Origin of the sequence: Chryseobacterium soli, from assembly GCF_000737705.1 — a bacterium.
Taxonomy (GTDB): Bacteria; Bacteroidota; Bacteroidia; order Flavobacteriales; family Weeksellaceae; genus Chryseobacterium; species Chryseobacterium soli.
The window spans coordinates 230,687-288,357 of sequence record NZ_JPRH01000008.1; the positions used below are offsets into that span (position 1 = coordinate 230,687).

A 57,671-nucleotide genomic window follows, 5' to 3' on the forward strand; every position below is an offset into this window, starting at 1 on the left:
TCTACTTTCAATTATACCTGTTTCTGTATTTTCATATACTAAAATTCCTCTGCCCTCATAGATGCATCCTCCATTTTTTTCTGCCAAATTGTAAAATTTTATTATTTCTTTGTTTCCGTCTCCGTTTAAGTCTTCTGAAAAAGCATGTTGAATATCTATCACTGTTTCACCTGATTTAGTAAGCTGATGTATGTGTTTTTTGTATAATCTCTCTGCTTTTTTCTTAAAATCAGAAGTGTTATTATTTGAAAAATGCAATAGTTTTTTCGTAGCAGATTTTTGCTCGGTTACCTCTTCTTTCGAATCATTTTCGGTATTATCCTCACCAGTAGAATTTATTGGCTCATTTATTTTGTGAAGAACAACCATTTCTGAAAATTTCAAATCTCCATTTTCTAAAGCGGTCAAAACTCGGGTTGTTCCGTTATCTTCTGTGTATTCAATTCTGTCTGGGTATTGTTTACATGCTAATTTAGAAACTCCTGTTAATGAATTGTCAATGGTAATTTCGTTTCCGTCAATTTGATAATTGATTCTCATAAACATCATTTCTGTTTGATATGTACCATCATGATAATGCTCTCCCAATGAACAGGAGTGTAAGAATGCTGATAAAGTAAGTAAGATAAATAATTGGGTAATGGTTGTTTTCATAATGTTTTTTTAGGGTTCAATTTTATAGTTCTTTTTTCAATATTTTTTACTGAAACCCGTAATCATATATAAAAACAAAAAAACAGGCTTGAGACGTTTGTCTCTACCTGTAATCGAGGGAGTCGAAGCCCTATCCACAAAGTAAAGCAACGCTCAAGCCCTTAGACTCAAGCATTTTGCTAAACTTTTCCTGTGGATTACAAAATTTTCGACTTTTCGATTACAGAAATCAGTTTGCTAAATGCAATATTTTATTATTTAATTTTTAAATATTTCTATTCTTATATTTTTTATTTTGTCTATATTACTGCTGTAAAGCTATTAATTTTAATAGTGTCAAGCAACATTTTTATGTTGTGTTTATTTTGATGTGAATTTTACTGCCGTTCTCCATCCTAAAATCTTTAATTGGAATTCTGTGTCAGTTTTTACATTTGAATTTGTACAACATCATTGAAAACATTTTCTACAAAGGAATCTCTTTAATTTTCTGTTTGAATTCTTTTTCAATTTTCAGAATTACAACCAACTTCTGTTGTATTGCTCGAAATTATTCGTGGATTTCGCTGTATTAAATAATCAAACATGTTTGCAAACCTATACTTAACAGGAGGTTATATCATATTTCTTTTTAAGTTTTTTGTTTTAGTTCTTCCAAAAGACAGATAAGCCCACGTTTCTTTGAGTGTCTTCCTCTTTAATAAAAAGACACTGAAAGCAAACTTTTATATATTGCAGGCTTAATTAAATTAAGTTATAGCCTAACTCATATTGAATTAGGCTCAACTTCTATTAAAATGTTATTATTATTTTTTAACAACTAACATATTATTTCTGTAATCAACAAAAATATTACACATCTCGTCCTCTAAATTAAAATTCATAAAGTTTGTGTAAGTATTAGATTTCAAAAGCTCATGATCTTTCTTTAATACTATTTCTTCATTTATGATCTGCCGAGCATAATCATAACTGTATATTGTATAACTAATTTGCTTGTCTTTTCTAATAAATTCTTTCTTACTTTCAGTTTCGTATTTTAACAAAAAATCAGGAAGTTCAACAGTGCTGCTAAAGAAATTTTTAGACTTGATCGATTCGAATAATGCAAACCTCATTTTTTTACTTTAGCATTAGAAATGTCAATACCCAACATCTCTTTTATAGCATCTCTCAACTGTTCCCATGGATTTTTATCAATATTATATTCTACTGAGTCAAAAACATGTTTTGGCAACTTCATATTAATTATTGCTTTTTCGTTTGAATATTGAAAGGTAAGATCATCCATTATACAGGTATTTGGATCTAATTTGAATGTTTTCTTGATGAGATCTTTTTCCACTAGGTTTTGCCAGAAAATACTTTCTTTCTTAACATCTTTAATAACCAAACTCATATGAAATATAATGAGTGAATCTCCAATAATTTTGAATTTTGGTTTTTCATTCTCATTTAACTGTTCTATTGTAATAATGTTGCTTGTATTTGTTAAATTTTCCATTGATATAAAATTTTTAATTAATAATTCTTTTTTTTGCCTTTTTCTGCGACATAAAACTTTGATGTATCATACTTAAATCTTCTCTATAAGACTAGCATCAATGTTTTTACTATTTTTTAGCTTTGTCTTTATTTGAGATTCTTACAGTTATTTGGAACTCATTAAATATCTCCTGAAGACTTTTATCTGTTGACTTCATGCTTAGATCCGTTGGGATTTCATTATTAATGTAAGACTGCAACATTCCAGCAATATGTTTGTCATTCTCACCAGCAATGAGATAAGTTGCAATTAATTCAAAATCCTCGCATATACATGCTATTAGCTCGTGATGCAGATCTTCACAAATCTTATCACTAATTTCCTTTGAAGCACTTATTATCTGATCATATTGATCTTTACTAATCTCTGAACGATCATCGCTTAATTTCTCCCAAAGGTTCTCAAATTCACTGTAATAACGTTGAGCTAATAATTCTTCTGCCCAATCTTCATCTATCTCATCTAATCCCATATTTTGAGCATTATATAAAAAAGTCTCTTTGATTTGTTTTAATGTAAATTGTTGTTTATTCATTTTGACTAAAATTTAGAATTTAAAAAGTATCCTGAAACACGGCTTTGGATTGCAGATTCATCCGACTGCTTACTATTAAGTATCCAGTCATCTAGGTCCTCTCGCTTATAGAAGACTTTTCTGCTCGGTTGGTAAGAAGCAATTTTCTTGTTTCGACGAAGTTTTCGGAGTGTGGGTACACTTATACTGAGGTACAATGCAGCTTCTTTTGTAGTCAGCACGTTTTTGGATTGAAGAAGACTAAGCAGTTCCTGTTTTTCAAGAGTGCTTAGATTTATTAAAATTTTTTGCATTTTGTAATGTTTTTTTTTATTTTGAACACTACAAAGGACTAAAAATTTAATGCGAGTATAATGCGGAATCTTACCGCATTAAACCCGTATCAAATTAAAAATATTGAATGATGTATTGGTAGAGTTTTACTCTCTATTAATTAAAATAGTTATATAAATTTTTTACATTTTCGAGTTTTATAGAAAACTTTTTTTCTATCAGATTACTTCCAGCTCTGGAAAAACTATCCGTACGGATAAAACCATGATCTGGTGCAGTGAAGCAATTATCTAACTTTTTCTCAATATCAGCGTTTGCGTTGTTATTAAAAATTTCTTCTCCACAGCAGAAATAGATCATTACAAATAATCCCTGCCAATTAGGATTATTACGTGTGCGTGAAATCCAATTGATTTTGTCCTCCTTTTTTATTTCTTCCTTAATAATGACTTCACTAAAAACATTTTTGAATTTATCACAGCCTGTATCTTCAATATATTCATTGGTAACAAGGAAATCATATAAATCCTTTAAATCTATATTTTCTTTAGCTTTAAAAGATTTATCTGTAAAGGGAATAAGTTTCATATTAAGTGGAGGAACTCGATTATTAATTTTACAATCCTCAAGGAATAATATGTATTCTAAAAAATCATATACGAAGGCAACCTGTATTGCAAAATATTGTAGACTTATTACTACATCTTTGCCGTCAATCTTTAAATCGGATAAAATATTTGGCTCTCTTTTTCTATATGTCAAATAGGAATAAACATCTGTATCTACACACTTACTTTTAATTCTCTGTTTGGTATCAGAAATTTCACGTTCGATATTTTTTGTATCTCCTTTTAATCGTTGGAATCTTTGTTTTAGCTCTTCAAGAGAGACTGTTTCAAAATTATAATCAACGTCATATGTAGTATCGGAAATATAAATTTTGTAGCATTGTTCTATAAGCCATTTTAAGTATTGCTTTTTCTCCTCGTTTCCAAGAGGATGAAGAGACAGAACAATAATTTCTCGTTTCGGATGATTTTCAATGGTTAGTTTGAATGTATATTGCAGTTTCATAGGAGATAAGCCGTTGTCTTTCCAAAACCTTAGCTTATCTCCGTAATTTTCAAGTTCTTCAAACTGCTCATAAAACTGCTGTAGTTGCTCGTCTGTAAAATTATTATAGTCTTTGACTAATTTTTCCCAAATTTTACCGGTATCAAACTTCTGTTTTGCTTTTATATATTCCTGTTCTTGAAAAAAATCCATTAATCTGTATTTTCTACAAATATAATTCAGATATACAATTCAGGCATTTTACTTACTGCATTTATTTTCTTTTTATCGATAACCTTTGCATAAATCTCAGTGGTTTTCAAGTGGCGATGTCCTAACAGTTTGCTGACAGTATAAATATCTGTATCCATTGTCAGTTGCAATGTCGCAAAGCTATGTCTTGCGCTATGGAATGTAATATGCTTGTCAATTCCTGCATCTTCAACCCATTTATGGAGTTTTTTGTTTTGGTAGGCGCTGTACTTTAGGTTTGCAAAGACATTTTCCTTTACATCTTTTGTTCGGAGAGTTTCAGGAGTAATTTCTAATATTTTTACAGCTTGCTCTGCTATGGGAAGATGTTCCGCTCCTTTTGTTTTCTTTTGAGTATATTTTAGCATCCAACCGTTTTCTGCATCATAAGAGAGATTTTTCCACGTTAAGTTTTTGATGTCTGAGAATCTGAGTCCTGTTAAAGCACTGAATAAAAAGGCATCTTTCATTATTGGATAATAGCACTCTGTTTTAGCGAGTTTCTGCAATTCATCCAAAATAAGATATTGTCTATTCGTTTCTTTTTCTTTAATTCCTTTTACCCCAACTACTGGATTTTCTTTAATCATTTTGGATTGATACGCTTCTTTCAGAGCAGTCTTTACTTTATTAAAGTAGGATAATGCGGTATTTTGTGCGAGTTTATCACTGCTATGTTTGGAAACTTTCTGATTCAACAAATAATCTTTAAAGGATTCCAAGAATAAATCATCTATGTTTTCTATTGATATATCTTTATTCTTACAGAATTTTTGGAGGTGTTTGTAGGCACTGTTCCAGTTTCCGTGCGTTCCGCTTACTTCAAAACGCTTATCTACTAAGGTTTTAAAATATTTCAGAAATCCTATTTTCCCTTTGGTACTGCTTACAAATCCATGTCTACGGCTCTGCATATCCAAAACTCTTTTTGCTTTTATCGCTTCTCCAAGGCTTGATGTTTCTTTGTTATGAAGTTTTTCAGTTTCGTTTTTGGGTTTATCGTAGAGGTAGAGTTGTAAAAATTCATAGTTTCTTATTTTTCTGTCGGTATCATGATACATTAAAAATAAACTATTCATTTTGGGTTTTCCTTTTTCAGCATTCTTTTTTGATAACTGACCATTGCGTTTCATTAGGTAGATTTTCATAATTTTTCTCTTTTTTGTTACTAATTATGATACAACATTCAGCCTAATGATTGGTGTAGACAACATAAACTGCCTGTTTTACACCTATTTTTAGAATCTATTTTGTAAAAGTTACTTTTGGTTAGCGAAACTCACTGTTTTTTACGCCCAGTTTCTTCCTGATACTTCTGGATTTATTTTTAACTAAAATTTTAGAAATATTTTATTTTCTTATTCAAAGGAAAACCTAATATCTTTTTGAGTTTTAATCTGATTGTAGTTAATCTTTAATTAGATTCATTAATTTTTCAATCACAAATCTCTCTATCATTTAATTTAACCTGTGTAGTCAATTCAAATTTTAATTTTAAATTCATTTTGGATATTTGACGCCAAAATAATTCTTAAAAATGGTCTTTGTTAAAGAAATCAGTTGCTGAATTATCTTCTGAATCATTTTGGAAATCATCTTCAAAATCATCGACTGTTGGTCTACTTTTTCTGAGGTCTTTAGTTCTTACAATTTTCTGTTTAGTATGGTAACCGCTTTTAATGGTATACTCTTCTAAAAAGTCGTACTTCTCTAATTCTTTAGTCCAGTTGGTAATACTGTCTACCGATACATTAAATTTATTTGCTGTAGTTTCTCTCTTTTGGAAATATCCTTTTTCATTTTTACTCATGGAATTATATTCACCCCAAAGAAGCTTCGAGCCTTCCTGTAAATCAGGGTGGTTATATAGTTCAAAAGGGACAATTATCATTCTATTGTCTCTCCCTGTTACAAAAGGAATCTCAATATTTTTCAACTTATCTGTTAAAATAAACTTCCTTTTATCCTCTGAATCTTTTGCTAAATAACCGCTTTCAATAAGGTGTTTTCTGCATTTTCCCACGGTATTTTTATGAAGACATAAAAGTTCTCCCACTGCAACGTGGCTCAGTATATTATATCCTTTTTTACCACTAAAGGAATAATCCAAAGCGAGAATTAGCTTTTCAGTAATAGATAGCTCAGGGTTTGATATAATTGCAGGAGAAACTTTTATATTCAATTTTGTCAGTTTTTCGAATTTTTCCATTTTAAAAAATCTTTTTTATTTCTTTTTTATTATTTGTTTTTCATAAATTTAACTACTGAAAATCAAACAGCTATAAAACATCTACAGCTCCACAATCTTAAAAACACTCATTTTCAGTTTCAAAAACACTTATTTGCGTTTTCAATATTACTTAATTTCATTTTCAATAACACTTTTTATCATTTACAATATTACTTATTTTCGGCTTATAATTAATAATACTAATTAAATAAATTAATTAAAAAAGTTAAATAAAAAAAATAAGAAGTGTTATTCCAACACATTTTCATCTTAAAAAATTAAGATTCTAAGTCCTTTGAAAATTTATTAAATTTAGCTAAAACCTGTATTAATAAAGATTTAAGAGTATTCCTTTGAATACTACCACAGTAATAATGAGTTTTTTACTACTATAATTTTGGATAGTAGTACTACTGACTACTACAATGTCCTCTATTTTATAAAACATCCTCTGTAAAATGTCTACTACCGACTACTGTAAAATATCCTCTACTACTAAAAAAGACTACTGATACCCTTTGAAATTAATTAAAATGAATTACCATAAGTCCCTACTACTTTTATTACCAAAGCTAATAACAGCAGTAGAGACTTATACTAATTTACATTAATAGTAAGATTTCCTTTGAATCAAAAAACAGAATGTTCTAAACCGCAAAATTATGTTTTGGTAGTATTTATCATTTGAGAATAAAAAAACGATGTAACTTCGTTAAATCAATGTTAGATTAAATTATTCAAATGAAATTCAAATCGTTTTTACAGAAAATTGTTTAAAACACCATTTAATAGAGAAAACTGTTCCTTTGAATAATAAGATAGAACCCTAAAGACGTTTGCCGACTTCGAATAAAGAAAGTACAGCATTTTAAATTTTGAAGACGATAAAATACTCAATCTCCAATTTAAAATTGCTGTTACTTAAAATAAATGATGCTCTACAAAGGATTAAATGAATTCTTCCAATTGAGATTTTGGAATGATATGTTTTTTACCGAGACGCAGCGTTTTAATTTTATCCTCTTTAATGAGTTTCCTTACGGTGGAATCACACATATTTAAAAGGACACAAACCTCTGATATACTGAGGTAAGATTTTGCTTTTAACTGTTCTATATCAAAGGTAGCAGTAGTCTTTTTAAGTTTATTAACTTTTGAATCAGTACTAAATTCTTCTTTTGATTGACGAAGCTTTTCTTCCTTTACTTTTTTCTTATAATCCCTTTGATTACAGGTGTGAGAACAATATTTTGCAGTAAATGTTTTGGCTACGAATGTTTGATTGCAATAGCTACAAATGCGATTAATCCTGATGTTACTGCTCATTTGATACTTTCCGATTTTTTTATGTTAGATAATTTCACTCAGTATTTGGCAGTATTTGCCATTATTTAGCAGTATTTACCACTGATAATTTCTCCGAGTGTCATAAAATTCAAAAAAGTAGTACGATTTTGCAACGCAGTATCACGATTAGTAACAAAAATAATGTCAATTAATGGTATAAAATGTCATTAAATGTCACTCAATATTTTTATAAAACATTGATTAAACGTAGTATTCATAAGGGTTTACAGAGATTGTCTATTTGCCGATACAAAACTTAGAAAAAATATTCCCCAGTACCTCATCATTCGTCACTTCACCGGATATCTCACCAAGATGCTCTAAGGCATTTCTCAGCTCATAGGCTAACAGCTCTGTAGAGATCTGGAAGGTGATGGCTTCTTTCACTTTATCGACTGCTTCCAGCGATTTACGAAGAGCTTCAAAATGACGTTGATTGGTCACAACGACATTATTTTCTTGGGATTTCAACTGTTCTACGTAAGAAGACAGTTCATTTTTAAGGTCCTGGATGTTTTGATTTTCTACTGCTGAAATAGTAATAAAATCAAAATCCGCGGAGATCTCTTTTCTGAAAGCCGCTTCAACAGCTTGATATTTCACAGGGGAAACCTCATCAATTTTGGTCGCACAGATAATCAGTTTCAGATCTTCCCGCTGCAATGATCGGATCATTTCAATATCTTCTGAAAAATCTTCGGTAGCAGCATCTGCAAGATAGACCAGAATATTGGCCTGATCCACTTTTTCTCTTGCTTTTTTAACTCCGATCGCCTCAATTTCATCTACCGTATCACGAAGTCCCGCAGTATCGATCAGACGGAATGCGTGGCCTTTGATATGTAAAACTTCCTCAATAGTATCTCTTGTCGTTCCTGCAATATTGCTTACAATGGCTCTTTCTTCTTTCAGTAAAGCATTGAGTAAAGTAGATTTTCCGGCATTCGGTTTCCCGATGATTGCAACGGCCGTTCCATTTTTAATAGCATTTCCGTATTGGAAACTTTCTATTAATGAATTTAATTTTAAATCAATTTTATCTAAAAGCAAATTCAACGCTGAGCGGTCGGCAAACTCTACATCTTCTTCTGCAAAATCCAGTTCCAGCTCGATCAGTGAAACAAAATTCAGCAAATCGGTTCTCAATATCGATATTTCGTTGGTAATTCCTCCTTTCAACTGGTTGATCGCCACTTTTCTGGAGGCTTCGTTTTCTGAAGCAATGACATCTGCAATCGCTTCAGCCTGAGACAGATCTATTCTTCCATTGATAAATGCACGAAGGGTAAACTCCCCCGCTTTCGCCATTCTTGCTCCGTTTTTTATTAAAGTTTCCAGAATACGTTTACCAATGTGTGGAGAGCCGTGAAAAGCAATTTCCACAGAGTTTTCTGTAGTAAAACTTTTCGGCGCCAGAAAAATAGAAAGCATTACCTCATCAATCGCCTCATCTTCATCCATAAAATATCCGTAATGAATCGTGTGCGATTTCTGTTTCTCAAGATTTTTCCCGGGAAAGGATTTCTGAACGACTGATAAGGATTCGTTCCCTGAAACTCTGATAATCCCTAAAGCTCCTACTCCATTGGCCGTAGCCAGTGCACAAATGGTATCGTTATTCATGGTGCAAATTTACGTTTTTTATCGATAATGTCGTTGTTCTGCAGCTATACAGATTGTCTATTATTTTGATATAAAAAACAAAAACACGAGTTATTCGACCCGTGCCAATTTTTACTTCTGCTTCTGTCCCAATCCTTTTATTTTCGTTAGCCATCGCGTACGCTGTTCTTCATCTGAAGTTTTAATAATTCCGACATACGTCACTTTTACCGGTTCCACACCGCAAAATACGAGCGTAGATTTTTTAAGCTGGTTAATACTCGGTCTGCCATAGAACAGACGATAATACCAACCCGGCTGATCCAGTGTGGTAATGATATGTCCGGTTTTCCCTTTTAAAAGTTTATCCCACCACACTGAATTTTCTCTGTATTTAAAAGCTATTCCGGGAAGAAAAAGCCGGTCTATAAACCCTTTGGTACGAGCAGGAAGACCTCCCCACCATACCGGATGAATCCATACCAGATGATCTGCCCACTCGATGGTTTCCCAGGCCTTAAGTAAATCCGGTTCTAGTTCCATTCTTTTCTGATATCCAAATTGCAGGTTCGGATCAAACTGCAAATCTGCAATGGTGATTTCCCGTACTTCCGCACCCGACTGCAAGGCACCTTCTTTATACGCTTTTACAAGTCCAAAATTGAATGAATCTCTATTCGGATGTCCATTAATGATAACAATTTTTTTCATTACTTAATTTTCACGTTGATGGTTTCATATTCATTGAGTGCTGCCAAAAGTGAATCGGGTTGGTGCAGCTGATGACTAAAATAAATGGCATTTTCAAGATGTCTTTTCATTAATTCTTCGGTATGTAAAACAGCTGATAATGCGGTGAGTTCTGCCTGTCCTTTTGTACTCTGCAGACTGATTTTCCTGCTACCCTCTTTCGTTTGTATCACAATCTCAAAAACCGACTGATCTCCATTACCACTGGATCCGAAAATCATTCTTCTTTCTTTTAATGATAAGATATTAAAGATTTTCCAACGCTGAAATGCTCCCAACAGCCACGTTATAAACTTTGAATTATAAGTCATTTTTACACTGACGGTGGGTATTTTCTCAATCTTATTTAAAATATACAAATCGGGAACATCAAAATTATAAGCAGTTCTTTTTCCTATTCCGAAGGAGTAGTTGAAATATTCAGCATCTAAAAAATGACGAACCGGAAATGCACTGTTATTCTTATACGTTGAAAAAGGTTTTGCTACATTTTCTGCCATAAAATGGGCTGAACTTTCTCCTGCCAGATCTTTTACCGAATAATACACGAAAAGTTTAATCTCCTCAATATCTTTCATATGTGGAGTTAATGAAGCCGCCAAACCGCCTACAATACCACCCATCCAGCCCGAACTGAAAACAATCCTGCTGTTGATGGACTGTTTTTTCGCCCATTCATAGGCTTTCATTAAATCGGGAGTTGGTTTGGTAATATCAAGATAATCAATTTTGTTTTCAATAGCAAAACGGAGTACGTGATCTTCTTTATCATTGACTGACAATAAAATAAGATTGATCTTTTTATCTGTAATGGTTTGAAATGTATGGGGCTGATTGACATCGATTACAAGATCTTTTTCCGTTTTTCCAGCTTTTCGGCTTCCGATAAAAATGGTATAATCGGGGTTTCTTGAGGTAAGAATCCGGGAAATTGTTTTTCCCACCATGCCATTGCCACCGATAATTAAAATGTTTGACTGCATCTATTATTTTTTTACAAAACTATAGTGCTGTCCGTGGAATTAACAGGACAAATGTCTAAAAAGAAATTTCTTTGCGGATACGGCTTAAATGCCTTTGGGTAATCCCTAAATAGGATGCCAAATGCTGCAAAGGAATATCCTGAATATAATTAGGCTGATTTTTGAGCAGGGAAGTATAGCGCTGTGCTGCGCTGTCTCTCTGCAGCTGGAAAAAACGTTTTTCAAGTTCCATATATTCCTGCTCTGCAATTACCTTTAAAAAATGGATCCAATTGGGATTATTGGCGGTTAGTTCTTCAATTTTCTCCTTCTTTATCACCAATACCTCAGCATCTGCAATCGCCTGCATAGTTTCTGTACTCGTCCGTCCTGAAATAAATGAGGAATAGGAAGCAATAAGATCATTAGGAAATCTGAAACAGTAGGTCATATCTTTTCCATCGCCTGAAATGTAATAAGACCTAAAGATTCCCGACTGAATGAAACCGATCTCTTTACATTTATCGCCTTCCTTCACAAAATACTCATTTTTGTTTATTTTTTTCATCTCAAAGAGTGTCATACATTGATGAATTTCTTCTTCTGAGAATATATTAAAACTTCGGAAGTATTGGGCTACCATTTTTGTGGATGATTATAATTAGCGTAAAAGATTTTCACAAAAATACAAATACAGGATCTATAATTTGCCTGAAGCTTATGCATTTTTCATAAAAAAATCACCCCATTGCTGAGATGATTCTAAAACTGCTTTTGAATTTACTAAGTTATATGAAGAAATGAAATGATGTCTTTTTTGTTGATACAAATGTAGATTCAAAAAATTTCTCATCCCTCAGGGGAAACCCTAAACTTATATCCGTAAAAATACGGTTGTGTAATTGAATTTATTGAATAGCTACATGCTTGATTGAACTTTGGTTCATTGAATTTCAATAAAAAAGCCCCGTAAAACTTACGGGGCTTAAATTTATCTAACAAATAGGCTGTTAAAGCGGGCTTACCAACTGTAAGAACCATTCTTTAACTTCTCCTTCTAAATGCGGAGCTAATTTCTCTTCACATGTTTTGTGATACTGATTCAACCACGCGATTTCTTGTTCAGAAAGAATGTCTTTCACGATCGTATCTTTAAAGAACGGGCAGAAAGTCAATGTTTCGAAATCATAGAATGTTCCGTGAATTGTTTTTTCTGCTTCTCTTACGGCGATCAGGTTTTCATGACGGATTCCATAATCACCTTCCAGGTAATATCCGGGTTCATTGGAACATACCATTCCCGGAAGAAGATCCTGAGGATTCATATCTTTTCTGATATTCTGCGGGCCTTCATGAACGTTCATAAAGCTTCCCACTCCATGTCCTGTTCCATGGTTGAAGTCTTTTCCTTCCATCCACAACGGAAGTCTTGCAATAGCGTCTAAATGAACTCCTTTGGTTCCTTTTGGAAATTTCACCATCGAAAGACGGATCAGTCCCTGTAACACTAAAGTAGAATTTCTTTTAAAATCATCAGAAACGGCTCCCAACGCAAACGTTCTCGTAATATCCGTCGTTCCTTCCAGATACTGACCTCCTGAATCTACCAGAATGCTTGCATCATTGGTTACTTCCTTGCTTCCTTCTTTTTTGGCAGAATAATGCATGATAGCACCGTTATCTTTATATCCAACGATACTTCCAAAACTTTCCCCTACAAAATTTTCTCCTTCTTCACGGAATCCTCTCAGTTTTTCGCCGATAGAAAATTCATTCATCGGTTCTTTTCCTGCTGCATGATTCAGCCAGTACAGGAATTTCACCATAGCAACACCGTCGCGCACCATTACTTTCCTGAATCCTTCCAGCTCAGTATCATTTTTCTGGGCTTTCATTAAATTCCCCGGAACGGCAGCTTTTACAAACTGATTATCAGTCTTTAAAATTTCGAATATCGACTGATTGCTGTTCGGAGAGATCAGAATTTTTTCATTTTTAATTCCTTTCAGATGATTGAAAAATTCCTCATACGGCATCATTTTCACGAAAGAATCGTCCATCTGTTTTCTCGCTTCTACTTTCAATTTATCTAAATCAGTGAATAGAATTGCATCATTTTTAGTAATGACAATATACCCTAAAAATACCGGGTTGCTTTGTACATCACTTCCTCTTAAATTCAGGGTCCAGGCAACATCATCCAGGCTTGAAATAATATGTACTGCCACTTCCTGTTCTTCCATTTTCTGACGGATTGCAGAAAGTTTATCAACAACAGATTTTCCCGCTCTTTCTACAGGATGGGCATATATTGGGTTTTTCGATGGTGTTCCTCTGTCTTTCCAGATTTCTTTCAGTAAAGGAAGACCTAATAGTGTAATATTTTTAGCATCAAATTTAGAAGAAAGAAGCTCCCAGTTTGCATTGGAAGTGGCAATATCATTGACAGCCACTTTCCCATGAGAAGGAATTTCTGAGATGATCCAGTCGATATAATTGGGTGTTCCTTCCATTCCGTCTTTAAAAAGATCGATTCCGGAACCTTCCAGCTCTATCGCAGCCTGGGTATAGTATCTTCCATCGGTCCAAAGGCCTGCTTTATCTTTCGTAACTACTACAAAACCTGCTGATCCTAAAAACCCTGAAAGCCAAGACCTCTCCTGCCATTCTTCGGGTAAATATTCACTCATGTGAGGATCTGAAGAGTATACAATAAAAGCATCAACATTATTTTTCTGCATTTCTTCACGAAGCGCAGCTAATTTTTCCTTTGAAGTCATGTTTCAATTTATTTTAATACCGAAAGTTACAAAAAATTTGATTTTAAATCTCAGTGACGCTGTAAATGGTAAAATTTTAAGTTATTTTATAAATACAGTTGTTTTTAACCATAAAAAATAGCGATTCATGTTAAAAATACAATGTTTTGGAAAGATTATTGCTAAGCTTACTCATATGGAAAAACAGAATTATAAAAACCACTGGAAATTTTACGCGCCGCATCATTTCATTTTGCTTCCAATATTGATAATTTTGGAAGGGTATGGACTGTATAAAATAGTAAATGATCCGGATCATCAACTTATCTGGATTCTTTTTTCTGTGGTCTTATTTTTGATATTCTATTTAGCAATCATGCTTAGGCAGCATTATGCACTGGGTAATCAGAACCGTATCGTGCGACTGGAATTCAAACAGCGCTATTTCGAAATCTTTAATGAAAGGTCTGATGACATTGCTGAAAAATTAAGTTTTTCCCAGATCGCTGCCTTAAGATTTGCCTATGATGATGAATTCAAAGATCTTTTATATAAGGCACTCCATGAAAATATTTCCGGAGACGAGATCAAAAAATCCATCACAAAATGGCGACCAGACCATCACAGAATCTAAACTAATCAAAAAATAAATTATTATGCAAAAATTAACCTTATACAGTATTTCAATACTAAGTTTATTGTTACTATCAAGTTGTGAAGCAGTAGAGACGGTTTTCAAAGCAGGAATGTGGTGGGGAATTATCGTAGTTTGCGCCATTGTAGTCATACTTTTATTAATATTTTCGAAGGGTAAAAACTCTTAACCATTTTTTATGGAGAAGAATGCAGACTTACAGATTATTTCCCGTCTGAAACCTTCAAAAATCGTCAAAATTATGAAGGATCCGGAAGCTTCTGCAAAGGCGGTACATCTTGTATATACCACCGATGCAGAAACAGCCGGTATCACCAGAAAGAAAACAGGAAAGAAATATTCTTATTTCAAGGAAGGTGAAAAGATCAGGGATAAGGAAGAAATCACGCGTATCAACAAACTGGTTATTCCGCCTGCATGGGAGAATGTATGGATCTGTGCTTTGGATAACGGCCATCTCCAGGCCACCGGGCTCGATGCCAAAATGCGTAAGCAATACCGCTATCACCCACTGTGGAGCGCTTTAAGAAATCACACAAAGTTTTACCGGATGCTTCAGTTTGGGTATGCTCTTCCGGAAATACGTCTTCATCTGGAAAAGGATCTTGCGATAAGAAATTTAGAAAAAAGAAAAATTCTGGCTCTTATTGTGAGTCTGATGCAGCGTACCAACATCCGTATTGGAAACAATGCTTACGAAAAGCTTTACGGCTCATTCGGGCTTACCACTTTAAAGGATAAACATGTTCAGATTAACGGACAGAAAATTACTTTTTCTTTTAAGGGTAAAAAGGGAATCATGCATCATATTGACCTGAAGAGTAAAAGGCTGGCAAAGCTGGTTCAGAAATGCAGAGAAATCCCTGGAAAGGAACTTTTCCAATATATTGATGAGGAGGGAACACGGCATTCTATAGATTCAGGAATGGTGAATGAGTATATCAAAGAGATCAGCGGCGAAGATTTTACGGCTAAAGATTTCCGTACGTGGTCCGGAACAGTGAATGCTTTTATCGCTTTTAAGGAAATCGGATATGCAGAAAATAATACTGAATATAAAAAGAAAGTAAAAGAAGCACTGGAAATAGTGGCTTCCCATCTCGGAAATACCAGCACGGTGTGCAGGAAATATTATGTTCATCCGCTGGTGATCAACCTGTATGAAAACAACACCATCAAAAAATATTTTGATGAACTGGAACAAATAGAGGAAAATGACGGTAAGGCGGATTTAACCCACGAGGAAAAACTGGTACTTAAGATTCTTGAAAATGAAAAAATGTAATCCTGATTTTTAATAGTATTACAGTACATCATGCATTACCTCACCGTATTGTTTATTATTTAAAAACCGCTGTCTATACTCTTTAGGCGTAATTCCTGCTACTCTTTTAAAAAGCTGCGTAAAGTGGGAAGCAGTATGGAAATTAAGTTCATACGCAATCTCCGCAATATCTCTACTGGAATGAAGCAGTGCTTTGCTGTAGTTGATATCAATTTCATTGATCCATTGTTTAGGAGACTTCTGCGTTACATTTTTTACACATTTATTGAGGTAGTTTTCTGTGACGGATAATTTGTCTGCATAAAAGGCTACCCTTTTTTCTTCAATATGATATTTAAATAAAAGATCACGGAACTGCAGCGAAAGTTCCATAGAACGGGTTGCTGCTTTATGTGTTCCGTCTAAATCGGTATGGAGCATTTTCACTAAAATAAGATGGAGCATGGTAATAAGAACTTCATTTACGTCCAGGTTATTCAATAAAAATTCCTGTTCCATAATCAGGAGAAGCTGGGTAATGGTTCCATAAGTAAGTGCATCCAGCGTAAGAAAAGGATTCATAAAAAAAATACTGGTCTTATGTTTTGGCAGTTCCTGTTCGGATAAGATGCTGTTTTCATAGGCCAGAAAAAAACCTTCAATATCATCAGATAATTCTAGGGTTGCGGTAATGGTTCCCTGTTTTATAAAAATAACTCCTCCCTTCTCGGCATCATATTCCTCATTCTCCAGATACTGCTTGATGTGTCCGTTGGTCACAAAGATGATAAAGTTAAAAGTGGTACGGTATGGAATAACCGGCATCAGGATCCCTTTAAGATAATTTTCGAGCCTATAAAGCTGGACATCCGCATTATTGGCCAATATTTTCTCCGTAATATTAGGGAGAAATAATTTTTTATACTGAAAATTGGAAAGTACTTCCATATCCTTGGTTGTAAATTATTTAAGGGTTATACAAATTTAAAGTAAACGGGCCAAAGCCCGTTATTGTTGATCTTATTTTTGTCTTTAATTTTAGAATTTATAATACACGCCCATTTTGATTCCGAAAGGGTTTCCCGGGGTGTAAGTAAGGTCTGTAACAGACTGCTGTTCGTTTCTCAATTGGGTTTCTGTGGCGAATTGGGCTTCATTCCATTGTACATTGAAAAGGTTATTCACCTGCAGGTTGGCACCCCATTTCGGACGGTTATAGGAAAGCATCAGATCATTCACAAAATAGGCTTTTGTGCGGATGCTGTTATCTTCAACAGCTGGTCTGGCCCCTAAATAACGGTACTGCAGCCCTAAAGAGAAACCATTCAGAAAATCCCAGTTTACTGATCCAGTGCTGGTAACAACCGGTGCAAGAGGCACATAATCTTCTCCTTTCTGTTCTTCAACAAATCTTGCGTGGGAATAATTAATATCTGCATTCAGGTAAAAGTTTTCAATCGGCTGAAAACGGACTCCCAAGTCAGCTCCATAGCGTCTGGATTTTCCGGAAGGTTCTACAACGGCATCATCTCCTACATACACAAACTCCTGCTGTAAAGACATATACCATAACGCAGGGGTAATGATCAGCGATTTCAAAGGATGCAGCCTTACACCCAGATCTCCGCCTATAGAATATGGCAATGTTTTGTCTCCGTTATTCTGAACAACCACTCTGATGTCATTGGAGTGGAATCCCATTCCGGTTTTCAGAAACCACATCACTTTGTCGCTGGTTGTATATGAAAAATTAAGCTTCGGACTTAATCTTGTTGCTTCTGTTGACTGTCCGGAAGGCAGTTGTTCAGGATCCAGCAGATTATGCATGTTGAAAATAAAATGATCGACTCTCAAAGCAGGATTTATCGTCCATTTTCCAGTTTTCCAGATGAGTCCGGAATAAGCATGCAGATTGGTTTCTGTTCCGTTGACATCAGACAGTTTATCTAACAGCAAATCTCTGTGATAGACGTGATTCAGCTGCAACGTATTAATATCATCATTTCTGAAACCCACCCCGGAAATCCAGTCCAGTGTTCCGTTTCCAACAGAGAAATTCTTTGTATATTTCATTTCAGTTCCATAGATATTTCTTCCGTCTGTCTGCTGAATCTCGTCGCCATGGTCTTTATCTTTTAGGTAAAAAGTAAAATCCGAATATAAATTAAAGTTATACTTTGAATACCATCCCATAACATCGATGTGCTCTGAAGATGAAATGATATGTTTATAATTCATCTGAAGGTTGGTGCGCGAGGTACTTCCGCCTTCTGTAGGATCTATACTTCCCCATCTTCCAATAATTCCTTCATCTACGGCACGTTCCGGAATCTGTCCGGAAGCATTCCATGAGGAATTGAACGTGGAAAACTGGATATTAAAGTAATCCCGGTCTGTAATCCACTGGTTGTATTTCCCGAAAATATTCACCCGGTTAAAGTTCTGCTTTACATCAAAAGGTCCGTCTGAATAATTGTATTCTGCCGCTACATAAGCTCCTTTTCTTCCTGCTGCATCGTTAAGAATATTGAACATCCCCAATACTCTTTTGGAATTGAAAGATCCCCCTTCTAGCTTTACCATACTGTTTTTCAGCTTGTCATAGGTCTGGAAATCCACATAGCCTGCCGTATCAAAATCTCCGCGGTCCATATAATAAGCACCTTTTCCAAAGTCGATATTATTAACGGTTTCCGGGATAACAAAATGAAGATCTGAATATCCCTGTCCATGGGCATGAGATACGATATTCACAGGCATTCCGTCTACATTTACACTTACATCTGTTCCATGATCGGCATCAAAACCCCTCAGAAAAAGCTGTTCTGCTTTTCCGCCACCTGCATGTTGTGCTATAAATAATCCGGGAACTTTACGAAGCAGGTCCTGCGCTGAATTCACCGGAAACTTGTTAAGATCGACTTTGGTAATTGCCGATAAAAATGAGCTGTGGCTGATGGCTACTTCAGAGATCTGAAAAGGTTTATGCTGTAAAAAAACAACTTTATTCTTATCCTCATCACTGGTGATTACCCATTGTATATTTTCATATCCCTGATGGCTGATAACGAGGGTATCCGGGAATGATTTTACAGCAAGTGTTAAAGATCCGTCGGTTCCTGAATGCGCATGGTTGCTTCCATGATCAAACAAAACCAAAGCATCTGCAATAGGAAATTTATCGTCTGCATCTTTAATGACCAGCTGTTTTTCTGATGGTGTTTCCTGAGCTGAAATATGCCCATTGATAGAAACAGCAAGAACAGCGACCATTATTTTAGTTATTTTCATTGATTTTCTATATAATGTTTAGGATTACTTTTTTGTTTTTGAAAGAAAAAGTTTTTGAATAAGCAGGGTAATCCACGTTCCTGCTACAAAAGGAAATGTAAGGACTCCCCCTACTTCACTGAGTACATTATGATCGATCAATATATCATCAATAATCACCGTAATTACGACTGCTAACAACACCCATATTCCGTCGGTTTTTTTGAAACCTGAAAAGACAATAGCTGAAAGTACCGCATTGAATCCGAATAGCCCCAGATGGATTTCATCAATGGCTTCCCCGTTCACATGGGAAATATATGCCCCCAATACTGATCCGGCAAGTCCATAAAGAGCCGCAGCGGGAGAACTGATGAAAACCGCGATGAAGAAAATAATCCCTGAAAGCACTCCACCCTGGAAAATCACTTCCCCGAAGCCATTGGTGCAGGTTAAAAAATCATCATAATCTGACGGTTCTACAGCTGCTGACATCATTTCCGAAGGCGGAATCTGCGTAAAATGGTGCAGTACAAACACACAAACCCAGGTGATGATGATAAAAGGGAAAGTAAATACCGGAATTTTATTTTTAATAAAGAAATGCTGAATCACTGTAGCCAATGCTCCGCCTACGATGATAAGAAGCCATATGACGATGGTGGTCTGAAACACAAAAGAAAGAGCAACGCCTACCAGTGCTGCACTGAAGCCATATAATCCGGCATTAATTTCAGATTGATCATATTTAAGCATCATTGCAGTATAGGTTCCGGCAGCTGTAGATAACAGAACGGCAATACCGCCCTGCCAGCTTCCCATAAAAATACCGATCAGAAACAGAAGGCCTGTCCATCTGTTTTCCTGAAGCATAATTTGTCCGATTCCCTTTAAAACATTGTCAATAAAAGGGATTTTGTTAAAAAATTTATCCATATTAGTTTTTGTATAATGTATCACTTATAATGTAAAATGTATATTGTATTGATGATAGAGAACCGAAAGCCAAGAATCAAAAACTGACAACTGGCAACTGGCAACAAACAACTGATACCTTTTCCTACCATCCTAAAAAGACCATTCCTATTCCGCAGACCGTTACCACTGCGCCGCTTACGACTCCCATGTAACGTTCCAGTTTTTCGGTGTTGAATAAGCTGGAATATCCGTAACGTCCCAGAAGCACCATTCCGAGCATCGTTAAAACCGTCGTGATCGTGAAAGAGGTAACCAGCACCACAATTTCCGTCATGGAATGTTTAACTCCTGAATAAAACAGCAGCGGAATTAAAGGTTCGCTTGGCCCCATTACAAAGATCATAAAAAGGACCAGTGGAGTCACTTTTATTCTTTTCTGAGACATCACCATTTCTGTATGGTTGTGCTCATACACATATACCTCATCACCCATCACGTCAAAATGCTTATGAGGCTTATTCCGGATGGCCTGAACTAGGCCATAGATAAGGTAAATTCCACCAACGATCAGCAGTGCCCATCCTGAAAAATTACCTCTCAAATCCTGAAACCATGAAATTTTATTCAGCTGCCATCCTAAGAAAACACCTATAAATCCTAATATCAGGGAACTCATTACGTGTCCGAATCCGCAGATTACCGTTAGCACGGCCGTTCTCATTCCGCTCCAGTTTTTCGATTTTGAAAGAACGATAAACGGCAGATAGTGATCCGGTCCGGAAGCCGTATGTATAAAACTTATAGAAACAGCACTTAGCAAAAGTGCCCAAATAGTAGTATCCATTTCTTAAATTATTTTTATTCTAATGCCCAGAGAATCTCCTGAACATACAGGAAAAAGTTATACATAATTTCTCCGCCGTGTCCCAATGCCCGGATGACAAAACCATCGTTTTCCATTGCCGATACCCCGATTTCCATTTCTTCATGATGGGCTTCTGCAGCCTTATACATCATTTCTACCAGGTTTGTTTTGTCAACATTCTCCTTCGTACTGTAAAAAATAAGTGTTCCCTGATGGGTATATTCCTCCAGATTTCCTATACTGCTGATAGGAATTACTTCCGGCTGTATCAATACATTATCTTTAACAATTAATTGATCCCCATGATAGATTTCCATGATGTTTTGAAACCTTTTTAGTTTAAAAACCTCTCCGTAATGCTTTCTTCCGCAGGTAATAATTTCACTGATGATAATCTGGCTGTTGTTTCCAATATGAATCTTCGCTTTGCTTTTAAAGTTTGAATCTTCATGCGGAACCACGGGATGCGGAACATAGGCAAATGAAGTATCATCCTGCATGGAGATCGTCATCTCCTGTAGTGCCTTATCCTTCATATTAAACAGCCTTTGATACGACTGCGACTGCAGCTGCAGCGAGGATCCTTTTTCCAGAGCAATATCCAGATGGTAATGGTCGCCATCCAGAATTCCCGGGGAAGAACTCATGATCATCTGGTAGAGTTTGCCGTCATTTTTACGCTGCCCTACAGAAACTACCCGGAAAGGCAGCGTTACGTACAGGTCTTTTACATACGATTTTCCTTCTTTGTATCCGGCCGTAATTTTTAAGTGGCTGTCCATTTATCGTACGAGATTCGGTTCTTCACATTCTTCCAGAAGTGCATATTTTTTGATCCATCCGATCACTTTGTCCAGTCCTTCGTCCGTTTTCAGGTTGGTAAATACAAAAGGACTTCCTCCTCTCATTCTTCTGGCATCTCTTTCCATCACTTCAAGACTGGCTCCCACATGAGGCGCAAGATCTATTTTATTAATGATCAATAAATCTGATCTGGTGATTCCCGGACCTCCTTTTCTCGGTATTTTTTCTCCTTCTGCAACATCAATGATAAAAATGCTTACATCTGCAAGATCAGGACTGAAGGTTGCTGATAAATTATCACCACCGCTTTCAATAAGGATCATTTCAATTTCAGGAAAACGTGCAGCCAGTTCGTCTACAGCTTCGAGGTTCATACTTGCATCTTCACGAATAGCGGTATGAGGGCATCCTCCTGTTTCTACCCCAATAATTCTGTCGTGGGGAAGCAGGCTGTTCTTCGCCATAAATTCTGCATCTTCCTTGGTGTAAATATCATTCGTGATTACTCCAAGATTATATTCTCCAAACATTTTTCTGCTTAATCGTTCCAGTAATGCTGTTTTTCCTGAACCTACAGGTCCGGCTACTCCTATTTTGATATACTTTCTATTTTCCATTTTTTTTAATTTTATATTGTTCTTTTTGGTTATCCCTACTATAACTATTCTTTTCTCTTTTTATCCCTTTTCATTAAGACATATACAGTCTCGAATACAAATTCTCATGCTGCATGCACCTGATATCGAAAGAAGTATTGCAAAGTCCTACCAGATCCCTTTCGAGTTCAATGGTTTCCAATACCGTTTTTTCCATTACGGAATACATTGAGAATAAAATATCCTGTCCGTCCAGCTGTCCGAGCGGAACCAGTTTTACGGCATTGGTGATCATTCCTGCCACAGAAGTATAATAAAATCCCAAAAGGGCTTCATGCAGTGGCATCTTCATCAATCCTGCATACATTCCAAATACGATACAGTAGTGGGAACTGGCTTCGCGGTTAGAAACTGCTTTTTCATAGGCTTCCATAAGCGGAAAATTTTCTTTTCTTTTGAAAATCTTAATCAGACGCAATCCCAGTTTCTGGCTTGCCTGGCGGATTTCTCTGGGACATTTCAAGGCATTGCATTCTCTGTCCAGTTCCAGGAGTAATGCTAAATCTTCATTTTGCACTGCCTCATAGGCCAGTTTTACAAAAGCCCCGTCATTGTATTTAAGGTTATGCTGAAGCATATTCTCTACAAATTCTTTAGCGGTTACTCTGTCGTGCACAATTTTTTTCTGTACATAGGTTTCTAATCCGTTAGAATGACTGTATCCTCCTATGGGCAACGTAGGATCCGAAAGATGTAAGAGTCCTGCCAGGAAATTCAAATTCATATTATTCATCTTTTGAGGAAGCCATTTTTAATATTTTAGTAAAAATCGTAGATCCCAGACTTCCGTGTCCATGAGGTTCTACATTGGATTTAAGAAGATTGAGCAGTTTCACATGGTGTCTTTCCGGAGCAAATCCGCTTGCCTCCAGCCATCTGTACATCGGCATTTCAAACGGCAGTAAAACTTTATCTTCCTGAATGAAAAGGGGAATATGTTTGTTTCCTATTTCATAACATACGGTTCCCATTTCCAGCATGGAAGAAGGTGACATCACAATGGCTTCGGTTTCCAGAACATTCACCACGATGAGCTTTTCTTCATTTTCGAAAAGAACATCTCCTTCTCTTAACCGCTGTCCTTCTCTAAGGAATTTAATGGCTATCTCTTCTCCCGATCGGGTCTTTTTCCTTTGAATCCTCTTAGTGCACTCAAACCATTCCAGGTCCAGATAATCAATTGATCTTCCGTTAGCGGGATGCTCTGAAAATGTACCTATCGTTTCATTTATAATCATTGGTCAGATTTTTTCTTGAAATTAAAATTCTTGGAAATTCCTACTCCAAATGCAGAACCGCTGATTCCTGCCACATAGGTTTTCGTCCATCCTTCGCCTTTCACTTTGGTCTGCAGCATAGAAAGTTCAGCAAACTTAAATTTCAATGCCCATCCGCCACCCATAAATATGGCGAATAAAGGATATGCTCTCAATCGGTATCCGTTAAAATCCTGCATGGAAGCTGAAACATCAGATAGCTTCTGTCCCCATACATAATGAGCGTCTACCTGACCTATCAGCGCGAAGTATTTTCCCAATGAAAAAGAGGGACTGTACCAGATTCCGGCTTCATTCTGTTTGTAGACTGTACGGTCATTCACCACATCTCTGGCATAGGCATAATTTACTCCGACCACATCATTATTATTGATAAAATATCCCACCCCTACCGGTACGCCTGCATTGGCACTGGTCCCTACCGAACTGCTGCTGCTCGATGGGGTGTTGGTTTTGGAATAGTCAAAGGAGCCGTAGATCATCCACTGTCCTTTAGGTCCGTCGTCGGTATCTTTAAGCCTCATTCCTCCCAGAAACTGGCCATTCATTGAAGCTGAAAACATCAGTAAGGCAGCTGCTGCAAAAGAAAAAACTGTTGTATTAAAGTATTTCATTTGATATCTTTTTAGGTAAGAAAGGCCCGGCTGTATTCCGAGCCTTTTTAAAAACTCTATTCTTTAGAAAAGGTAATAGAGCTGTGTTAGAGGAAGTTTTTCTGCCGGCTCACAGGTGATATAGTCACCGTCTACCGTTACTTTATAGTTTTCTGCATTGACCTCAATCAACGGTGTTTTATCGTTGTGAATAAGGTCTTTTTTAGAAATATTTCTACAGTTTTTGACAGGAAGGATCATTTTATCCAGTTTGTAAGAAGCAATGGCCCCGTTGTCTATAGAGATCTGTGATACAAAAGTGGCACAGGTACCAAATTTTGCTTTTCCATGAGCCCCAAACATACTTCTGTAGATCACAGGCTGTGGTGTAGGAATAGAAGCATTCGGGTCCCCCATTTTAGCGGCAACTACAAAGCCTCCTTTCAAAATCATTTCCGGTTTTACTCCAAATAATGCAGGTTTCCAGATGACTAAATCAGCAATTTTCCCTTCTTCAATAGAACCTACATATTCTGAGATACCATGTGCGATAGCAGGGTTGATCGTATATTTTGCCACATATCTTTTAGCACGGTAATTATCATTTTCAGTCCCTTCATCTTCTTTCAACGGACCTCTCTGCTCCTTCATTTTACTTGCCGTCTGCCAGGTTCTGGTTACCACTTCACCGGGTCTTCCCATTGCCTGAGAATCTGAACTCATGATACTGAATACTCCCATATCGTGAAGAATATCTTCCGCAGCGATCGTTTCCGGACGGATACGGGAATCAGCAAATGCCACATCTTCCGGGATATTTTTACTTAAATGATGGCATACCATTAACATATCAAGGTGTTCATCAATCGTATTGATCGTGTAAGGACGTGTAGGATTGGTAGATGCAGGGAGTACATTAGGATACATCGCAGCTTTAATAATGTCCGGTGCATGTCCTCCACCAGCGCCCTCTGTATGGAACGTATGGATTACTCTTCCGTTGATCGCTCTCATTGTATCTTCCAGGAAACCTCCTTCATTCAGCGTATCGGTATGAATCGCCACCTGAACATCATATTTATCCGCTACTTTTAGGGAAGCATCTATCGTTGCGGTGGTTGCTCCCCAGTCTTCATGAATCTTTACTCCTAAAGCTCCTGCTTCTACCTGCTCTTCGATAGGTTCTTCTGAGGAGCAGTTTCCTTTTCCGAAGAATCCTAAATTCATTGGATATTCTTCTGCCGCTTCAAGCATTTTCTGGATATTAAAACTTCCCGGTGTACAGGTGGTTGCATTCGTTCCGTCATTAGGACCGGTTCCACCGCCAATCATGGTGGTAATTCCGCTGTAGAGAGACGTATCAATCTGCTGCGGACAGATGTAGTGAATGTGGGTATCAATTCCTCCTGCAGTTACAATATATCCTTTTCCACCGTGTACTTCTGTAGATGCACCAATGATCATATTTTGAGATACACCGTCCATCGTATCAGGATTTCCCGCTTTTCCGATGCCTACGATTTTTCCGTCTTTAATTCCGATATCTGCCTTTACGATTCCCCAGTGATCAATAATCGTCGCTCCGGTGATACAAAGGTCCAGTACGCCTTCAGCTCTTTTTGCACTTACGTTCTGTCCCATTCCATCACGGACCGTTTTACCGCCTCCAAATACGGCTTCATCCCCATAATGGGTGAAATCTTTTTCTATTTCAATAATTAATTCGGTGTCTCCCAGACGGATTCTGTCTCCCGCTGTAGGTCCTAATATATTGGCGTATTGTTTTCTGTCTACGTGTAAACTCATCTTAGTGATTTTTAAAATTTAACTGTTCAGCTTTAGCAAGACTTTCTTTTTTCTGGCTATCGGAATCTACCTGTCCGTCTACCAGATTATTGAATCCCATTGCTTTTTTATTTCCTCCGATTTCCACAAGCACGACCTCTTTTTCTTCACCCGGTTCAAAACGCACTGCGGTACTGGCGACAATATTCAGCCTTTTCCCAAACGCCTTTTCACGGTCAAAGCTCATCGCTTTATTCACTTCGAAAAAATGAAAGTGGGAACCCACCTGAATAGGACGGTCGCCTGTGTTTACTACTTTTATGGTGACTGTTTCTCTGCCTTCATTGCAGATAATAGTTCCTTCTTTTACAAAAATTTCTCCTGGTATCATAATAGGATTGAATTTTAACGGATTGGGTTATGAACGGTTACAAGCTTGGTTCCGTCCGGAAAAGTTGCCTCGATCTGAACATCATGGATCATATCTGCAACGCCGGGCATTACATCGTCTATGGTAAGAATCTGTGCTCCTTCCTGCATCAGCTCTGCTACTTTTTTACCATCTCTGGCGCCTTCCAGCAGAAAGTGGCTGATTAATGCTATGGATTCAGGATAGTTGAGTTTAAGACCTCTGGCCTTTCTTTTAAGAGCAAGCTCGCCTGCCATGTGCAGCATAAGCTTCTCGGTTTCTCTTGGAGTTAAATGCATATTATTTTGTTTAAAGTTGAACATACGTTCTCCTGTCTGCCTTTATTCAAAGGCAAATGGAGGTATTGATAATTGCGTAAAAATGAAAATGGTCGTCCGGATCTGTATTGAATACAAATCACACGAATCCCATCAGTAAGGGAAGAAAAAAATTAACAGGCTATCTGTAAAGAATGATATAAGATATATCGGGGTGCTGCCGTATAGTTGTGATTTCGGATAGCACGGGGCTGTACATAAGAAGAATATACAGTGAAACAGAAACTGATGTATTCCTGAATAATTTGGGAATAATCAAATTTCACTTTTTCAAGATCATCAGAATCGGAATCAGAGTCATCCTGAATGGCTGACAGCGTATCCATTTCAATCGGATTCTGCTGATCCAGTTTTTGTACATGAATATTTTTCGAAACAGATTCAGAGAAAACCTGAACCGTATGTTTTTTCTGAGCAAACAAACCTGCACATACTGTTGCAAAAAACAGCATGAAGGAGAACAGGGTAATTTTATTTTTAGTGCTCATAATAATGAAGTAAAAGTAGACTAATCCCTAGCCCTCGCCTATCAAAAAGATCACTTAAAATGTTCAAAATCGTGACAAAACGAAATAACCCAAAATGGCTGACTGCCCATCAATCCTTTAAAGAAAGCCATCAGGGGGCTTTGCAAAGTATGACAGACAAACCACTCCATTTCTTTATTTAAAAGGTTCTTATGGAAATTTTTCACACTTAATTTTCAAAACAAGAATAAAAAACAGAAAACAATAGCTTTTTAATCATAAAAAAGAGCTTGTATTTAAACATAAAGGAGTCATAAAGTGTATGGAATTAAAAAGAAGCGTATTTTTTCTTTCCTTTAATTATCGTAAATTTGTATACTACATACTTTAAATAAAATAATAAAAATATGTCCAAAGCAATTTCGCAAGTACCATTTGCAGTAAATGAGCCGGTAAATTCTTATGTTCCGGGTTCTCCAGAAGTAAAAAGCCTTATCGCAACCTACAAAAAAATGTGGGCAGAGAAGATAGAAATTCCAATGGTGATCAATGGAAAAGAAGTAAAAACCGGTGATACGGTACAGCTTCAGTCTCCTCAGGACCATCAGCATGACTTCGGATTCTATCATAGAGGAACGATGCAGCATGTAGATGAGGCGATCAATGCAGCATTGGCTGCTAAAAAAGAATGGAATGAACTGGGCTGGGAGCACCGTGCTGCTATTTTCTTAAAAGCGGCAGATCTATTGGCTGGACCTTACAGAGATGTAATCAACGCAGCAACGATGATCGGCCAGTCTAAAAATGTACATCAGGCTGAAATTGACGCCGCTTGCGAATTCATAGATTTCCTACGTTTCAATGTAGAATTTATGACGGAAATGTATTCTGAGCAACCGGTATCTGATGCTGGTATCTGGAACCGTGTAGAGTACAGACCATTGGAAGGATTCTGTTTTGCAGTGACTCCATTCAACTTTACTGCCATTTCCGGAAACCTTCCGACTTGTATGGCAATGCTTGGAAACGTTGTGGTTTGGAAACCTTCCGACAAGCAGGTATATTCTGCAAAGGTGATCATGGATGTATTAACAGAAGCAGGTCTTCCTGCCGGAGTTATCAATATGATCTTTACAGATGGAAAAGAAACGGCTGAAAAAGTATTAGCTCACCGTGATTTTGCAGGACTTCACTTTACAGGTTCTACAAAAGTTTTCCAGGGAATGTGGAAAATGATAGGAGATAATATTCATAATTACAGAACATATCCAAGAATCGTTGGAGAAACCGGAGGAAAAGACTTCGTTATCGCTCATCCATCTGCAAATGTAGAAGCAGTAGCAACTGCTTTGGTAAGAGGTTCTTTTGAATATCAGGGACAGAAATGTTCTGCTGCTTCCAGAGCATATATTCCAAGATCGATCTGGGAAGATGTAAAAAAAGTAATGGAAACTCAGATCAATTCTATTAAAATCGGTTCTCCTGAAGATCCTTCTAACTTCGTGAATGCTGTTATCGACAAAAATTCATTTGAAAAATGCAAAGGATATATAGACAGAGCTCAAAATTCCAGTGAAGCTAAAGTGGTAATCGGTGGAAAATGCGACGATTCAAAAGGATGGTTCGTAAGTCCTACGGTTATTGAAACAACTAATCCTCAATACGAAAGTATGGTGGAAGAGATTTTCGGCCCTATCTTAAGTTTATATGTTTACGAAGATAAAGACTGGAAAGAAACATTGGCATTAGTAGATTCTTCTTCTCCATATTCATTAACAGGTTCTGTATTTGCACAAGACCGTTATGCGGTAAATGAAGCATTCAAGGCATTAGAAAATGCTTCCGGAAACTTCTACATCAATGATAAACCAACAGGAGCTGTGGTAGGACAGCAGCCTTTCGGTGGTGGTAGAGCATCAGGAACGAATGATAAAGCAGGTTCTAAAATGAACTTACTAAGATGGACATCTGTAAGAAGTATTAAAGAAACTTTTGTTTCTCCAAAAGATTACAAATACCCTTATTTAGGATAATCAATAATAATTATCATAGTATAAGCCCCGGATGTTATTCGGGGCTTTTTTTTGATTACAGCCACAATTAACAAAATTTAAGCTATTTTATTGATTTTTTGGCAGTTAACAAACCTTATTAGGAATAATTATTGAACTTTATATAGAACACCAAAAATAAAATTTGTTATGAAAAAGTTATTGTTATTAACCGCAGGTCTGGGATTACTGGCAGTAAGCTGCGGAACAAAGGAAAGTTCGATGCCATCCGGTAGCACAGATTCAACTGCAGCAACCAGTAAAACAATGTCCCCTGTAACCACAGATACGGCAGCCACAGCTACCATGAAGCCTGATACGATAAAGGTAGATTCTGCAGCTACTCCCGCAACCCGATAAAATATAATCTATTAATATGAAATTCACGGATGAAAGTTCTGTGGATTTTTTTTGCAGAATAAACATTAAACTACTATAAAAACATCAATATTTCTTATATTTGATTACATTAAAAAATTACTATGAAAAAACTATGGATCGGAGCCGTTTTAGGCGTACTTGTTTTAGGAAGCTGTGCTCAGAATAAAGAAAAAAGAGAAGAATTTAAAGACGAGCACGATAAAGATTCTTTAAGAAATAAAATGGGAGATTCTGCAGTAGCCAATTCAGAATATGCTCCTACAGACACTATCAAAGCAAATAGTAGAAAAGACAGTACAAAAACAAAATAACAAATCCGCAGAAAATTCTGCGGATTTGCACTTAAAAAAACTTGACTGAAAAAACCGGGCAATCATCCCCGATTGTATGGTATAGATCTATTAACCTAGGCTTATTCACCCAAATAGATAAATGTATTAACGACTAAATACGCAGACCTGTTGTCTAGTTTCATCCCCTGACCTCCTGTAGGAATAGTAGCTACTCCCGACAATGAATGGGTATGTGCTCCTGTAGTAGACGTCTTGTTAAGCATTCCGACTCCTCCCCATGAGCTAGCAACAGCAGTTCCCTGGTAATGACCGGATCCATTGTTTCCTACACTGGTACCGCCTACCAAATAACCGCCTTCATCAGCAGTATGAGCATGTGATCCCGCACTTTCTGCAGTACCACTCACAATCCCTATAAGATTAATATCCGGAAGATTGGAACGGGTAATCGATATATGATTACTTCCTCCTTCACTTCCTAAAAGCTCAGCTCCGACTCTTGTCTTTAAAATTCTATCTGTTGCGTCAGGCAGAATTGAAGTAAACCCTAATCCTGATGCAGAATTTTGTGCAGCAGCCGGAAGAGAAGAAATTGATCTTCCGTTAAGCAAATACCAGCCGTTATGATCGGTATCCTGCACAGAGTTTTTAATATCTCCTGCTGTTTGTACATTAAATTTTCTGGGATCTCCCGGCATCATTTTCTGCCAGACATTTCCATCAAAGTAATACAGGCCGGAAGAGGTCAGATTAGCTGTTTTGTTGCTCGCTACATTGACAGGTGCGGTTGCGTAGACGATTGTCCCTGCATGGCTGTTTACATATTGAGCATCTCCTGCCTTGATCTCATCTCCTGAAAGCCTTGGGGGTAATATTCCCTCAGCTGTGGATCCGTCGGTTCTCTTTGCGACGATATCCAGACTCGTAATTGGATTAGCTGTATTAATTCCCACCTGCCCGGAGACATAGCTTGATAATACAGATGCCAACACGACCGTTAAAGTTGTCTTCATCCGTTTAATTTGTTACTAGTTAAGGTTTCATGGTTGGCATAAAATAATGGCAGATATTTTATCCCGGCTAGTAGTTTCTTAGTTTTAGTGTTTAGGTCGGCTGTACAGAAGTTATCTTATGAAAGAAATATTTTTCCAGAAAAATTATAGCATACTGCAGTATGATTGTCGTTCTGTAAAGCTGGCGCAAATATATGACAACGACTATATTACCTGAAACAATAGGCTGTCTGTTTTCAGGAAAATGAAAAGAAATAAAGATTTAGGGCAAAAGCTCTATATTGATTTTCACGAAAATGAACAGATCGATCTTATTGATTATCAGAGCTGATATGCTTAATGTAGGCAGATGGAGAAAAATCAGTTACTGCTTTAAAGACGGATGCAAATTTACTATGGGAAGAAAAGCCGCATTCATCAGCAAGAATGCTGATCTTATACTGTCTGTATTTCTCATCATTAATCAGCTTGTCTACAATATAAGTAATCCTTAGACGATTGATGTAGGTTTTGAAATCTGCATTCTTATGCTGATTGATAACATAGGAAAGATATTTGGTATTGGTATTTAATTCTCCGGCAAGGAATGGCAATGACATATTTTTGCTGTTGTATAGAATTCCTTTTTCAAACTCCTCAAGAAGTTCCAATAATTTGGTTTCTGTTTCAGAGGTCATGATAGGTTCGTTTCTTTTCCTGGTGCTTTCATCATTTGTATCATCCATCTCTTCAACGGAAATATTTGAAAATTCATGATCATCAGGTTTGTTAAAAAATTTTTGAGGAGAATCTTTAACATAAACCCTGGTTCGAATGATATTTTTAAATTTTGAATGCTGTTTTTTTTGTTTTAATCTGAAAGATATGATCAGGCCAATCAACGCGGCACATAATATAATGATGACTGCATTTTTTGCAATATTTAGAGGTCCGCTGGTTTCATTCGATTTGAATGGGTTTTCCACTGTTCCGGCGAATTCACGGGTTCTTGCGCTGAGCCCATCGTAGGCTTTCATATATTTTCCGGCATACAGGGAAGCTTTGTAATTGTCTCCTGTTCCTTCATAATAATCATTGATATTAGAATACACCGCTTTTTTAAGCCTCAGACTTCGTGAAGTATCGGCAATACTTTCGGCTTTGTTTAAATAAAGGTCGGCATCTTTCCAGTTTTTCTGTTTTAAACGAATTCCACCCAATCCATTATACACCAATCCCAAGGTACAGGAACTTTTTTCCTTGAGCAGTTCTTCAGCTTTGCGGTAATAATTTTCAGAAACGGTATAGTCAACAAGTTTAAAATAAATGTCTCCCAGCAGCTGGTAAGAAGCCGCCCGGGTTTTGTCTTCCCCTTTTATATTTATTTTTTCAAAAGACTGTAAAGAACGTTCGATATACAGCACGGCCTGGGAATAATTCCCGGTTTCTATTTCGTAATAGGCCATTTCCTGATTTAAAATTCCCACTAACTCGTGCTTTTTTGGAATGTCAGCTATTCGCGGGGCAGTGTCCAGGCCTATCAGAATATATTTTTTTGATCGTTTATAAAGACTGACCTGACGGTATTGCCTGGCTAAAAAGATATCTACATGAGCAGCCCATTCAGGATTATCGATCTGGTTGACTAAAGAATTTGCGTTTTCTCCAAAACACAGCGACTTTTTCAAATCACCTGCTTTGTGGTAAAGCTGTGCGGTAAGCAGTAAACTTTTTACTTCATCCAAAGGATTTTGAGCAGACTTATACAAAGAATCTGCAGTTTTTAATGCCTTGGAAAGGTCTTTATGAGAATCGAAGGCAGAGGTTCTTTCACAGATTTGATCGAAGCGGCTTATCTTCTGAGCAGAAATAGAGACAGCGGTGATCAACAAAAACACAAGTTTCAGTAAACTTTTAGACATAAAAAAATAAATTATTATTTTAATTTTATAATAATTCATCATTTTTCACTGGTGTCTTTTAGTTTTTGCAAAATTACGAATATTTTAGTTTTTATGGTAATGTTTTATTAATAATTAATTATTTCAGTGTACAATTACAATACTTATAGAATTCAATTACAGAGATTCGCATAACAATGGATTATTTTTCACATTCCTTTAGATTTTTCGTAACTATTTTATCTAAGGGACGACTGATGTATTAACATAATTATTACATTTGTAACGAGAAAAAGTATTTATGAAAAAATTAGCAATAATCTCTTCTTTATTTATAGGAATCCTGGCCTTTGCGCAGGGAATTAAATTTGAAGACAGCAATTTTGCCGCTATTCTGGCAAAAGCAAAAAAAGAAAATAAACTGGTATTCATTGATGCTTATGCATCCTGGTGCGGACCGTGTAAACTGATGGTGAAAAATATTTTCCCTCTGAAAACGGTAGGTGATTACTACAACGGCCACTTCATCAATGCAAAAATAGACATGGAGAAAGGAGAAGGAATAGGATTAGCCAAAAAATACAATGTTAAGGCCTTCCCTACTTACCTTTTCATCAACGGTGATGGTGAAGAAGTGCACAGAACGCTTGGATATGTGGAAGAAAATGATTTCATCCAGTTTGCAAAAGATGCAGGAGATCCGAACAAAAGACTTACCTCTTTAAAGCAAAAATTTGAAAACGGTGAAAAAGATCCTGAATTTTTAAAGAACCTTGCAGGACTTACCTTGTACAATGATGCAGAATTTTCCGGAAAAGTATTGGATCGTTATTTCCAGTCCAAAGAAAGTTTAGATCAGGAAGACGTACAAATGCTGCTTGCGGGAACTCAGAGTTCAGAAGGCCCATTATACAAAATCTTCAAAGCAAGAAAGCCTGATATTGTTAAAGTGATCGGTGATAAGTATGACAAATTTGATAAGAACATCAATCTGAATACGATTCTTAAAAAATCATACAATGCAGATACAAAAACATGGAATGACAATTATTTCATGACTGAATCTCAAAAATTTCTAACTAAAGAAGAAGCGGAAAAAACACTGAAAAGAGTAAAAGCCAGCAGAGCCTTAAAGGATAAGGATATTGCGACTTACGAGAAGCTTACTTTGGAACTTTATAAAGATTACGGTGCTGCAAGTTCTGAAGAACTGAATTCATTAGCATGGAACTTCTTCGAAAATGTAAACACAAAATCTTCTCTGGAAAAAGCAGTGGCCTGGGCTCAGGAATCTGTAAAGAAAGATCAGAACTATGCCAATACAGATACATTGGCTAATCTTTACAATAAAGTAGGCGATAAGAAGAACGCTAAAATGTGGGCGGAAAAATCTATTGAACTGGCTAAAAGCACAGGTCAGGATTCCGGAGATACGGAGAAATTATTGAAAAGTCTTTAATTATTGACCATAACAGCACAAAAAGCCGCAGAGATTCAAGAATCTCTGCGGCTTTTTTATTTATCGTTCTGGAAGACTAATTTGCGATACTTCCTATATATATATTAATACTGGAACAGTACACTTCCCCAGGTAAATCCACTTCCAAAGGCAGAAAGAAGAACGAGATCGCCTCTTTTTATTTTACCCAGTTCAATGGCTTCGCTTAAAGCAATAGGAATAGATGCTGCGGTTGTATTTCCGTATTTTTGGATGTTATTGTGGATCTTTTCGTCCGGAAGTCCGAATTTCTGCTGCACAAACTGGGCAATTCTTAAATTCGCCTGATGCGGAATGAACATATCAAGATCTTCAATCGTTTTTCCGGCTTTATCTAAAGCTTCCTGCATGGTTTCAGGGAATCTTGTTACCGCATGTTTGAATACGAAGTTTCCATTCATAATAGGATATACTTCTTTATTGGTCACATTTTCAGGCTCTTTTCTCATCCTGTCGCTCCATCCGTACTTAGATCCCGGGAACTGCGTACACAGTTCATCTGCATACTTTCCTTCAGAGTGCATGTTAACGGCTAAAATATCGCCTGCATTTTCATCTTCGGTTGCAGAAAGGATAATCGCTCCTGCACCATCTCCAAAGATTACAGAAACTCCCCTTCCTTCATCAGAAAAATCCAATCCAAAAGAGTGGACTTCCGCTCCAACAACTAAAATATTTTTATACGTTCCTGATTTGATAAAGGCATTGGCAACACTCACCGCATAGACAAAACCGGAACATTGGTTTCTTACATCTAAAGCACCAATGGTATCGCAGCCCAGCATATCCTGAAGCAATACTCCACATCCCGGAAAGTAATAGTCAGGAGAAAGGGTGGCAAAAACAATATAATCTATGTCTTTAGGGGTTAAACCTGCACTTTCTAAAGCTTTTTCAGAGGCTCTGAACCCTAAATATGCTGTCGTTTCCTGTGCATCATTTCTATTTTTCCTGTGTCTTCTTTCCTTAATACCCGTTCGCTCCGTAATCCATTCGTCATTGGTGGTCATTAATTCTGCTAAATCATCGTTCGTAACAACATTATCCGGCACATGAAATCCGATTCCTTTTATTGCACTTTTAATCATATAGTTTTTTAATTTTGACAAAGATAAAATTATTTAAAACATAGCATTTCAAAATATTAGTATTTTTACTTTATGCCGATCGACACTATATACCGAGATTCCCACTGCGAATGGGTAGACGTAGAATCCCCTACAATAGAGGATTTGAAATTTCTTCATGAAAGATATGAAATCAATAACCTCATGCTGGAAGATACTTTAGATCCCAACCACCTTCCCAAATACGAAGAAGACGGAGGAGTAAAGTTCTTTCTCCTTCGCGAAAGTACGGAGCTGGAAAGGAAAAATCTGAATACCATCAGCGATATCAGTACCAAAATCGGGATTTTTCTGGTAGATAAAACCATTATTACCATCCACAGGATGAAAACCCGCAGCATTGCCGAAACCAAGAAACAGCTTTCCGCTTTACAGAAAGACACTGCCGCTGAAAAAATTGCTTTAATGATTGCCCTGCTTATTATGAAAAGTTTCGATGACGAAGCCATAAGCTTAATGGAAACTATGGATAATATAGAAAACGAAATTTTCCTGAAAAACACCAATCATACGACTCAGATCCGAAGATTATACAAATTAAAAAGAAAATCCGGGCTTAATTCCCGTGTTCTGACCATTTCTACAGATGCAGTGGATAAATTTAAACTGCTGGGACTTCAGGATTCTGAAGTGGTGGATTTAAAAGATAAACACAAAGATGTTGTCGCCGATTTCGATCATTTAAACCTGCAGATCACCAACCTTATTTCGATGTTCCTGGCCCTCTCTGATCAGAAAGCCAACCAGGTGATGAAAGTACTGGCCATTTACTCGGTTTACTTTTTACCCATTACCTTTATTGCAGGGGTGTACGGGATGAATTTCGATAATATGCCGGAACTGCATCATAAAAGCGGATATTTCCTCACCTTAGGTTTCATGGCACTTATTGTGGTTTGTACCTTTATTTATGCAAGAAGAAAGCAGTGGTAGATGGGATTTTAGATTTTAGATTTTAGATGTCAGACACCAGATATCAGATATTAGATATTTGACGATAGAGAATGAAGAACAGAGAACAGAGAATAAGAGACAAGACCTAAACACTAAAAAAACAACACCAAATACTAAAAACCAACAACCGAAAACCATCAACTGACAACCAATAACCAATTCACAGCCCATGAAAACTGATATTCTTACTAAAATTCTGGAGGAAGATGTCCTGTCCAACGCTTCTAAAGAAAAGCTGAAAGCCTTGCATGAGAATATTTCGCTCAAAGAATTTTCTGATCTTTTAGACCACCACGGAAACCAGTATGTAGAATTTGTACAGGAAGGTGGCGGAGTCTGGGGAAGTGCATTGGTGGGATATCTTTATGGTTTGGAAATGTTTGGCATCCGTTTTTTGAAAGTAGCAGGAACCAGTGCGGGAGCAATCAATACCATGTTGATTGCTGCCTGCAAAACAAAAGAAGAGGCCAAAAGTGAAGTGATCAAAGATGTTCTTTTCAATCTGAATTTCGCTGATTTTATGGACGGCAAACCTTATGTAAGGACGACGCTTCATTCTATGCTTAACAATAAAAATTTCCTGAAAATCAATGCTGTTATATTAGCAGTTATTATGATTATTCTGGTTATTATTCCTTTTGCGACTCCTTCAAAAACGACGTTGGAGGCCAAGCTCCTTTTTTTGATTCCGCTGATCCCGGCTATTATTGCTTTTTTCTGCTTGAAAAAGTTTTACACTGATTTTAAAAAACAAAACAGCGGCCTTAACCCGGGAGATGTTCTTTTACATACCATGAAAGACATTTTGGATGGCTTCGGAGTAAAAACAGTTGCCAATCTCAACGAAAAATTCATCCAAAAAGAATATGACCTCAACCTCAATTACCGTTATGGAAACGGCCACGAATATTATACGTTGGCTCTGGCCAGTATAGAAAAAATCAAAGCTGCGAATCTGGAACATATTGATGTAACCCGCTATAAAATATTCTATGAAAGTGCTGTGAATAACGATTATTATAAAAACAATCCTTTCTATCAGCTAAAATCAGAATATATTGTCATTACCACTGATATCAATGCCAAAATAAAGGTTGAGCTTCCTACGATGGCCAATTTATATTGGTCTGAAGAAGAGTTGAAACACGTCAGCCCGGCAGAATTTGTACGCACTTCGATATCCGTACCTTTCTTTTTTGAACCTTTCCAGAAGAGGATCGATAAAGATGACAATTCGGTGAAGTATGCCTGGAAATTCTGGATGAATACAAAACCAGAAGACATCTACCCTGCCGGAGTTTTTATAGATGGCGGCAGTATTTCGAATTTTCCGATTGACCTTTTTCATGCGAGTGATGTTTTTTATCCGAGATTGCCTTTATTTGGAATACAATTAACCAGTGATTCTGAAATCAGTGCTGAAAAAATTAAAACCAGTGAACAAATTATGAAAACGCCGTTTTCCTACGCCGGGAATATCATCGGTACACTGAAAGGCTTTAATGATAAATCGTTCCTGACCAAACATAGCTTTTACCAATTGTTCAGTATACAAACGGTCAACTGCGGAACGAGCAGCTGGCTGAATTTTTTCATGAAAAGGGAAGAAAAAGAAGATCTTTTCAACAGGGGATTTCATGCAGCCTTGGATTTTCTTAACCAATTCGACTGGGAAAAGTACAAATATGAACGCATGATGCTTTCAATGAAAGAGAAAAAAATATTGAAGGAAGCAGATACACCTACGGTAGGATAAGGAATTTTGAGTATTTTTAACGCTTCAAAATCCGTGAAAATGAAAAAAATAATCATCCTCAGCTTTCTCATAGCAATTACATTTTTATCTGCTCAGGAAAAAACCATAAAAGAATTCAGGAAGGATTTTGAAAAAGCAATAGATACAGAGTTTACTGAAGAGCAACTTAAATACATTATTCAGGGATTATCCTCTTATTTTAACACCACATACTGATACTACACAATTAATTTCAGCATTAGAAGGAAGTAATCCAAGTGATTATTCTATGCTTACCTTTAAAGAAGATCCTCTTTACACACAAAATATTGACCGTCTGTTGGGATCTCAAAATCAAAACCAAAGGATTTTTTCTTATTTATTGGTTGCCTCTGCTCAGGATCATTCTAAAGAGCAGCTGCTGTTGGAAAAAATTAAAACAGAAAATACGCCGGGCACTCTTCTATGGTCCGGCATGGCTTTATTGAGTTTACAAACCCATCATACAGATGAGCTATTCGATTTTCTGGTAAAAAATGAAGATTTTGGTGATGCGCATATGCTTCCTATGTATTTTAAACTTAACAAAGATTCTTTGCAAAGCACAGCTTATAAAAAAATTGACAGTAATGATGATAAGTCTAAAATATTAGCGGTACAAATTTTATCCTTAACCGGGAATACTCCTAAAACAGAAGAGTTGGTAAGAAATGCTGTAAAAAACTGGGATATTAACCTTAAGGGATATGCCATTTATACATTGGGGGAACTTCAACTGCCTCATGTTCTCCCATTGGTTCAACCCTTATTACAAGATCAAAAAGTTAGAAATATTTCTTTACGAGCACTAGCCAACAGCCCCACAAAAGAAGACAGAGCATATATTGCTTCAGCGGTCAGTACTAAAAAAGCATTTGATGAAGATATGATGAATGCTCTTTTTCAATCTAAAAATATAGAGAATATCAAACTCTGGCTTTCGGTAATACAAATAAAAAATCCGCCGAAAGATTATTATTTTTCTGTCTCCAGCCAACCGCTGATTGCAAGTGATGAAGTGCTTAAAGACCTTCACAATGCCCTCCGAAATATAAAGAATAAGAGTGTTCTGGCGGAATTGGTAAGAGCCCTGCAGGAAAGGAATGATGATGAAAGTGTACGCATCATGCTTGATTTATTAAAAAACCCCAGTTCAACAGTCAGATATTGGACTGCTGCAACCCTACAGGACAATCCCAATTCTATTCTTACTACCCAAGAAAATAAGAAACTGATAAAAAAAGGATTGGAAGATGGAAACTCTGTTGATTAAAAAATTAAATGTATCTAACCAATGAACTGGATTATCCGAAGTACAGAAATACTAAAATTTCATACTAACCTAAAGGAAACGCTACAACCCATCTGGAATGATCTTACTGATTATGACTGGATTTTAACAGATTTTGAATATATGCCCAATGGAAACAAAATCCCCATTGATTATCAACATGACTATTTCTTATTGAATCATGAACAGTTTGAAACCCTTTATCAGTCACAAATTCAAATTATTTGGGGCATTATCTCGGCTATTCCCAAAAATACCAATTTAGATCTTCGTCTTATTTCAACTCTTTCGGCTGAAGATGAAAAGGTATGGAAAAGTAATGAGTATTTAATTCCGGAATCTTTTTTAGAAATTATTGCATTTGACAGTGGATATACCATTTTAAAATTTAAAGATGAAAATCTATCCAATCAATTCAAAGAATACTTTAAAGAACAGGCTATAGATTTACAAAAATTCACTGACAAATATAATAATCAGAAATGAAGTCCCTACATAAATACTTTTTCTATCCCGGAATCGCGATAATTCCTATTTCTGTTATTATGTTTTTAACAGCAATAGGAATGTTTACCGCAACAGGAGATTTCAATCCTATTATCGTCAAGCTTGCAGAGCTTTGCTTAATTTTGTGTCTGCCTTTTTTCATAGTAGGAATTCTCTTCACCACCATTGGAATGACAATTTACCTGGTTAATAAAAAGGATCATTACTAATACTTACTAATTATGGACGGCTATAAAGCGTCTATAAAATTCAGATATTCCGGAACGCTTTTTTCGATCCATTCTTCAGAAGAATCTGTTTCAATTCCATAATAGACAAAAGGTGGCTTATAATCGGCTTTGATATAGTCAAAAGTCAGTTCAAAAGGTCTTGTTAGTTCTTCCATCGTGTATTTATATTTTCCGGATTTGCTGTACCCTTCTTCATCTATTCCGGCAGTTATGGCCAGTGATATTTTCTTTCCGCCTGCTTTGTAGCCGCTTTTACTTCCATAAGCCCAGCCATACAGCAATACCTCATCAAACCATTTTTTCAGCAACGGCGGACTGCTGAACCAATAAAAAGGAAACTGGAAGATGATGTTATCATACGATTCTATAAGTTCCTGCTCTTTTTCCACCTCTATTTTTTCATCGGGATACGCTTCATATAATTGATGTACTGTATATTTTTCAGGGTATTTATTTAATTCTTCTATCCATCTTTTATTGATTAGAGAATTCTCCATATGAGGATGCACTGCGATGATTAATGTCTTCATTCTTTTAAATTAGTACTGCAAAAATAATTCATGTAACTTACATTTCGTACATTAGCATCCAATTGTATGGTACTATAAAAAAGGTAAGTAATGACTAAAATAAAGGAAACCTCAACGAATTTTGCCAATAAAAAAGCTCTTGCTGATGAATGTCCCGAGCTCTATGCCTCCCATATTATCGGCGGACAGTGGTCTCTTGCGATCTGCTGCTATTTAATTAACGGTAAAATGCGGTTTGGAGAGCTCAGAAAGAAAATCCCAACGATTACAGAAAGAATGCTTACCCTCCAGCTCCGTAAACTGGAAGACAATAAAATTGTCACCAGAACTGTTTTTGCAGAAGTTCCGCCCCGCGTTGAATATGAGCTGACCTCTATTGGCTACAGGCTTCAACCCATTATTGAAACGCTGGAAAAATGGGGAAATGAGCATAAGGAGATGATGAATGAGAGGAAATAACTTTAAAAATAAGTCTTCCATGATACAACATGATTTAATCATTATACCTGCGAGAACAAGGCGGATTATAACCCTGCTTTTGTGTCTGCTACTTTCTTCATTTGTTTGGGGCCAAACCATAAATGAATATGATAAAATCCTAAAAATTGATAATCTTTCTTTTCATGAGTATGAAGTCAGAATCTATAAAAAAGCTGCTACATCAACAGAATTAGAGCTATTTAGATTATATCAGGATTCCAATGATACCTGGAAAGCAGATCTTTTTACAACAATTGCATCAAGAGAAAGTCAGGATAAACTTAAAATCAGAATTAGAAAATCCAAATTAAATTCATTAAAAAATATGGAATTAATCTGGATGTCAATTCTTGATACGTATATTCTGGATCTTCCAAAATGGGAAGATTTTAAGTATAAATTACAAAAGAGAAATAAAAATTATCAGATAGAGGACGGCGAAATTGTTTCTACAACCAGCAATACAATGATCATGGATGGGATCACTTATTATGTGAAAATCAAGGCAGGAAGAAGAGAAAATGAGTTTGAATATGATAATCCTGAATCTTATCTGAAGATATATCCAACTGTTGATGAGCTCCTTTCATTCAAGGAATTAATAGAACTAATCAAAAATGAATTCAAAATAGTTTTATAGAGCTCGAATATTGATTAAACACTGGTATAGGCTCGTTTATCTTGTTATTTCTTCAGCCATCCCTTCATTGCTTTCGTGATAAACGGCATCACCACCCAGGTAAGTATTCCAACCATACAAGCTGCAATGATCAATATTCTCAATACCGGATTCCAGTCTTTTGTCCAATGTCCAATCGTAAAGTTGAGAAAAAGACTGGTAGGAAAAACACCACATAAGGTGGCTGCAGCCATCTTCCATCGCGGCGGTGCTCCCGGTGACCGGAACCATGCTTCCAATCCTGTAAGATCACGGTAAACAGTATCTTCAGTAAGGGTACTGGCATATTCCTCCCATTGTTTAAACAATTCAGAGTCGTAAAATGCATTTTTCTCGGTTTCATCTTTAAAAGTCCGGAGAATTCCGATTTCATTTTTGCCATCTTCTTTCAGCGAAGTAATCATCATCGCTCCATGTACTCCGTCATACACAAAGGATTTTCCTAAAAAATCCTGTAATGCAGCTTCAAATTCGGCTTCTTTTCCGGGGATAACTTTTCGGGTAATGGCAACATGAATTGGCATGGAAATCAATTTTTATATAAAATTAAAAAAAGAAGGGAACTTTTAATTAACTATTACTATAAAATATTAGGCGACTCTATACAATTTTACACCATTGTCATTCTGACGAATGAAGAATCTCATGATCGCTTAGATTCTTCATTTCACTATGTTACATTCAGAATGACAGAGTCATAATAAGAAGAAGATAGCAGGATGAATGTAAAACGGTATATAATTACCCAACACTAATAATATATAGTTTGAAGAAAATTAAAGAATAAAATACAGGCTTTGCCTTAAAAAACAGTAGTTTTGTAAAGATGTCGAGAATGAATATCCATATAAAAACCTATAAAACTATCGTAACGATACTGGTTTTGGCATTTGCATTATCTCCATGCTCTGTTAAAAGAGATCTGCTCGGTATTTTTGACATCCAGCATTTCAGTACTTTAAACAAAGTAAAGGCAACGGCTTCTTCAGGGCTGAACTGCGAAACTTCTACTGCGATTTCCACCCCAAAAGTTTCCACTCCAAAAACGGTCCGTCAACTGAAAAATACCGGATTTGTTTTTCACACATCTTCTATGACGAAGGCTTCAGAGGAAGAAAAAATTAACTACAATCATTATTCCGGTCATACCACAGGCAACAGTCCGCCGAAGTATATTTTATTTAAAAAATTGAAATTAAATCTGGTTTAGTTCATTCAAAATCATTTTTAAAATCAATCATTTACCGTAAAATATCAATTTCAATGAAACATACAACAACAGATCGGGCTTCTGATCTGGCCGGCTTATATACTTTATCGATCCGAATGGTGATCGGATGGACTTATTTTTCAGCTTTCTGGCGAAGGCTGGTCCTTGAAAACAAATTAACTCCTGATGAAAGCGGATATATTGGAGAAAAATTTAACCATTTCCTTCCCAACGCGTTAGGCATCAAACCTATTATAGAATATCTTGTCACCCATCCGGATGCCTTACAGCGATCTATGATGACTTTTACCATTATCGAAGCAGTCGTAGGATTATGTATTATTCTGGGACTTATGACCAGGTTAATGAGTATCGGAATTTTCAGTCTTGCCTTGGGAATCCTGTTGGGATCCGGCTGGCTGGGAACAACCTGCGTGGACGAATGGCAGATCGGTGTCCTGGGAATCGCAGGTGGATTTGTACTTTTTCTTACGGGAAGCGGACCCTACTCACTGGACTATTATTGTATGAAAAACAATAAGAGTTTTACTCATAAAAAATGGTTTTCATGGCTGGGATCAGGTCCCCTCCCAGTATGGAAGCCTAAGGTTTTTGTGTTAGCCGGATCCATAATTATTTTCGGACTTACGCTTTTCACCAACCAATATTTCCATGGCGGAGTTTGGGGAACCCTGCATAATAAATCGGTAAAACCAAAGCTTGAAATCTCTGCTATTTCTCTTGATCATTCGACTTTAACATTTGAGGTGTACAGAACAGAAGGCGCGGATGTTTACGGATCTTTCCTGATCGGAATTCATGTACTGGATAAAAATGGAGGTATTATCAAAGAAATCAATCAGAAGGAACTTTCAACATTTCCGAAAGAAAACATTCACAATCATTATGTAGCCAAAGTAAAGCCCGGGAAGCACAGCATGATTATTCCATTGGGTGCCAAAGCAGATATTACACTCAGCCTGGATCATCCTGAAACCGCTCAGAGCCTGAAACTGATCGATATCAGCGGTATTGAATGGACCACAGAAATCCATCCAGAATAAGGCTTTTTTAAGCAAGTAAGGGGGGAAAAACAAGCAATGCTCTGGTTCCATTCAGTATCTTTCAGACTAAGAATGGAGCCGGAGCATTTTTTTAATATTTTTATACGGAAGTAAAAGATTTATTTTCGGTTCCACATCGGATCATGCTTCAGTACGTCTTCATAGACAGGACAGCTTTCGTCGTGGCATCCTTTTAGAAATCCTATACTCATCAGAAATTCGTTAACGATTTCCCCGCCTGTAAATTTGAAGGTTTTCTTAAATAATTTCATCCATTCCGGAAGTGTCATGGGATGGTAATGCTCCAGCCATTTTTCAAAAGATCCAAATTCTTTCTGCAGTTCCTGGACTGTTCTGGCATTTTCTATGGCAGCATTTACCTTTAATTTATTCCTGATGATGCCTGTATCATTCAGAAGTCTTTCCCGGTCTTCTTCTGTATAAGCGGCAATGGTATCAATGCTAAAATTATCATATGCCTTTCTGAAGCTTTCTTCTTTTTTAAGGATCGTTTCCCAGCTCAATCCTGCCTGGTTGATCTCCATAATCAGCCTTCCAAACAACTCATCGTCATCATGGATCGGAAAACCATAATGATTGTCGTGGTAATTTTTATGAAGTTCCTTTCTGCTTTCAGGCTGCATTCCCTGTATTGCTGAACAATAGCTCATTTCCGTAAATTTTCTGTTGTAATTAAAAATACTGTCTGTAAAGGTATCCTTTCCATATACTTATGAAATAGTATCCCATTCAATAACATTAACAAAAATAGAGTTATATTTAAATAAGTACCGAATTAAATAGATATATTTTCACAGGGATTTTTCATTTATTTGAATGCAAATAAAATCGTTCCACTGATAATCAGTACAGCACCGATTACCGTTTTTAATGTTAAAGATTCTTTGAAAAAAAGCACTGATAAAATGATGGCAATGGCTACGCTTAATTTATCTACCGCAGCAACTTGTGATACTTTCCCGATTTGTAATGCTTTAAAATAAAACAACCACGATAATCCGGTAGCAATTCCTGACAGCACAAGAAAAATGATATTTGTTTTTGATAGTGAACTTATCTGCTTGGCTTCCCCATTAATGAATACAATACTCCAAACCAGTACAAGAATGATAATGGTTCTAATACCGGTTGCAAGATTAGAATTGATGTTGCCGGACACTCCCATTTTGGCAAAAACAGCGGTAAACGCAGCAAATAATGCCGATAATAATGCATAATAGAACCACATATTTTTAATTTAAAGTTAATTAAAAAGTTTTTACAAGACCTATTCCTACACTTTTATTCTGGTAAAACGGCATGACCATCATTGCTGTATTTTTATTTTTACCGCCCAACATTGTATTGATTTTAGGATACAGCCAATACGCCAGTTCTGTTGAAAGAATTCCGAAACCCGCTCCGGCTACCACATCTCCTACCCAGTGTTTATCATTCAACATTCTGTATACCCCTGTAAATACTGCAAAAGAGTACCCTGAAATTCCCAGCCAGAAATTAGTATCCTTATACTCTCTGAACATAAACTGGGCAGATGCAAAAGCTATGGCAGTATGGCCTGAAGGAAATGATAGGTTATTGGATTGATCTGGTCTTTCTTCTTTCACTATATGCTTTAAAGGAATGGTAATGGCAGATGTAATAAGCATTGAAGTGCCATAAATGATACTTCTTTCTTTGAAATTATGCTTCCCTTGAACACCCGCAGCATTTAATCCATACACCAAAACGGCAGGGGCAAACTGTGTATAATTATCAAGCTTGATATGGTCGGGTTTATGTTCATTAATTTCATCTCTGGTGGAAAAATTAATCTGCTTAAGCTTTTTCACCGATAGACTGGCCACCCCATACCCGATAAAGGCTGCGGGCACGATGAGACTTTTATAATTCAGGTGGCTTTTTTCAGGAGCCAATACTGCTGTACTGTCCTGTTTTGTTTCCTGAACCTGCAGGGTATCCATCGTATTTTGTGCAGAAAATTTTCCACACGCCGATAGTAAGATAATATAAGCGGCAGCTATTTTGTAAGTATATTTTGACATGATAGTCTGTGTATTAGTGGATGTTAGATGTATTCTGAGCAATTCAAAAACTGAAGATTAACTTCTTTAAACTTCGCCAGTATTTTCCGGCCATAGTCTGTATGGAACTGATGATGAGTAAGGAAATTGCAGTTTTCTTTCTGCCATTCTTCATTTGTATAACACAGTCCCAGATATTTTTCAAATTCCTTTCTCAGTGCTCTTTCATACTTAGCGTAACTGGGTTTGGTGAGATGGTACAGATCTGCATCACAAACTACTTTTTCAGTTAAAGAAGATGGATTTTGAGGATATTTTGTAGACTCAATACAGCAGAGAACGGCTTCAATAAAGCTTTCTTTACAGCCATAACTTTCCAGGAAAGCCTTTGCTATTTTTTTACTTTCTTGTTCATGACCTATATAAGCATTTACATATCCGCAGTCATGAAACCATGCGGCCACCTGTACGATCTGCATTTCTTCCTGACTAAAACTGCACTGCATGCCAATTTCCCCTGCTGCCCTCACCACATCATAGGTATGTTCGATGTTGTGAAAGGAAAGATGCTCCGAAAGGTTTTCAGAAAGAAATACAACTACATATCTGCTCACAGCTTCTATTATATTTTCCATGATTTTCAATCTCCTTTTGAACTATTACCCTTTAATTGATCTTACAATATTCCGTTATGATTTAGAATAAATTTTGAATTTTTAGTCCTGAGGAATACATTTTTATTTTTTTATATGATGTAACCCCAGTACTTTACTTAGTTGTTTTCACTGCAAGAACCTGAAATGTTCCTTCTTTGATTTTAGGTCTTCCGCGGCTGTCTTTTTCTTTATCATCAAAATCGGCTGTTGGTAAATACAAATCGTGTGTTGAGTTGTCTAATGCAATGGTACGTGCGCCTTTTTTAGTCGTAATATTGTTGAGCGCTACAAACTGATTTGCATTTTTCTCCTGAATGACCGAGATATTTCCTTCCCCATTTGAAGTATAAATCGTATTGGTTGCATCATCGAAAACGGCACCGTCACAACCATCTCCGATAGGCATTTTTTTGATCAGTTTTCCCGTTTCGGAATCTAATATCACCAACATTTTATCACAAGTACTGAACAGCCTGTTCGTTTTTGTGTCAATCACAAGGCCGGAAGGACCTTCTTCTTTATCCAGATTCCAGTGATGGATTACCGTGAAACTTTTAGCATCGATAACAACAATTTCATTTTTATCTTCAATATTCACGAATATTTTCCCTTTACCGTTGCTCACGGCAGTTTCCGGTTTTCCACCAACGTCAATGGTATGCACAACCGTATTATTTTCGGGTTCGATCACACTTATATTATTGGTTTTTCCGTTGCAGACTATCAGTTTTTTAGAGAAAGTTTCGTAGAAAATGGCATCCGGATTTTGTCCGACCTGGATTTCTGCTGTAACCTGATTTGTTTTACTATCAAATACTTTTACAGAATTTAATTTACCGCAGGTAATAAATCCATTGGTAAAATTTGGAGTAAATGCGATGCCGTGTACGCCTGTTGTTCCTTCAATTTCCCCAAGATTTTCACCTGTCGTTTTGTTTAAAACATTGACTTTAGTTCCGTGACTTACATACAGTAAATTGTTTGTCGGATTTACAGTCAAATAGTCCCAGCTGTCACTGTTTCCTCCTATTTTGAAGGTCTTAATTGTATTTGCTGAAGTCATTTTCTGAGCTGACACATTCAGTGAAAAGCATACAAATGCGCTTGCAATGATGAAAGATTTTGTTTTCATTTTTAATAATTTATGGGTTGTTTATTTCTTCCTGTTTTAGATTGATTTTGTTGAGTAATGTTGGCAAAACGATGAGTAAAAGCGGCAGCGCAACGATGAATCCACCGATCACGGCAATGGCCAAAGGCTGATGCATTTGTGCTCCTGTTCCGATTCCCAATGCTAAAGGCATAAGGGCAATGATAGCACCCAATGCGGTCATTAATTTCGGCCGAAGCCTTGTGCTGATCGCATAAATCACAGCCTGTTCTTTAGTTTTCGTGGCTAAACTTTCGTGGAATTGCAGATAGGTGAAAATGGCATTTTCCCCGATTATTCCAACCATCATAATGAGTCCGGTATAACTTCCGACATTCAAAGGAGTGTTGGTTACATACAGTAACACAATTCCTCCCGAAAGTCCCAAAACCGATATCAATAAGATAATAAGCGCAACCAGGACATTCCTGAATAAAAACAGCATCACAGAAAAAACCAGTAAGCTGGAAACGACCAAAATAATAAGCAATTCCTTAAATGACTGCTGCTGCTCTGCATAAGCGCCGCCGTACACCACAGAATAACCGCTTGGCAATTTTACTTTCTGATCAATCTGATGCTGAATTTCCTGGATGGTTCCACCCAGATTTCCGTTATCCAGCCTTGCTGTTACAATGCCTAACGTCTGTAAATCTTCTCTGTTAACTTCGGCAGAACCTGTTATTATATTTACAGTGGCAAATTCGTTTAAAGGTTTCAGCGTCCCGTTGGGTAAAGCGATCATACTGTTATTGAGATCACTAAAAGACTGGTTGCTTTTTTCGTTGTATAATAACCGTATCGGCGTATACTGAACATTATCAAAAATATTTCCTGCAACATTCCCGTCTAAATTAGCCTGTAACTGGTTCTGAAAGTCGGGTAAGGAAATGTTATACTGTGCCAGAACAGACAGTTTCGGGGTAACAACCATGGAGGGTCCCGCGATCACGATTCCGTCGAATACATCGGCTGTACCATTGACTTTACTTACAATAGCAGCAATCTTTTTTGAATATTCTTCAATGACTTTCTGATCCGTTCCGAAAACTTTAATTTCAATGGGCTGAACACTGCTCATCAGATCACCGAGCATATCGGTAACGACCTGTCCGAAATCAACTGTCAACGGTAACCCTGAAGCATCAATTTTTGCGCGGATGTCGTCCGTAACTTCATTCGTGGTTTTATTTCTGTCTTTTTTTAACTGAATTAAATAATCACCCCGGTTCGGTTCAGTAATGAAAAATCCCATTTGAGTTCCTGTTCTCCGGCTGTAGGCTTGAACTTCAGGCGTGGACGTAATAATTTTTTCAACTTCTTTTAATTCTCTATCTGTCTCTTCGAGGGAGGTTCCCGGAGGAGAATTATAGTCTAAAACAATGCTTCCTTCATCCATATCCGGCAAAAATCCGGTACTGATATTGGGGAGAATAATAGCCGTTAAAATAATCAGGATTAAAATAAAAGTGTAACTGAATAAGGGTTTCCTGATAAAAAATCCCACCCATTTTCTTTCTTTTACATCATGATGCTGTAATTTTTTTTCTTTTTTCTTTCCGGAGGATAGTAATAAATAAACAACGGGTAATAAAATCCAGGTGGCAAAAAAGGAACAGATCAGGGTAATAATCATCGTATCGGTCATTACTTTAAAATAAGCTCCGGCAACACCGCTCATCAGCATAAAAGGTAAAAATATTACAATAGTACTGAGTGACGAACCCACCATTGCTTTCAAAAGATAATTAATCGCTTTCTGCACCAATGTTTTTGAAGATTCTTCAGGATGTTCCTCATGCGTCCGGTGAATTTGTTCTACCACCACAATTGCATCATCAATGATCAAACCGATGGCAGCCGCAACGGCTCCTAATGTCATAATATTAAACGTCTGTCCCGTCGTGTACAAAACAAGCATCGTAAGACTTAACGTAATCGGAATGGTAATTAAAATAACCGCACTTGCCTTCCAGGAACGGAGGAAAATAACAGCTACAATAATGGCTAAAACCAATCCGATCCACAAAGCATCTGTTACACTTTTAATGGAGTCATTGACGAAATCGGCCTGAACATAATAAGGTTTTAAGACAATATCTTTTGGTAATGTTTTTTGCAGCTCGGCAATTTTTGCTTCCATTGATTTGCTGAGATCAACAACGTTTGCATTAGGCTGCTGAATGACTGCAATCAGAATACTTTCCTGTCCGTTGGCATTAACTTTAATGTATTGTTTTGCGTTGTGAACATTGATTTGGGCAATATCACTCAACAAAATGATTCGGTTGCCGTTATTGCTCACGACAAGATTTTTCAATTGGCTTTCGTTCCGAATCTGTGCATCTGTAAGGGTTAAATAGAGGTATCTGAAATCTGAGGAATATCCATTGGATTTAATGAAATTGGTATTGTTAATCGCCTGCTCCACTGAAGCCGGAGTAATTCCCAGTCTTGCCATCATCGCCTGATTCATCACCACACGAAACTCTTTGTCTTGTCCGCCGATAATTCTCACTTCACTGACTCCCGGAACCTGGGAAAGAAAGGGTTTGATCGTATAAAGGGCCAATTGTTTCAGTTCAATAGGATCTTTTGAACCAGAGTTTAAAGAATATCCCATTACGGGAAGAATCGATGGATTCATTTTTTCAACAGAAATATTGACATCAGCCGGCAATTGATTCCGAACTTCATTGATGCTGCTTTCTATCTGCTGTTTTGAAAGATCTACATTCACATTCCAATCCATAAAGGCAGAAATTTCACAGCTCCCCCGGCTGGTTGTACTTTTCAAAACCTGCAGACCCGGAACTCTTTTTACGGCATTTTCCAACACTTTGGTGACTCCGACTGTCATTTGATTCACAGGCTGCTGCCCCGCATCGGCAATGATTTTTATTTTCGGGAAGGTGATCTGTGGAAATAAAGCCGACTGAATTTTGGTATAGGAATAAATCCCACCCGCCAGTATCAGGAAAATCAAGACCAGCAAAGGACTTTTATAGGTTACGAAAAAGGACTTTTTCATTTGTAGTTATCTATTTTTTTAAATTTCCAAATGGAATCTGCCAAAGTAAATTTTGTTATAAATCGACGAGATTTCAATGGCTTATTTCATCAGATTAAGGTTTTTGTATTTTCACGGTTGCGGTATCACTCAATCCAAAATTTCCTGAGACAATCACTCTGTCTTTTGTTGTGATATTCCCGGATTTTATCTGAATATATTGATCTGTTTCTGCTCCTTTATCAATGACTGTTTTTACGGCGGTTGTATCGTTAATTAACTTCATTACCCAGAAAGAGGACTGAGCTTCATCGCTTACCACCGCCATTTTCGGTACTGATAATCCGTATGCTGAGGTTTTGGAAAAACGTACCGTTCCAATCAGGTTTTCAGGAATCGTATGCTCTGAAACCTGCAGCAAAACTTTCACGGTTTGGGAAACCGCATCCACAGAAGGCATTACTTTTGTAATTTTCCCCTGTAAAACCGTATTATCAGGTAAAGTAACCGGTAATGAACCTTTATTTTTGATGATCTGGAGGTATTCATACGGTACATCTACCACAAATCCGAAACTGCCCGCATCGGTAATGGTTGCCAATACTTCTCCATCCTGTACATAATCTCCGATCTGATGATTAAGCATGGCTACATAACCCGTTGCAGGACTTATTACTGTTGTCGCACCACTGAAACGGAAAGACGGGTCGAGTTTATTAATGGTATTTCCCAGTGCTCTCGCTTCTTTTGTCTGCAACCCAAAAAGCACACTTCCTTTCCCGACACGGTCTGCCAGTTTAATAGTCATTTTTGTGATATAACCGTTGCTGTTGGCTTTTACATCAGATTTTAACAGATATGTTGCAGTAGCGTTAAGTGTAATCATAGTGTTGAGCTGGGCTGTATCAGACGGATATGCTACAGTGACGAGTGTCTTAGGTTTTGCATCCGGCTCAGAAGTAGCTGGCGCAGCATTTTCTGCCGTTTTTGTACAGCTGAAAACCACAAAAAAGATGATACAAAGGGCGATTATTTTTTTCATAATTTATTGAATGATTAGGTATTGCAGTTGGTTTTTCAGATTCAGTAAAGTGGTAGTATAGTGGATAATATTCCCTTTAAGGCTGAGTAAATTATTAATGGACAGAATAAAATCCACCATTCTTACATCTCCTGTCGGAAGCTGTTTGGCATTGGCTTCGACTAAAGTTTTGGCATACGTCATTTGTTGATTGGCCATTCTTATCATTTTATCATACTGTTCCATCTGGTTTCTTACCTGCAGAATTTGTTGCTGATATTGTCTTTTTGTCTGCTCAAGATATTTCTGGCGGGTTTGCAGCGATAATTCATTTTGCTGTAACAACATTTTTTTCTGATGCCCGTCATAAATCGGGATGGTAACTCCAACACCGACACTCATTCCAAAATTTTTATAAGGAGTTGTGGTAAAGGAGGACTGATACCCACTATCAGAAAAGGCTGTAATCTTTGGTTTGTAATCATATTGAATAATCCTTGCATCATTGGATAATTTTATACTATCCGCTTGAAAGGCTTTTGTGTACATGCTTTCATCAAAAGAAGCAGGGTCGAGCGTTTCTTTAAACTGAGGTTCTTCCACTGGTTCGAAAGTATTATCGGTGATTCCGGACAAGTATTTCAACAGGGAATAATTATTCTGCCAGTCGGCTTTTTGTTGTTCGAGCGTCAATTCGTTTTGCTGAAGGGTAACTTTAAAGGTGAGATAATCTGTCTGCTTAAAAACAGCAGCCTGAGTGAGTTTTTTCAGAACAATATCTTCCTGGTCCAGCAGATGAATAATTTCTTTACTGACATTGTATTGCTGCTGGCTTGCATAGGTAGCAATATACTGATCGGTAATTTGCTTATTAAGCGTTTGAAGACTGATATTTTTTTGTGCCAGCACCTGTGCTATACTTGCATTCACCCCTGCCAGCCGGGTGTTGAGATTGTTCCGGCTGATGAATTCTTTAGCGACTCTTACGCCTGCAAAAAGCGATTGCCCGTTGGTGAGTGCATTATCGTATCCCCAACCTTTAATATTGGGAGAATATCCTGCTGTACCCTCCCCTGTTACAATAAAACCATATGTCGCTCTTAATTTTAAACTGTCAATCCGGTTAGAAATGACCTGGTTATTATAATCGTTGAGAAGCGGACTGTTCGCCTGGGCTGTGGTAAGAAAATGGGAAAGAGTATTGGACTGTGCATGGAGTGTACAAAAGCCCAGAAATAATATCCACAACAATGAACCGCGCATGAGATAGGTACGAAAAGTATCCATATTCTATAAATTATAGGGTAAAGATGCAATGTGATTTTGTAGAAATCCTGAATTACTGCATTTCAATTTTTGTAATCTGACCCTTTTTATAGCAATAGAATTCGTAACTGGGCTTCTTCCTGAAAACAAATACTTTTTCCAGCTGGATCATATCGTATTCTTTTTTAAGTTCCTTGTATTTTTCCTGAAGATGATCAGGTAATTCACTGGACTGAATGGGTCTTTCTATTTCCATCCCATCGTCAAAAGTATATTCCAGGACGAGATCTGTATTTCTCCAGGAGATAACAGATTCTTTTTTGACATTATTCTGAACCGACGCAAAAGCAATTTTATCCTGTTTGATGATTGTATCAGAAGTTCCTACAAGTAATGTAATCCCTGAAATTACCATCGCACCGTACCCAATCTTTCTGAACACATGCTCACTCAGATAAGGAAGGATATATTGTATGGTATAAGATGAAATGATCGTGGCAACCGCTATTGTTAAGCCTAACCATAATGCCATATTGGAATATAATCCCAAAGCAATATAGATTCCCAGCTTTATAAGATGCAGAAATATTTCATTGGCAGCCCTGGTAGCTACAATTTCTTCTTTTTTAAGACCAAATTTTAAATAAAACCGATTGAACAAAAGCCCGATAGCTCCTGTAATTCCTGAAACAAAACCCGCTAAAAAACCTACAATGGCCAGAATATATTCAGGATAGGGTTTTTCTTCTTTTTCTTCTGCTTTTTGAGATTTAAATAGCTGAGGTACATTGGCAACAAGGAATAAAGCAACAATCAGCTGTAAATAATTGGGATTTATATATTTAATGAGATAAGCTCCCAACAAAACGGCAGGAATGGAAAAGGGAACAAACCAGAAGAATATTTTCCAGTTGATATGTTTTTTGAAAACCGCAATTCTGGATACCGAGCTGGTAAAAGTCCCGATGGTTAATGAAAAAGGAACTACAGAACCGGGTAATAATAGATTTAATATCGGGATTAAAATAAGGCTTGCTCCACCGCCACAAATGGCACTTATCCAAAAGGCTACAATTGTTGCTGAGAACAAAAGGACAATTTTTAAGATCATGTTCTAAATAAAAGGATTACACTTCATTGTATTTTCAGTACAAAAGTGCAGCCTGATTTAGAAGAAATTCTGAATGATCAATTTTTACTTTCAGAAATACTCCTGTCATTTTTAACGTAGAAATAGCCCATAATCAATACGCACACAATTCCTAAGATAAACCCGCCCAACACATCGGTAAACCAATGCGCTCCGAGATAAACCCTGGAAACTGCTCCGAAGAAAATCATAGAAAGACAGGAAGTAATCAGGAATATCCTGATCTTATAGGATATCTTTTTTAAGTGAAGAATAATTAAGATCAATGATCCGAAAAATACGGTATAAAATAATACATGCCCACTGGGGAAACTCTGGTATTTGGTATCTTCCAGAAGAATCACCAAATCTTTGGAGGGACGGGGTCTGTTGATCAGCATTTTAAAAGCTAACCCTAAAATCCCGGAAAGAAGTGTTGAAACAACCAGTACAGCTTCTTTTTTATATCCCCGTATCAGAAAGAAAAGTGAAGTTATTCCCACCATTACAATAGATACGGGTGTTCTCCCAAACCAGCTTATCCAAATCATAATGGGAGTAAGGACCGGTGTCTGCTTTTCCTGTATTTCTTCTGAAATATGAATATCCAAATATTTCGGGGGTACAAGGAGCACAAAAAAGCTTAACACGATGAATGCTATTAAAAGTGTGGCAAGTGCGGAACGGAATAAAAGCCTTTCATTGGCCTGAAGAAATGTAATTAATTTCATAGGTACATCATTATTCTTACTGTAATTTATTAATTCTGAATGATGGTAAACTTAGTTTCCCTGTGAAGCCTCATTCAGATAATCATTGCTGATATCTTTTTCTTTTTTAAAATCCATTTTCCCAAATTTGTAGCTGAAACTGATCCCAAAAGACCGAAGCGGCAGCTGACGCACTGAATAGGAGCTGTAATCATTGGTATCAACGGTCGTTACCTGTTTGATATATTGATTAAACGGATTCGTTGCGGTAAAACCAATACTTGCTTTTTTATTCCAGAACTGCTTTCTCGCAGCAATACTGTAAGTAATGGACTGCGGATTTTTACCCTGAATATTTTTCGCCGCAGAATTATAATTTCCAAACGCTTCTACAATAAAATCTTTTGGAAACTGGTAATTTATATTTAAGTTTAACCGGTAACGCATCCCCATATCCAGATTTCCAACATAAATATCACTTACAATGTACCGGTGGAAAATCATCATATTCCCGCGTATATTCAATTTATTATTCAGTAAAGGAATGGAGCCGGACACGATACTTCCGGAATTGTATTCTTTTCCTATATTTTGTCTGGTGGTCAGGGATACGTTTGCATACTCCGTACCATTTACGGTGTAAACCGGATAAAAAGTGGTAATTTGTTTTAAATCCTGGCTGTTGATCCGCTCTGTAAGGGTTAATGAAACCGTTGCTCCACCGGTGAAATTTTTTGTGTATCCCAATTCCATATTATCTCCTATTTCCGGTTTTAAGCCAGGATTTCCGGTGGTAATGTTATGCGGATCACTGAAGTTTAAAAATGGATTCACTTCGGAATATTCAGGTCTTTCGACTCTTCTTGTGTAGGCCAGTTTCAGGGTTTGTCCTTTATCAAATTTATGAGACAGAATCAGGGAGGGTACCAACAAATTGTAAGAAGGTATACTGGTATTCTGGAAATCAATCTTTACGGAGGTATACTCGTAACGCGCGCCTGCCCGTACATCCAGCCAGTTGAATAATTTCAGTGAAGAGGAAAGATACGCCGCGTAAATTCCCATATCATATTGTAATCGGTACGACTGAAAAGGATCTGCTGCATATTGCTCTGACAAAGCATCTAAAACACTCACATCAGTTGTATTCGTGATATGCTGAAGAATAGTTTTCGCCCCCATTTCAAGGGTAACATTGTCATTGACCGGCTGTACATAATCTACTGATAAGGTATGACTGGTATCCGTTCCCGGATTGCTTCCTGAAATCCCGCTGTAAGGTGATGATGCACCCGATACACTCTGCGTCTGCAAATAATTGCTTTTCGGGGAGCCGTAGCTTACCACATAATCTGCGGTGAGCTCCTGCCCTTCTTTTTTAAAAGTTTTTCTGTAGCTGATATTTCCGTCAATGGAATGTACAGAAGAACGGTTATCAGAATTTCTGTACCCCATAATCGACTGCTCACCTCCATTAGAAAAATCCGTGATATATTGTTCCTGATTAATCAAACCGATGCTTTTGTTGGCAAAATCATTGTAAGAAACTGAGCCGCTTACTGTATTGGTTTTATTAATCGACCACTCAAATCCTAAACCGGTACGGTAACCGTACCTTTGAAAATCGGTATAGCCGTCCTGTAATAAACGGGTTTGTGATGAAAGATCATGGGAAATTCTGTCCTGCGATGAAGGAGTTCTGGATTTCAATTGGGCATTTCCGCTGAAAAAAGTATTCAGACTGAAATTGTTATTTCTGAAATTCAGGTTGACAGACCCGGTTTCAAAACGTGTTCCTGCTGATGCATTTACAGTTCCGTTGATGCCTTTCACTTTTCTTTCATTCAGAATGATATTAATAACACCTCCTGTTCCCTGCGCATCATATTTTGCACCGGGACTGGTTACCGCTTCAATACTTTTAATTTGACTCGCAGGAATGGAAGCCAGCGCGTCGGCAAGGCTGTTACCAAATATGCTTGAAGGTTTTCCGTTGATCAGAAACCGTACATTAGGATTTCCCTGTAGCTCTACATTTCCGTCTGCATCAACGGTCACCTGCGGCACTTTTTTTAAGACATCAATTGCAGCTCCATTTTGAGATGTCAAATCATTGGCAACATTGTATACAATTTTATCAATTTTATTTTCTACTACTGCTTTTTTAGCGACAATGGTAACTCCTTCCAATGCCTTAATGGTATTTCCTGCCAGGGAGTCAGCTGCTTTATCTTTGAGAGTTCCGGGGTTTGTAGTTTGGGCACTTACTAACAGAGCAGGTAGTAAAGCCAGAAGAATTGATAATTGTTTCACCGTGATTATTTATTAAACCACAAAAATGGGCCTTAATTCTGAATTAATTTTGAATCGTAAGCCTGCCAGAAGAGATCATATATTAATTATTTATACACTGATACATGAAAAGGCTGATGGCGTTCATCAACTTTTATTATTATTT

General features: G+C 37.0%; 59 protein-coding genes (1 of these 59 cut by a window edge). 16 read left to right on the top strand and 43 right to left on the bottom strand.

The features are described 5' to 3' along the window. The 14 genes from IW15_RS17380 to IW15_RS17445 form a co-directional block, all read right to left on the bottom strand. Positions 1-654, bottom strand: partial view of a hypothetical protein gene (locus IW15_RS17380; RefSeq protein WP_034713932.1) — the 5' portion only. Its footprint begins 162 nt before the window's first position; the window shows 654 of its 816 coding nt (coding positions 1-654); it begins with the start codon at positions 652-654; its stop codon lies off the left edge, out of view. A gap of 806 nt (positions 655-1,460) precedes the next feature. After that, entirely contained in the window at positions 1,461-1,772 is a 312-nt protein-coding gene (locus tag IW15_RS17385) for a hypothetical protein (protein ID WP_034713933.1), read from the bottom strand. Then, positions 1,769-2,158, bottom strand: a complete 390-nt coding sequence (locus IW15_RS17390; RefSeq protein WP_034713935.1) for a hypothetical protein — start codon at positions 2,156-2,158, stop codon at positions 1,769-1,771. Before IW15_RS17390 ends, IW15_RS17385 begins: the two co-directional genes overlap by 4 nt. Positions 2,159-2,267: 109 nt before the next feature. Continuing rightward, the gene (locus IW15_RS17395; protein WP_034713938.1) at positions 2,268-2,735 is read right to left on the bottom strand and encodes a hypothetical protein; all 468 of its coding nucleotides are present in this window, start codon (positions 2,733-2,735) and stop codon (positions 2,268-2,270) included. A gap of 5 nt (positions 2,736-2,740) precedes the next feature. Then, entirely contained in the window at positions 2,741-3,028 is a 288-nt protein-coding gene (locus tag IW15_RS23235) for a helix-turn-helix domain-containing protein (protein WP_034713939.1), read from the bottom strand. 136 nt (positions 3,029-3,164) lie between these two features. After that, a complete protein-coding gene (locus IW15_RS17405; protein WP_034713941.1) occupies positions 3,165-4,274 on the bottom strand; it encodes a hypothetical protein in 1,110 nt (369 codons plus the stop codon). Positions 4,275-4,300: 26 nt separating this feature from the next. Continuing rightward, the gene (locus IW15_RS17410) at positions 4,301-5,461 is read right to left on the bottom strand and encodes a tyrosine-type recombinase/integrase (RefSeq protein WP_034713943.1); all 1,161 of its coding nucleotides are present in this window, start codon (positions 5,459-5,461) and stop codon (positions 4,301-4,303) included. 383 nt (positions 5,462-5,844) lie between these two features. Beyond that, the gene (locus IW15_RS17415; RefSeq protein ID WP_034713945.1) at positions 5,845-6,522 is read right to left on the bottom strand and encodes a hypothetical protein; all 678 of its coding nucleotides are present in this window, start codon (positions 6,520-6,522) and stop codon (positions 5,845-5,847) included. A 969-nt stretch (positions 6,523-7,491) separates the two neighbouring features. Continuing rightward, on the bottom strand, positions 7,492-7,869 hold the full coding sequence (locus IW15_RS17420; RefSeq protein WP_034713947.1) for a helix-turn-helix domain-containing protein: 378 nt from the start codon (positions 7,867-7,869) through the stop codon (positions 7,492-7,494). A gap of 258 nt (positions 7,870-8,127) precedes the next feature. Beyond that, positions 8,128-9,513: a tRNA uridine-5-carboxymethylaminomethyl(34) synthesis GTPase MnmE gene (gene mnmE / locus IW15_RS17425; RefSeq protein ID WP_034713949.1), complete on the bottom strand. Its 1,386-nt coding sequence runs from the start codon at positions 9,511-9,513 to the stop codon at positions 8,128-8,130. Between the two features lie 111 nt (positions 9,514-9,624). Further along, a complete protein-coding gene (locus IW15_RS17430; protein WP_034713951.1) occupies positions 9,625-10,203 on the bottom strand; it encodes an NAD(P)H-dependent oxidoreductase in 579 nt (192 codons plus the stop codon). Next, positions 10,203-11,225 carry a saccharopine dehydrogenase family protein gene (locus tag IW15_RS17435; protein ID WP_034713953.1) on the bottom strand — a complete coding sequence of 341 codons (1,023 nt, stop codon included), beginning with the start codon at positions 11,223-11,225 and terminating at the stop codon, positions 10,203-10,205. Before IW15_RS17435 ends, IW15_RS17430 begins: the two co-directional genes overlap by 1 nt. Positions 11,226-11,280: 55 nt before the next feature. Beyond that, positions 11,281-11,847 (bottom strand): Crp/Fnr family transcriptional regulator, encoded by a 567-nt coding sequence (locus IW15_RS17440; protein ID WP_034713955.1) that lies wholly within the window; start codon positions 11,845-11,847, stop codon positions 11,281-11,283. 367 nt (positions 11,848-12,214) lie between these two features. Continuing rightward, positions 12,215-13,984, bottom strand: a complete 1,770-nt coding sequence (locus IW15_RS17445; RefSeq protein WP_034713957.1) for an aminopeptidase P family protein — start codon at positions 13,982-13,984, stop codon at positions 12,215-12,217. A gap of 127 nt (positions 13,985-14,111) precedes the next feature. On the opposite strand from IW15_RS17445, the gene IW15_RS17450 reads away from it, so the two are divergent. Continuing rightward, on the top strand, positions 14,112-14,597 hold the full coding sequence (locus IW15_RS17450; protein WP_228384393.1) for a DUF6526 family protein: 486 nt from the start codon (positions 14,112-14,114) through the stop codon (positions 14,595-14,597). A 199-nt stretch (positions 14,598-14,796) separates the two neighbouring features. Continuing rightward, complete coding sequence (locus IW15_RS17455; RefSeq protein WP_034713959.1) at positions 14,797-15,903, top strand: DNA topoisomerase IB; 1,107 nt, start codon at positions 14,797-14,799, stop codon at positions 15,901-15,903. A gap of 18 nt (positions 15,904-15,921) precedes the next feature. On the opposite strand, the gene IW15_RS17460 is transcribed toward IW15_RS17455, so the two are convergent. The 13 genes from IW15_RS17460 to IW15_RS17520 all read right to left on the bottom strand — a co-directional run bounded on the left by IW15_RS17460 (position 15,922) and on the right by IW15_RS17520 (position 27,285). Continuing rightward, entirely contained in the window at positions 15,922-16,830 is a 909-nt protein-coding gene (locus IW15_RS17460; protein WP_034713961.1) for a helix-turn-helix domain-containing protein, read from the bottom strand. Positions 16,831-16,920: 90 nt separating this feature from the next. Next, positions 16,921-19,173 carry a TonB-dependent receptor gene (locus tag IW15_RS17465; RefSeq protein ID WP_034713963.1) on the bottom strand — a complete coding sequence of 751 codons (2,253 nt, stop codon included), beginning with the start codon at positions 19,171-19,173 and terminating at the stop codon, positions 16,921-16,923. Between the two features lie 24 nt (positions 19,174-19,197). After that, positions 19,198-20,088 carry an urea transporter gene (locus tag IW15_RS17470; protein ID WP_034713965.1) on the bottom strand — a complete coding sequence of 297 codons (891 nt, stop codon included), beginning with the start codon at positions 20,086-20,088 and terminating at the stop codon, positions 19,198-19,200. Between the two features lie 124 nt (positions 20,089-20,212). Next, positions 20,213-20,914 (bottom strand): hypothetical protein, encoded by a 702-nt coding sequence (locus IW15_RS17475; protein WP_034713967.1) that lies wholly within the window; start codon positions 20,912-20,914, stop codon positions 20,213-20,215. A gap of 14 nt (positions 20,915-20,928) precedes the next feature. Continuing rightward, positions 20,929-21,717, bottom strand: coding sequence for an urease accessory protein UreD (locus IW15_RS17480; RefSeq protein ID WP_034713969.1), 789 nt, complete (start codon positions 21,715-21,717; stop codon positions 20,929-20,931). Continuing rightward, positions 21,718-22,356, bottom strand: coding sequence for an urease accessory protein UreG (gene ureG, locus IW15_RS17485; protein WP_034713971.1), 639 nt, complete (start codon positions 22,354-22,356; stop codon positions 21,718-21,720). It abuts the gene before it with no gap. A 73-nt stretch (positions 22,357-22,429) separates the two neighbouring features. Continuing rightward, a complete protein-coding gene (locus tag IW15_RS17490; protein WP_034714124.1) occupies positions 22,430-23,119 on the bottom strand; it encodes an urease accessory protein UreF in 690 nt (229 codons plus the stop codon). 1 nt (position 23,120) lies between these two features. Then, positions 23,121-23,633 (bottom strand): urease accessory protein UreE, encoded by a 513-nt coding sequence (gene ureE, locus IW15_RS17495; protein ID WP_034713973.1) that lies wholly within the window; start codon positions 23,631-23,633, stop codon positions 23,121-23,123. Further along, entirely contained in the window at positions 23,630-24,286 is a 657-nt protein-coding gene (locus tag IW15_RS17500; protein ID WP_034713975.1) for a hypothetical protein, read from the bottom strand. The genes ureE and IW15_RS17500 overlap by 4 nt, the downstream gene beginning before the upstream one ends. A 63-nt stretch (positions 24,287-24,349) precedes the next feature. After that, on the bottom strand, positions 24,350-26,071 hold the full coding sequence (gene ureC, locus IW15_RS17505) for an urease subunit alpha (RefSeq protein ID WP_034713978.1): 1,722 nt from the start codon (positions 26,069-26,071) through the stop codon (positions 24,350-24,352). A 1-nt stretch (position 26,072) separates the two neighbouring features. Beyond that, positions 26,073-26,441 carry an urease subunit beta gene (ureB, locus tag IW15_RS17510; RefSeq protein ID WP_034713980.1) on the bottom strand — a complete coding sequence of 123 codons (369 nt, stop codon included), beginning with the start codon at positions 26,439-26,441 and terminating at the stop codon, positions 26,073-26,075. Positions 26,442-26,455: 14 nt separating this feature from the next. Beyond that, positions 26,456-26,758, bottom strand: coding sequence for an urease subunit gamma (gene ureA / locus IW15_RS17515; protein ID WP_034714126.1), 303 nt, complete (start codon positions 26,756-26,758; stop codon positions 26,456-26,458). 152 nt (positions 26,759-26,910) lie between these two features. Then, positions 26,911-27,285: a hypothetical protein gene (locus IW15_RS17520; RefSeq protein ID WP_034713982.1), complete on the bottom strand. Its 375-nt coding sequence runs from the start codon at positions 27,283-27,285 to the stop codon at positions 26,911-26,913. A 386-nt stretch (positions 27,286-27,671) separates the two neighbouring features. Here IW15_RS17520 and pruA point away from each other — a divergent pair, with 386 nt between their 5' ends. The 3 genes from pruA (at position 27,672) to IW15_RS17535 (ending at position 30,007) form a co-directional block, all read left to right on the top strand. Continuing rightward, entirely contained in the window at positions 27,672-29,297 is a 1,626-nt protein-coding gene (gene pruA, locus IW15_RS17525; RefSeq protein ID WP_034713984.1) for an L-glutamate gamma-semialdehyde dehydrogenase, read from the top strand. A 168-nt stretch (positions 29,298-29,465) separates the two neighbouring features. Further along, positions 29,466-29,675 (top strand): hypothetical protein, encoded by a 210-nt coding sequence (locus tag IW15_RS17530; protein ID WP_034713986.1) that lies wholly within the window; start codon positions 29,466-29,468, stop codon positions 29,673-29,675. Positions 29,676-29,797: 122 nt separating this feature from the next. After that, positions 29,798-30,007 carry a hypothetical protein gene (locus tag IW15_RS17535; RefSeq protein WP_034713988.1) on the top strand — a complete coding sequence of 70 codons (210 nt, stop codon included), beginning with the start codon at positions 29,798-29,800 and terminating at the stop codon, positions 30,005-30,007. 101 nt (positions 30,008-30,108) lie between these two features. Here the strand turns inward: IW15_RS17535 and IW15_RS17540 are convergent, their stop codons facing one another. Together IW15_RS17540 and IW15_RS17545 are read right to left on the bottom strand one after the other, a co-directional pair. After that, entirely contained in the window at positions 30,109-31,002 is an 894-nt protein-coding gene (locus IW15_RS17540) for a hypothetical protein (protein WP_034713990.1), read from the bottom strand. A gap of 311 nt (positions 31,003-31,313) precedes the next feature. Beyond that, positions 31,314-32,903 carry an AraC family transcriptional regulator gene (locus IW15_RS17545; protein ID WP_165585219.1) on the bottom strand — a complete coding sequence of 530 codons (1,590 nt, stop codon included), beginning with the start codon at positions 32,901-32,903 and terminating at the stop codon, positions 31,314-31,316. 280 nt (positions 32,904-33,183) lie between these two features. Between IW15_RS17545 and IW15_RS17550 the strand changes: the two genes are divergently transcribed. Next, positions 33,184-34,341 (top strand): thioredoxin family protein, encoded by a 1,158-nt coding sequence (locus IW15_RS17550; protein WP_034713994.1) that lies wholly within the window; start codon positions 33,184-33,186, stop codon positions 34,339-34,341. A 104-nt stretch (positions 34,342-34,445) separates the two neighbouring features. On the opposite strand, the gene IW15_RS17555 is transcribed toward IW15_RS17550, so the two are convergent. Then, positions 34,446-35,468, bottom strand: a complete 1,023-nt coding sequence (locus tag IW15_RS17555; protein ID WP_034713997.1) for a 3-oxoacyl-ACP synthase III family protein — start codon at positions 35,466-35,468, stop codon at positions 34,446-34,448. 72 nt (positions 35,469-35,540) lie between these two features. Between IW15_RS17555 and IW15_RS17560 the strand changes: the two genes are divergently transcribed. The 6 genes from IW15_RS17560 to IW15_RS22625 all read left to right on the top strand — a co-directional run bounded on the left by IW15_RS17560 (position 35,541) and on the right by IW15_RS22625 (position 40,242). Then, positions 35,541-36,440 carry a magnesium transporter CorA family protein gene (locus IW15_RS17560; RefSeq protein WP_034713999.1) on the top strand — a complete coding sequence of 300 codons (900 nt, stop codon included), beginning with the start codon at positions 35,541-35,543 and terminating at the stop codon, positions 36,438-36,440. 190 nt (positions 36,441-36,630) lie between these two features. Beyond that, complete coding sequence (locus IW15_RS17565; RefSeq protein WP_034714001.1) at positions 36,631-38,217, top strand: patatin-like phospholipase family protein; 1,587 nt, start codon at positions 36,631-36,633, stop codon at positions 38,215-38,217. A gap of 39 nt (positions 38,218-38,256) precedes the next feature. Beyond that, positions 38,257-38,433 carry a hypothetical protein gene (locus IW15_RS22880; RefSeq protein WP_165585220.1) on the top strand — a complete coding sequence of 59 codons (177 nt, stop codon included), beginning with the start codon at positions 38,257-38,259 and terminating at the stop codon, positions 38,431-38,433. Between the two features lie 52 nt (positions 38,434-38,485). Further along, the gene (locus IW15_RS17570) at positions 38,486-39,508 is read left to right on the top strand and encodes a HEAT repeat domain-containing protein (RefSeq protein ID WP_034714003.1); all 1,023 of its coding nucleotides are present in this window, start codon (positions 38,486-38,488) and stop codon (positions 39,506-39,508) included. A 21-nt stretch (positions 39,509-39,529) separates the two neighbouring features. Next, the gene (locus tag IW15_RS17575) at positions 39,530-40,012 is read left to right on the top strand and encodes a hypothetical protein (RefSeq protein ID WP_034714004.1); all 483 of its coding nucleotides are present in this window, start codon (positions 39,530-39,532) and stop codon (positions 40,010-40,012) included. Then, entirely contained in the window at positions 40,009-40,242 is a 234-nt protein-coding gene (locus IW15_RS22625) for a hypothetical protein (RefSeq protein ID WP_131368591.1), read from the top strand. The genes IW15_RS17575 and IW15_RS22625 overlap by 4 nt, the downstream gene beginning before the upstream one ends. A 20-nt stretch (positions 40,243-40,262) precedes the next feature. Here IW15_RS22625 and IW15_RS17580 read toward each other — a convergent pair whose 3' ends face one another. Beyond that, complete coding sequence (locus tag IW15_RS17580; RefSeq protein ID WP_034714005.1) at positions 40,263-40,793, bottom strand: NAD(P)H-dependent oxidoreductase; 531 nt, start codon at positions 40,791-40,793, stop codon at positions 40,263-40,265. Positions 40,794-40,883: 90 nt separating this feature from the next. Between IW15_RS17580 and IW15_RS17585 the strand changes: the two genes are divergently transcribed. Both IW15_RS17585 and IW15_RS17590 read left to right on the top strand, forming a co-directional pair. Beyond that, on the top strand, positions 40,884-41,252 hold the full coding sequence (locus IW15_RS17585; RefSeq protein ID WP_034714006.1) for a winged helix-turn-helix transcriptional regulator: 369 nt from the start codon (positions 40,884-40,886) through the stop codon (positions 41,250-41,252). A gap of 19 nt (positions 41,253-41,271) precedes the next feature. Continuing rightward, positions 41,272-41,913, top strand: coding sequence for a hypothetical protein (locus IW15_RS17590; RefSeq protein WP_131368592.1), 642 nt, complete (start codon positions 41,272-41,274; stop codon positions 41,911-41,913). Between the two features lie 44 nt (positions 41,914-41,957). Here the strand turns inward: IW15_RS17590 and IW15_RS17595 are convergent, their stop codons facing one another. Then, complete coding sequence (locus tag IW15_RS17595; protein WP_034714010.1) at positions 41,958-42,476, bottom strand: antibiotic biosynthesis monooxygenase; 519 nt, start codon at positions 42,474-42,476, stop codon at positions 41,958-41,960. 311 nt (positions 42,477-42,787) lie between these two features. On the opposite strand from IW15_RS17595, the gene IW15_RS17600 reads away from it, so the two are divergent. Next, positions 42,788-43,162: a hypothetical protein gene (locus IW15_RS17600; protein WP_034714012.1), complete on the top strand. Its 375-nt coding sequence runs from the start codon at positions 42,788-42,790 to the stop codon at positions 43,160-43,162. A gap of 53 nt (positions 43,163-43,215) precedes the next feature. Then, positions 43,216-44,226, top strand: a complete 1,011-nt coding sequence (locus IW15_RS17605; protein ID WP_051882171.1) for a TQO small subunit DoxD — start codon at positions 43,216-43,218, stop codon at positions 44,224-44,226. A gap of 119 nt (positions 44,227-44,345) precedes the next feature. On the opposite strand, the gene IW15_RS17610 is transcribed toward IW15_RS17605, so the two are convergent. The 11 genes from IW15_RS17610 to IW15_RS17660 form a co-directional block, all read right to left on the bottom strand. Continuing rightward, positions 44,346-44,897 (bottom strand): DNA-3-methyladenine glycosylase I, encoded by a 552-nt coding sequence (locus IW15_RS17610; RefSeq protein ID WP_034714014.1) that lies wholly within the window; start codon positions 44,895-44,897, stop codon positions 44,346-44,348. Between the two features lie 158 nt (positions 44,898-45,055). Continuing rightward, positions 45,056-45,475, bottom strand: a complete 420-nt coding sequence (locus IW15_RS17615) for an EamA family transporter (RefSeq protein WP_034714017.1) — start codon at positions 45,473-45,475, stop codon at positions 45,056-45,058. A 19-nt stretch (positions 45,476-45,494) separates the two neighbouring features. Then, a complete protein-coding gene (locus IW15_RS17620) occupies positions 45,495-46,292 on the bottom strand; it encodes a phosphatase PAP2 family protein (RefSeq protein ID WP_034714019.1) in 798 nt (265 codons plus the stop codon). Positions 46,293-46,315: 23 nt separating this feature from the next. After that, the gene (locus IW15_RS17625) at positions 46,316-46,906 is read right to left on the bottom strand and encodes an HD domain-containing protein (protein WP_051882173.1); all 591 of its coding nucleotides are present in this window, start codon (positions 46,904-46,906) and stop codon (positions 46,316-46,318) included. A 133-nt stretch (positions 46,907-47,039) separates the two neighbouring features. Further along, the gene (locus IW15_RS17630; RefSeq protein WP_034714021.1) at positions 47,040-48,059 is read right to left on the bottom strand and encodes a YncE family protein; all 1,020 of its coding nucleotides are present in this window, start codon (positions 48,057-48,059) and stop codon (positions 47,040-47,042) included. 10 nt (positions 48,060-48,069) lie between these two features. After that, positions 48,070-51,108, bottom strand: coding sequence for an efflux RND transporter permease subunit (locus tag IW15_RS17635; RefSeq protein WP_034714023.1), 3,039 nt, complete (start codon positions 51,106-51,108; stop codon positions 48,070-48,072). 94 nt (positions 51,109-51,202) lie between these two features. Then, the gene (locus IW15_RS17640) at positions 51,203-52,129 is read right to left on the bottom strand and encodes an efflux RND transporter periplasmic adaptor subunit (RefSeq protein WP_034714025.1); all 927 of its coding nucleotides are present in this window, start codon (positions 52,127-52,129) and stop codon (positions 51,203-51,205) included. 3 nt (positions 52,130-52,132) lie between these two features. Continuing rightward, positions 52,133-53,395, bottom strand: a complete 1,263-nt coding sequence (locus tag IW15_RS17645) for a TolC family protein (protein ID WP_084681472.1) — start codon at positions 53,393-53,395, stop codon at positions 52,133-52,135. Positions 53,396-53,447: 52 nt separating this feature from the next. Beyond that, complete coding sequence (locus IW15_RS17650; RefSeq protein ID WP_228384394.1) at positions 53,448-54,464, bottom strand: sulfite exporter TauE/SafE family protein; 1,017 nt, start codon at positions 54,462-54,464, stop codon at positions 53,448-53,450. A 98-nt stretch (positions 54,465-54,562) separates the two neighbouring features. After that, the gene (locus IW15_RS17655; RefSeq protein WP_034714029.1) at positions 54,563-55,234 is read right to left on the bottom strand and encodes a phosphatase PAP2 family protein; all 672 of its coding nucleotides are present in this window, start codon (positions 55,232-55,234) and stop codon (positions 54,563-54,565) included. A 51-nt stretch (positions 55,235-55,285) separates the two neighbouring features. Then, entirely contained in the window at positions 55,286-57,526 is a 2,241-nt protein-coding gene (locus IW15_RS17660; protein WP_051882178.1) for an outer membrane beta-barrel family protein, read from the bottom strand. Positions 57,527-57,671 lie beyond the last annotated feature (145 nt).

Excerpts from the sequence above, each read along its gene's own strand:
- IW15_RS17615 (WP_034714017.1), bottom strand. The coding sequence starts at position 45,475 with ATGTGGTTCTATTATGCATTATTATCGGCATTATTTGCTGCGTTTACC.
- IW15_RS17420 (WP_034713947.1), bottom strand. The coding sequence starts at position 7,869 with ATGAGCAGTAACATCAGGATTAATCGCATTTGTAGCTATTGCAATCAA.
- IW15_RS17535 (WP_034713988.1), top strand. The coding sequence starts at position 29,798 with ATGAAAAAACTATGGATCGGAGCCGTTTTAGGCGTACTTGTTTTAGGA.
- IW15_RS17435 (WP_034713953.1), bottom strand. The coding sequence starts at position 11,225 with ATGCAGTCAAACATTTTAATTATCGGTGGCAATGGCATGGTGGGAAAA.
- IW15_RS17455 (WP_034713959.1), top strand. The coding sequence starts at position 14,797 with ATGGAGAAGAATGCAGACTTACAGATTATTTCCCGTCTGAAACCTTCA.
- IW15_RS17390 (WP_034713935.1), bottom strand. The coding sequence starts at position 2,158 with ATGGAAAATTTAACAAATACAAGCAACATTATTACAATAGAACAGTTA.
- IW15_RS23235 (WP_034713939.1), bottom strand. The coding sequence starts at position 3,028 with ATGCAAAAAATTTTAATAAATCTAAGCACTCTTGAAAAACAGGAACTG.
- IW15_RS17575 (WP_034714004.1), top strand. The coding sequence starts at position 39,530 with ATGAACTGGATTATCCGAAGTACAGAAATACTAAAATTTCATACTAAC.
- IW15_RS17460 (WP_034713961.1), bottom strand. The coding sequence starts at position 16,830 with ATGGAAGTACTTTCCAATTTTCAGTATAAAAAATTATTTCTCCCTAAT.
- IW15_RS17645 (WP_084681472.1), bottom strand. The coding sequence starts at position 53,395 with ATGGATACTTTTCGTACCTATCTCATGCGCGGTTCATTGTTGTGGATA.
- IW15_RS17610 (WP_034714014.1), bottom strand. The coding sequence starts at position 44,897 with ATGAGCTATTGTTCAGCAATACAGGGAATGCAGCCTGAAAGCAGAAAG.
- IW15_RS17385 (WP_034713933.1), bottom strand. The coding sequence starts at position 1,772 with ATGAGGTTTGCATTATTCGAATCGATCAAGTCTAAAAATTTCTTTAGC.
- IW15_RS17550 (WP_034713994.1), top strand. The coding sequence starts at position 33,184 with ATGAAAAAATTAGCAATAATCTCTTCTTTATTTATAGGAATCCTGGCC.
- mnmE (WP_034713949.1), bottom strand. The coding sequence starts at position 9,513 with ATGAATAACGATACCATTTGTGCACTGGCTACGGCCAATGGAGTAGGA.
- IW15_RS17620 (WP_034714019.1), bottom strand. The coding sequence starts at position 46,292 with ATGTCAAAATATACTTACAAAATAGCTGCCGCTTATATTATCTTACTA.
- IW15_RS17440 (WP_034713955.1), bottom strand. The coding sequence starts at position 11,847 with ATGGTAGCCCAATACTTCCGAAGTTTTAATATATTCTCAGAAGAAGAA.
- IW15_RS17600 (WP_034714012.1), top strand. The coding sequence starts at position 42,788 with ATGAATATCCATATAAAAACCTATAAAACTATCGTAACGATACTGGTT.
- IW15_RS22625 (WP_131368591.1), top strand. The coding sequence starts at position 40,009 with ATGAAGTCCCTACATAAATACTTTTTCTATCCCGGAATCGCGATAATT.
- IW15_RS17585 (WP_034714006.1), top strand. The coding sequence starts at position 40,884 with ATGACTAAAATAAAGGAAACCTCAACGAATTTTGCCAATAAAAAAGCT.
- ureE (WP_034713973.1), bottom strand. The coding sequence starts at position 23,633 with ATGATTATAAATGAAACGATAGGTACATTTTCAGAGCATCCCGCTAAC.
- IW15_RS17405 (WP_034713941.1), bottom strand. The coding sequence starts at position 4,274 with ATGGATTTTTTTCAAGAACAGGAATATATAAAAGCAAAACAGAAGTTT.
- IW15_RS17540 (WP_034713990.1), bottom strand. The coding sequence starts at position 31,002 with ATGAAGACAACTTTAACGGTCGTGTTGGCATCTGTATTATCAAGCTAT.
- IW15_RS17580 (WP_034714005.1), bottom strand. The coding sequence starts at position 40,793 with ATGAAGACATTAATCATCGCAGTGCATCCTCATATGGAGAATTCTCTA.
- ureG (WP_034713971.1), bottom strand. The coding sequence starts at position 22,356 with ATGGAAAATAGAAAGTATATCAAAATAGGAGTAGCCGGACCTGTAGGT.
- IW15_RS17570 (WP_034714003.1), top strand. The coding sequence starts at position 38,486 with ATGCTTACCTTTAAAGAAGATCCTCTTTACACACAAAATATTGACCGT.
- ureB (WP_034713980.1), bottom strand. The coding sequence starts at position 26,441 with ATGATACCAGGAGAAATTTTTGTAAAAGAAGGAACTATTATCTGCAAT.
- ureA (WP_034714126.1), bottom strand. The coding sequence starts at position 26,758 with ATGCATTTAACTCCAAGAGAAACCGAGAAGCTTATGCTGCACATGGCA.
- IW15_RS17560 (WP_034713999.1), top strand. The coding sequence starts at position 35,541 with ATGCCGATCGACACTATATACCGAGATTCCCACTGCGAATGGGTAGAC.
- IW15_RS17545 (WP_165585219.1), bottom strand. The coding sequence starts at position 32,903 with ATGTCTAAAAGTTTACTGAAACTTGTGTTTTTGTTGATCACCGCTGTC.
- IW15_RS17655 (WP_034714029.1), bottom strand. The coding sequence starts at position 55,234 with ATGAAATTAATTACATTTCTTCAGGCCAATGAAAGGCTTTTATTCCGT.
- IW15_RS17625 (WP_051882173.1), bottom strand. The coding sequence starts at position 46,906 with ATGGAAAATATAATAGAAGCTGTGAGCAGATATGTAGTTGTATTTCTT.
- IW15_RS17595 (WP_034714010.1), bottom strand. The coding sequence starts at position 42,476 with ATGCCAATTCATGTTGCCATTACCCGAAAAGTTATCCCCGGAAAAGAA.
- IW15_RS17565 (WP_034714001.1), top strand. The coding sequence starts at position 36,631 with ATGAAAACTGATATTCTTACTAAAATTCTGGAGGAAGATGTCCTGTCC.
- IW15_RS17640 (WP_034714025.1), bottom strand. The coding sequence starts at position 52,129 with ATGAAAAAAATAATCGCCCTTTGTATCATCTTTTTTGTGGTTTTCAGC.
- IW15_RS17500 (WP_034713975.1), bottom strand. The coding sequence starts at position 24,286 with ATGAAATACTTTAATACAACAGTTTTTTCTTTTGCAGCAGCTGCCTTA.
- IW15_RS17635 (WP_034714023.1), bottom strand. The coding sequence starts at position 51,108 with ATGAAAAAGTCCTTTTTCGTAACCTATAAAAGTCCTTTGCTGGTCTTG.
- IW15_RS17480 (WP_034713969.1), bottom strand. The coding sequence starts at position 21,717 with ATGGACAGCCACTTAAAAATTACGGCCGGATACAAAGAAGGAAAATCG.
- IW15_RS17475 (WP_034713967.1), bottom strand. The coding sequence starts at position 20,914 with ATGGATACTACTATTTGGGCACTTTTGCTAAGTGCTGTTTCTATAAGT.
- pruA (WP_034713984.1), top strand. The coding sequence starts at position 27,672 with ATGTCCAAAGCAATTTCGCAAGTACCATTTGCAGTAAATGAGCCGGTA.
- IW15_RS17395 (WP_034713938.1), bottom strand. The coding sequence starts at position 2,735 with ATGAATAAACAACAATTTACATTAAAACAAATCAAAGAGACTTTTTTA.
- IW15_RS17430 (WP_034713951.1), bottom strand. The coding sequence starts at position 10,203 with ATGAAAAAAATTGTTATCATTAATGGACATCCGAATAGAGATTCATTC.
- IW15_RS17465 (WP_034713963.1), bottom strand. The coding sequence starts at position 19,173 with ATGAAAATAACTAAAATAATGGTCGCTGTTCTTGCTGTTTCTATCAAT.
- IW15_RS17555 (WP_034713997.1), bottom strand. The coding sequence starts at position 35,468 with ATGATTAAAAGTGCAATAAAAGGAATCGGATTTCATGTGCCGGATAAT.
- IW15_RS17630 (WP_034714021.1), bottom strand. The coding sequence starts at position 48,059 with ATGAAAACAAAATCTTTCATCATTGCAAGCGCATTTGTATGCTTTTCA.
- IW15_RS17605 (WP_051882171.1), top strand. The coding sequence starts at position 43,216 with ATGAAACATACAACAACAGATCGGGCTTCTGATCTGGCCGGCTTATAT.
- IW15_RS17520 (WP_034713982.1), bottom strand. The coding sequence starts at position 27,285 with ATGAGCACTAAAAATAAAATTACCCTGTTCTCCTTCATGCTGTTTTTT.
- IW15_RS17415 (WP_034713945.1), bottom strand. The coding sequence starts at position 6,522 with ATGGAAAAATTCGAAAAACTGACAAAATTGAATATAAAAGTTTCTCCT.
- IW15_RS17490 (WP_034714124.1), bottom strand. The coding sequence starts at position 23,119 with ATGAATTTGAATTTCCTGGCAGGACTCTTACATCTTTCGGATCCTACG.
- IW15_RS17530 (WP_034713986.1), top strand. The coding sequence starts at position 29,466 with ATGAAAAAGTTATTGTTATTAACCGCAGGTCTGGGATTACTGGCAGTA.
- IW15_RS17410 (WP_034713943.1), bottom strand. The coding sequence starts at position 5,461 with ATGAAAATCTACCTAATGAAACGCAATGGTCAGTTATCAAAAAAGAAT.
- IW15_RS17450 (WP_228384393.1), top strand. The coding sequence starts at position 14,112 with ATGTTAAAAATACAATGTTTTGGAAAGATTATTGCTAAGCTTACTCAT.
- ureC (WP_034713978.1), bottom strand. The coding sequence starts at position 26,071 with ATGAGTTTACACGTAGACAGAAAACAATACGCCAATATATTAGGACCT.
- IW15_RS17470 (WP_034713965.1), bottom strand. The coding sequence starts at position 20,088 with ATGGATAAATTTTTTAACAAAATCCCTTTTATTGACAATGTTTTAAAG.
- IW15_RS17590 (WP_131368592.1), top strand. The coding sequence starts at position 41,272 with ATGATACAACATGATTTAATCATTATACCTGCGAGAACAAGGCGGATT.
- IW15_RS17445 (WP_034713957.1), bottom strand. The coding sequence starts at position 13,984 with ATGACTTCAAAGGAAAAATTAGCTGCGCTTCGTGAAGAAATGCAGAAA.
- IW15_RS22880 (WP_165585220.1), top strand. The coding sequence starts at position 38,257 with ATGAAAAAAATAATCATCCTCAGCTTTCTCATAGCAATTACATTTTTA.